The sequence below is a fragment of the Pseudomonas sp. LBUM1640 genome, from assembly GCF_059716225.1.
The window spans coordinates 2,866,445-2,924,115 of the sequence record NZ_CP166816.1 but is presented as its reverse complement, the minus strand read 5'-3'; the positions used below and the strand labels follow the sequence as shown (position 1 = coordinate 2,924,115).

The following is a 57,671-nucleotide window of genomic DNA, read 5'->3' as shown; positions in this document are numbered from 1 at the left end:
AGATGACCAACTATCCGCACAATGCGGGCACTCCAGAAAGCCTTACACGCGGGTGAATACCTCTATGCAAGCCCTGACCTTTACGCTAATCGCTGCCCTGTTCATTCCCTTTGCACAAGCAGGTGACAAGGCAGCGACCGACACTCATGTCATCACCGATGCGAACCCTGTGTGGTTGCTTGAACGGCCCTACCCAGAAGGCCCGATGTTGGCCGCACGTACCTTTGGTGGCAGCGCTTACGGTGATCACCATATGAAGGCTAACCTTGTGATCAGCTGTCACCCGCAGAACCCAAAAGCCGGCCTGTCGCTGGAGATCATCCCGCAATCACTGGGCTGGGACGCCGACCCATTTGAAGGCAAGGATGCCAGCGCAGATGGGCCACTGAGTATCACGACAGGCACACGCGCCGCCGTCGAACACGTGGTCAATGGCGTCTGGAATTACGGCGGGATTTTCCAGATGGGTTTGGTCTTTGAACTCAGCACCTCTGTCCCGCGAGAGGAATTAGCCTACTGGGCCACCGATGCCTCGCGCGGGCAAACCCTGACACTTTCTTTGGCCCCCGCCACTGAGGGCGGCAAGCCGCTGACGGCATCGTTCTTATTGCCGGCAGACAACAACGGGTTGAAGAAAGCCATCCAGCCTTGCCTGGATAATGCCAGCGCGGCTACACGCTAACCTGAGGAGATCAAACTGTGGGAGCGGGCTTGCTCGCTCCCACACTTGCCCAGTGCTGTTTGGTAAATCGCGGCTCAACAAAAAGCCCCCGCATCTCACGATACGGGGGCTTTTGTTTTACTGCAGGATCAAGCCGATTGCAGCACCGACTGACCACTCAACGCCAGGTCCAGCAGTTCACGGTTGGCGACCGCGTACATGGCGTAGTCCGTGCCGACAGCAGCACGAATTTCCACCATCATTGCGCGCCAGCGATCGGCCATGTCCTGGTGCTGCTCAAGCCACAGGGCCACGCGGGCTTCCATGTCTTGTGGCGCGTCGGCCATTTGCAGTACCGAGATGGTGATCGCCCGTTGCTGCCAGTCCACATCGTCGCGGAACGCTTCGCGAGCCTGGGCCTGCCAGTTGTTGGCCACCGGCAGATCGCTGATCTGCTGCAAGTACCATGGCAGGTCCAGGGCGCTGCCGACGGCGAAGTAGGCCTTGGCCACGTCGGCGGCGTCATGCCCGGTGACGTCGGCGGCTTCGATGATCGGCAGCAAGGTGTACAGGTGAGTGGTGCCTGCAACCATGCGCGCCAACAATTCCGGTACGCCGGCTTCGGTGTAGGCCTGGTAGCGGTTCTGCCAACCTTCGCGGGTCGGGCCCTCCAGCAGTTCGTCGAGCTTGAGGCCCAACGCCGCCAAGTGCGGACCGAAGTGCGCGGTGTCACGGCCAGCATCCTGCTCGTTGCGACGGCTGCGCAGGAACCAGCGCGTAGCGCGGCGGCCCAGGCGCATCAACTCGTCCATCAGCTCCAGTTGCACGTCGGCGGAAACCTGGTGGTCCAGGGCTTCGATCTGACGGAACCAGTGCGGGAGATGGAAGATGTCACGCACGATCACATAGGCGCCCGCCACGTTCGCCGGGCTCATGCCAGTCGACTCTTTGAGCCGTTGCACGAAGGTGATGCCCATGTGGTTGACCAGGTCGTTGGCGATCTGGGTGCTGACGATTTCGCGCTTGAGGCGATGGCGACGCATGGCTTCGCCGAACTTGGCGACCAGGCTCGGTGGGAACGCGGTCTCCATGTCGCGGGTCAGGTAATCGTCATCCGGCACCAGCGACTTGAGCAGCGCTTCCTTGAGGTCGATCTTGCTGTAGGAGATCAACACCGACAGCTCCGGACGGGTCAGGCCCTTGCCGGTCGCGGCGCGCTCGGTGAGCTGCTCCTCGGTCGGCAGGTACTCGATGGCGCGGTCCAGCTTGCCACGGCCTTCCAGGTCGCTCATCAGGCGTTTGTACTCGGCAGCACGCTCGTAGGCACGGCGCGCAGCCAGGGACAGCGCCTGGGTCTGCTTGTAGTTGTTGCCCAACACCAGGTTGCCGACTTCGTCGGTCATGCTCGCCAGCAACTGGTTGCGTTGCTTGTCGGTCATGTCACCGGCCTGCACCACTTCGTTGAGCAGGATCTTGATGTTCACTTCGTGGTCGGAGCAGTCCACACCACCGGCGTTGTCGATGAAGTCGGTGTTGGAACCGCCGCCATTGAGGCCGAATTCCACACGACCCAATTGGGTCATGCCGAGGTTACCGCCCTCGCCCACCACTTTGCAGCGCAGCTCGTTGCCGTTGACGCGCAGCGCGTCGTTGGCCTTGTCGCCCACATCGGCATGGCTTTCGGTGCTGGCCTTGACGTAAGTACCGATGCCGCCGTTCCACAACAGGTCCACCGGCGCCTTGAGCAAGGCGTTCAGCAGTTCGGTCGGGGTCAGCTTGTCGGCCTGGATGTCGAAGCGCTCTTTCATCTGTGGCGAGATGGCAATGCTCTTCGCGCTGCGCGAGAAGATACCGCCGCCTTCAGACATGATGCTGGTGTCGTAGTCGGACCAGGCCGAACGCGGCAACTCGAACATGCGCTGGCGCTCGACAAAGCTGGTCGCCGGGTTCGGGTTCGGGTCGATGAAGATGTGCAGGTGGTTAAAGGCCGCGACCAGTTGCAGCTTGTCCGACATCAACAAGCCGTTACCGAACACGTCACCGGCCATATCGCCGACGCCGACCACGGTGATGCTGTCTTCCTGCACGTTGATGCCGCGCTCACGGAAGTGACGCTGCACACCGACCCACGCGCCCTTGGCGGTGATGCCCATTTTCTTGTGGTCGTAACCGGCCGAACCACCGGAGGCGAACGCATCGCCCAGCCAGAAGCCGTAGTCGATGGCGATGCCGTTGGCGATGTCGGAGAAGGTCGCAGTGCCCTTGTCCGCCGCCACAACCAGGTACGGGTCATCGTCGTCATGGCGCACGACATTGGCCGGTGGCACCAGGGCGCCGTCTTTGAGGTTGTCGGTGATGTCCAACAAGCCGGAAATGAAGATGCGGTAGCAGGCGATGCCCTCGGCCGCGATCTCGTCGCGGGTGCCGCCCAGTGGCAGGCGACGCGGCAGGAAGCCGCCCTTCGCACCCACGGGCACGATCACCGAGTTCTTCACTTGCTGGGCTTTTACCAGGCCCAACACTTCAGTACGGAAGTCTTCTTCACGGTCGGACCAGCGCAGGCCACCGCGCGCCACGTTGCCAAAGCGCAGGTGCACGCCTTCAACACGCGGCGAGTAAACGAAGATTTCAAACTTCGGCACCGGCTTAGGCAGCTCGGGAATCGCACGCGGGTCGAACTTGAAGCTGAAGTACGACTTGTTCTGGCCGTTGGCGTCGGTCTGGTAGAAGTTGGTGCGCAGGGTGGCCTTGATCAGGTCCAGGTAGCGACGCAGGATGCGGTCTTCGTTGAGCACCTGAACATCGTCCAGGGCGGTGAGGATCGCTTGTTCCAGGCGTTGTTGCTTGTCTTCCAGGTCATCGGCGGTGAGCTTGCGCGCCAAGTAGAAGCGCGTCTTGAACAACCGGGTCAACTCGCGGGCGATGTCGGTGTGGTTATTCAAGGTGCTGGCGATGTAACCGAGGTCGAAGCCCAGGCGGATTTGCTTCAAGTAACGCGCGTAGGCACGCAGCAGCGCCACGTCGCGCCATGGCAGGCCGGCGGTGAGCACCAAACGGTTGAACGCATCGTTTTCGGCATCGCCGTGGACGATGTGCACAAACGCGTCCTGCAGGGTGTCGTTGAGCTGCTGGATGTCCAGGTTCACGCCTTCGGCGGCGATGAACGCGAAATCATGAATCCAGAACTCGCGGCCATTGGCATGGCGCAGGCGGTACGGGAATTCACCCAGCACACGCAGGCCGAGGTTTTCCAGGATCGGCAGCACGTCGGACAGTGCCAGCGGCGTGTCCGCGTGATAGAGCTTGCAATGCAGCTCGCGCTGGCCGGAGACCTGGCCCAGCGGCTGATAGAAGCTCATCACCAGCGGGTTGGCTTCGGTCAAGCTGTTGAGGTGCTGCATGTCGACCACGGCCGAATGCGCAGCAAAACGCTCGCGGTAGCCGGCCGGGAAGCCTTTCGGGAAATCCGCCAGCACGTTGGTGCCGTGGGCTTCGCCGAAGCTTTCGACCACAAGGCTTGAGTAGTCGTCCTGCCAGCTGCGGCAGGCCTGCACCACTTCTTTTTCCAGTTGCAGCGGGTCGATGTCCAGGCGGTTCTTGGGGTCAACCCGCAGAATCAGCTGTACACGGGCCAGCACGGATTCGGAGAAGAACGTCCAGAATTCGCAGTCCGAGGCTTTCAGGCGATCCATCAGCACTTGCTGGATCTTCTGGCGCACTTCGGTGGAATAAATGTCGCGCGGCACATAGGCCAGGCAATAGCAGAAACGACCGTACGGGTCTTTGCGCAGGAACACGCGAATCTTGTTGCGTTCCTGGATCTGCACAATCGACATCACAGTGCTGAACAGCTCGTCGACTGGCGTCTGGAACAGGTCATCACGCGGCAGCACTTCTACCACTTGGGCAAGCTCTTTGCCCAAATGCGCCTTGGGCTGGAAGCCCGAGCGGCGTTCGATTTCGGCGACCTTACGGCGGATATACGGGATCACGCGTACGCTTTCGCCATACACCGACGAGGTGTAGAGGCCCATGAAGCGGTGTTCCTTGATGACCTTGCCGTCGGCGCTGATCTCACGGATCGACACATAGTCCGGATACGCCGGGCGGTGCACGCGGCTTGGGTGCGCGGCCTTGGCGAACGACAGCACGGTCGGCTCACGCAGGTAGGCCACGGCGTAGTCTTCAATGCGCAGGTCATCAAAGGTGAGGCCGGCACGCAGCAGCTTGGTCAGGCCGAGGAAGGAATTGGCGTCATATTCGATATGACCGCCGTCCTTGTCGTCACGGACCACGAATTCTTCATAGCCGAGGAAGGTGAAGTGGTTGCCCACCAGCCATTCCAGGAAGTTCTTGATCTCGGCTTTTTCTTCGCCGTCGATGCTGAACTGGCTGGCGTCGATACCGGCCAGCAGGTCCTGGACCTTGGCTTTCATCGGTTCGAAATCGGCCACGGCCACGCGCACTTCGCCCAGTACCTGCTCAAGCTCTTTGCTCAGCACGTTGAGTTCGGCGGCATTGGCGCAGCGGTCGATTTCCAGGTACATCAGCGATTCTTGCTGGATGCCCTCGCCCTGGGTGCCTTTAGGCAGGATTTCCAGGAGTTCGCCCTTCTTGCCACGGCGCACGCTGAGCACGGTGGTTTGCAGGGTGTGAATGCTGTAGCCACGACGGTTCAGCTCGGTGCGTACCGAGTCCACCAGGAAGGGCAAGTCATGGTGCAGCACTTCGACCGCGGTGTGGGTCGATTGCCAGCCATGACGTTCGTAATCGGGGTTGTAGACCCGCACTTGCGGTTGGGTGTGATCAAAGCGCTCAAGCAGGCGCCAGGCAGACAAGGTGCAACCGGCCAGGTCGGAAAGGCGACGCTGGGTCAGTTCATCCAGGGAAATAATGCCGAAAAATTGTTCAGCGAACAGCGCCACTTGTGGCAGTGCCTGTTCACTGATGTGCTGCGCCAGTGCCGCTTGCAGTTGATGCTGGAAGTCGGCCTTGCTGGCTGCGGTGAAGAACGCCATCTGTGGTACTCCGCTTGGGCTTGTTATTGATGGAAGCGTCGCGTGTTATCCCCTTGCGGGGAGACCGTCAGCGCTGTTCGTCGGTGCTGATAACAAGCACCATAAACGAATCAGGGTGACAGGTGGGTGAAGCTGGACAAGACAATCAGGTCACATACAACTTCCATAAGATGTGCGCCCTGCAGGGCGACGGTACGACGGGCAGGTCAGACTCCCGGCACAGGGCACATCCGTTGCGCAGCTTAACGAGTGTAGGAAGACAGCTGCTTGCGATGCTGCGACATATTCGGTCATCGGTACGCAGGCTTGGGGTTGCGACTTGCGCAACCCGGATTTTTCCGCAGAAAAACCGGCTGATTTCACGCTGGCGAGTACCGAAAATGACTGGTATTGCCCGTCAGGTCATGCTCTGGGTCTGACATACGATGCAGCACAAAATTCGCCGCAATGGCACAATTGCCTGGCTGCGCCCTCCCCCCAGACAGGATTTCCCATGCTGCAACTGAACACCGACGCACTGATGGCCACCCCGTGCGACGACGAAGAAGACAACATGGCCATGCTCTGCTGCCACGGTAAAAACGGCGAGATGTTCATGCTCACCCGTTACCCGGACGAAGATGAAGTCGAACTGACTTGGGATTACGAGCCCTCGACCCTGGATGGGCTGAAGGTCACGCTAAGCAACACGACGTTGCGGGTGGAGTTGGCGGCGGGCGATGCCGATGCGCTGGGTGGCAAGGATCATCTGGAAATTCTCCACAGCACCGCCGCGTCGGATTTGGCTGAAGTTGAGGAAACCTTGCAGAACATTCTTAAGGGCACTGGTACGTTCACCCGAATCTAAGCTGCATCAACGATCAAATGTGGGAGGGGGCTCGCCCCCGATAGCAGTCGATCAGTCACAGATGTATAAACTGATCCACCGCTATCGGGGGCAAGCCCCCTCCCACATTGACCCTGTTCCCATACAAATTTCCTACAAGATTTGCCAAAAATACCCGTCACGCCGTTAGTCGCCACCCCCCTCGATGCATTAAAGTAAGCGCCCCAGGCCCGGCGTTTTTTTTTCGACGCCCAGGCTCACCTCTCCAGGAACCGTCATCGATGGAACATCGTGAAGCGCTGCTCGCGCTGCGAACCTTTCTTTCTACGCAGATTCTCGGCCAGGAAAAACTCATCGATCGCTTGCTGATCGCGCTGCTGGCTGACGGGCATATGCTGGTGGAAGGCGCACCGGGCCTGGCCAAGACCAAGGCCATCAAAGAGTTGGCCGAAGGCATCGAAGCGCAGTTCCATCGTATCCAGTTCACCCCCGACCTGTTGCCCGCCGACATCACCGGCACCGAGATCTATCGCCCGGAAACCGGCAGCTTCGTGTTCCAGCAAGGGCCGATCTTCCACAACCTGGTGCTGGCGGATGAAATCAACCGCGCCCCCGCCAAGGTGCAATCGGCGTTGCTTGAAGCCATGGCCGAACGCCAGGTCAGCGTGGGGCGCAGTACTTACGAGCTGTCGCCGCTGTTTCTGGTGATGGCCACGCAAAACCCCATCGAGCAGGAAGGCACCTACCCGCTGCCCGAAGCCCAGCTCGACCGCTTCCTGATGCACGTCAAAATTGGTTTCCCGGACGCCGCCGTCGAACGGCGCATCCTGCAGCAGGCCCGTGGTGAGGCGCTCAATGGCGAAACCAAGCCCGAGCGCCGCGTCAGCCAGCAGGCAATCTTTGCTGCACGCAAGGAAATCCTCGGCCTGTACATGGCCGACGCGGTAGAGGAATACCTGGTGCAATTGGTGATGGCCACGCGCACCCCGGCCAAGTTCGACCCGGAAATGGCCGAGTGGATCGCCTACGGCGCCAGCCCGCGCGGCTCCATCGCCCTCGACCGCTGCGCCCGCGCCCATGCCTGGCTGGCCGGTCGCGACTTTGTGAGCCCGGAAGATATCCAGGCGGTGCTGTTCGACGTGCTGCGCCACCGCATCATTCTGTCGTTCGAAGCGGAAGCGGCCGGCATCGACCAGGACCGCGTGGTGCAGCGCATTCTCGACGTCGTTGCCGTCGCTTGAAACCCATGAACGCAAGCGATGGGATTCGCGTCACGCTCAGCGAACTGATTGAGATGCGCCACCGCGTGCGCGAAGTGCAACTGTTTTCCACGCCGAGCCAGCGCAGCCCGCTGATCGGCCTGCACCATTCCAAGCTGCGCGGGCGTGGTGTCGACTTTGACCAGGTGCGCGTGTACCAGGCCGGCGACGATGTGCGCACCATCGACTGGCGCGTGACGGCGCGCACCCAGGAGCCGCACACCAAACTGTTCCATGAAGAACGCGAACGGCCGATTTTTATCATGGTTGAGCAAAGCTGCCGGCTGTTTTTCGGCTCCGGCCAGATGTTCAAGTCGGTGCTCGCCGCGCAAGCCGCCAGCCTGATCGGTTGGGCGGCGCTGGGGCATAACGACCGCGTCGGCGGGCTGGTGTTTGGCGACAGCGAGCACTACGAAATCAAGCCCCGGCGCAGCAAACAAAGCCTGCTGCAACTGCTCAACCGCTTGGTGCGCGTCAACCAGAGCTTGAATACTGAAAGCCGCCCCGAAGCCGACGCCTTGGGCATGGCCCTGCGCCGTGGCCGTGAAGTGTTGCGCCCCGGCAGCCTGGTCATCGTGATTTGCGATGAGCGCGCACTGACCGAAGGCGCCGAGCAACAGCTGAGTTTGTTGTCACGCCATTGCGACCTGCTGCTGTTGCCGATCTCCGACCCACTGGACCACGCTCTGCCCGCAGCCGGGCTACTACGTTTCGCGGAACGCGGCGCACAGCTGGAACTGGACACGCTGAACTTCGATTTGCGCCAGGCCTATAAGGCCCAGGCCGAAGCCCGCGTCGCACGCTGGGAACTGCTCGCGCAAAAGCTGCGCATCCTGCTGATGCCGTTGAGCACCCAGAGCGAAATGGTCGAGCAACTGCGCGAGTACTTGAACCCGCAACGCCCGGTTAAAAAGCAATGAGCAGCCTTGATCAACTGCAACCGCTGATCGCCCCGCCGGCCATTGGCTTTTGGCCACCTGCGCCGGGTTGGTGGCTGTTGCTGCTGGTGATTCCGCTGCTGGGTTGGGGGTTGTGGTCGCTGCGTCGCTTGCTGCCCACGCGCCGCCCGGTGGCGCGCGCCGAACAGCCGCTTGACCCACTGCGCATCGCCGCCCTGGCCGAGCTGGCCTTGATGCCCAAGCCTTACGACGGCGCACCTGCCGGCGCGTGGCTGCAACAACTCAACGGCCTGCTCAAACGCCTGTGCCGCAACGACTACCCCTACAGCCAAAGCCACACCCTCAACGGCCGCAAATGGCTGGCGTTCCTCGACAACCGCTGCCCGGCCGCCGGCCTCACGCGCTGGATGGTGCTGGTGGAAGGCGCCTACAAACCCGAATGCAAACTCGACGACAAGGCCATCGCCGGCCTGACCCAGGCGGTCGACACCTGGATTCGCAAACATGTTTGAGTTCGCCTGGCCGTGGATCTTCGCCCTGTTGCCATTACCGTGGTTGATGCGGCTCATCTTGCCGGTGGCTGACAGTGGCGAGCCTGCGCTGAAAGTCAGCTACCTCGCCGACCTCGAAGGCCTGGCCCGCCGCCGCGCGCGGGCCAACCTGCCCGGCTGGCGCCAGCAGGCACCGTTCGTGGTGCTGTGGCTGCTCTTGCTCACCGCCGCCGCCCGCCCGGAATGGCTCGGCGAACCGCTGCCGATTGCCGCCAGCGGTCGCGACCTGCTGGTGGCGGTGGACGTGTCCGGCTCCATGGACTTCCCCGACATGCATTGGCAGGACGACGACGTCAGCCGCCTCAGCCTGGTGCAACATTTGCTCGGCGACTTCCTCGAAAGCCGCGAAGGCGACCGCGTCGGCCTGATCCTGTTTGGCAGCCAGGCCTACCTGCAAGCCCCGCTGACCTTCGACCGGCGCACCGTGCGCACCTGGCTGGACGAAGCGCGCATCGGCATTGCCGGCAAGAACACCGCCATCGGCGATGCGATTGGCCTGGCCTTGAAACGCCTGCGCCAGCGCCCGGCACAAAGCCGTGTACTGATCCTGGTTACCGACGGCGCCAACAACGCCGGGCAGATCGACCCGCTGACCGCCGCGCGCCTGGCCGCTGAAGAAGGCGTGAAAATCTACCCGATCGGCATTGGCGCCGATCCGGAGCAAACCGGTTCTTTGGGCATCCTCGGCGTCAACCCGAGCCTGGACCTGGACGAGCCCGCGTTGAAAGCCATCGCCGAGGCCACCGGTGGCCGCTATTTCCGCGCCCGCGACGGTGACGAACTGCAAAAGATCAAGGAAACCCTCGACCAGCTTGAGCCGGTCGCCCAACAACCGACCCAGGCCCGCCCGGCCCAGGCGCTGTACAGCGCGCCATTGGCCCTGGCGCTGGTGCTCAGCATGTTGCTGGTGATCCAGGAGCGCTGGCCCAACAACGCGCTGCAGCGCCTGTTCAATAAACTCTCGAGCAAGGGCAATTTCCTGCAACAGCACCCTGAATGGCGCCAGCGCCTTAAACGCCTGCGCTTGCGGAGGCGTCGATGATCGACCTCTGGCCGCACTGGTTCCGCCCTTGGTGGCTGTTGCTGTTGCCGCTGCTTGGCTGGTTGCTGTGGCAACTGTGGCATCGGCAAAAGCGCGCCGGGCGTTGGCAGATGATCCTGCCACCGGCGTTTCATGCGGTGTTGCTCAGTGGTGGCAACGGTCGCGAGAGCAAATCACCGTGGGTGGTGCTGGGCATCGCCTGGCTGTTGGCCGTGCTGGCATTGCTCGGCCCCAGCTGGCAACGGGTTGAACAGCCCAGTCAGAAACCCGCCGACCCGGTGGTGGTGCTGCTGGAATTGACGCCCGAAATGCTCGCCACCGACAGCCCGCCCAATCGCCTGGAGCAAGCCCGGCGCAAGCTGTATGACTTGCTGCAAGCACGCGCCGATGCGCCAACCGCCATCATCGTGTACGCCGGGAGTGCCCACACGCTGGTGCCGCTGTCGGATGACCTGGCCACCAGCCGCAACCTGCTCGAAGCCTTGCGCCCCTCGATCATGCCCGAGCCCGGCCATCGCGCCGACCTTGCCGTGGAGAAAGCCCTGGGTTTGCTCAAGCAAGCCGGCCTTGGCCAGGGCCGCCTGTTGCTGGTCGGTTCCTCGCTGTCGAAACAGGAACGCCAAGGTATTCGGTTGCAGTTACAAGGTGCCCAGGCGCCGAGCTTGTCGATCCTCGGCATCGGCAGCCGCGAAGGCACACCGGTAACCCAGGAAAGCGGCGAGTTCCTCAAGGACGAACAGGGCGCGATTCTGGTGCCGCGTCTCGACAGCCCGACCCTCAAGGCCTTCGCCAGCGAAATGGGCGGCCGCTACCGCGCCGCGCGTCTGGACGACAAGGACCTGCGCCAACTCAACCTGCTCGACAGCTCGCAAAACCTGCGCAATGACGGCCAATTGCTGCACCTCGACACCTGGGCCGACCAGGGTTACTGGCTGCTCCTGCCGCTGTTGCTGCTGGCTGCCTGCGCCGGGCGCCGCGGCTGGTTGTTCTGTTTGCCTTTGCTGTTAATGGGCGCGCCGCAACCGAGCTATGCCTTCGAACTCCAGGACCTGTGGCTGCGCCCCGACCAGCAAGGCCAATACCTGCTGAAGAAAAAGCGCCCCGCCGAAGCCGCTGAACACTTCGAGAACCCACAATGGCAAGGCGTGGCCCTGTATGAGGCGGGCAATTACGCCGAGGCGATCAAGCGTTTTGCGCTGAGCAATGACGCCTACTCCCACTACAATCGCGGCAATGCCCTGGCCAAGTCCGGCGAACTGGAAGCGGCCATCGACGCCTACGAACAGGCGCTGGAAGCCCAGCCCGACCTGCAACCGGCACTGAAAAACAAAGCCCTGGTGGAAAGCGTGATGCAGCAACAAGCACAGCCAGAGCCCACCAAGCCTGCAAAAAACGAGGATGACGAAACCACCCAACCCGGCCAAACTGCGCAACCAGGCACCAGCGGGCAAAGCGCCACGGGCGGCGAGCAATCGCCCCAGGGCCAGGGCGAGGCCGGCACCGGCGATACCCAGAACGGCGCCACACCCAAGGCGGGCGGCAACGACGTACCGGGCAGCGAGCTGGGCGATGAACACACCACTACTCCGCCGTTGCGCCCCGCCGATGCCACGATTGACGGCGAGCACCGTCAGGCGCTGGAGCAATGGCTGCGAGAAATCCCGGACAACCCCGGTGAACTGCTGCGCCGCAAATTCTGGTACGAACAGCAACAACATCAGGACAAGACTCGATGAGCCGCCGCACCACCCTTCTGCTCCTGCTTGCGTTATCGGCAGGCTCCGCCCAGGCGGCGAACCTGGTCGCCAGCGTTGACCGCAGCCGCCTCAATTCCGGGGAAACGGTGGAGCTGACGGTCGAGTCCAGCGATGTCACCCAGTTCGGCAAACCCGACCTGTCACCGCTGGATGCGCAGTTCGAAGTCAGCGGCACGCGCCAGATCAACCAACTCACCACGCTGGGCGGCGACAACCACGCCACCACACGCTGGATCATCACCCTGCTGCCCAAGGAAAACGGCACCGTGGTGATCCCGCCGCTGCAAGTGGGCGAGCTCAAGACCCAGCCGATCAGCCTGCAAGTGGTAGAAACCGTAAGCCAGAACACCAGCGCCGAACTGGCGCCGGTGTTCATCGAAGCCAACCTTGATCAAACCAGCGTGTACGTCCAGGCCCAGGCGTTGCTGACCGTGCGCGTGTACCACTCGGTGTCGCTGTACGACGACAGCAGCCTCACGCCGTTGCAAATCCCCGATGCCCGCATCGAGCAATTGGGCGAGTCGCGCACCTACGAAAAAGTCATCAACAGCATTCGCCATGGCGTGATCGAAACCCGCTACGCGATCTATCCGCAGCACAGCGGCGCCCTGGTGATACCGGCGCAGACCTTCAGCGCTACGCTGGTGGAATCGCGCCCGCCGCAGGAGAACACACTGCAGGGCACCAAGCCGGGCAAGCTGATCCACGTCAGCTCAGCCGAGCTGGCGCTGAGTGTCAAACCCAAACCCGCACTGTACCCGGCCGACGCGCCTTGGATACCTGCACGCAGCCTGACCCTGACGCAAGCCTGGAACCCGGAGCCGGACCACGTGCAAGTCGGCGACTCGCTGACCCGCAGCCTTACCGTCAAGGCTGAAGGCCTGTCCAGCGCGCAACTGCCGGCCCTGCCCAGCATCGACATCAACGGCCTGCGTCGCTACCCCGACCAACCGGTGCTCGGCAACCAGAACAACGACCACGGCCTCATCGGCAGCCGCGAAGACCGCGAAGCCCTGGTGCCGACCCGCGCCGGCGCCGTCGAGTTGCCTGCCGTGGAAGTGGTGTGGTGGAACACCCACGAGGATCACCTCGAACGCACCCACCTGCCGGCCCGCACCCTGCAAGTGGCGACTAACCCGAGCCTGGTGGTCGACACACCTGCCACGCCGACGGTGATCACCGCACCGGACGATAACCGCCTGTGGTTATGGCAACTGAGCACGTTGCTATTGGTCTGCACCACCCTGCTGGGCTTCGGCCTGTGGTGGCGTGCGCGCCGCCAACCCGCCGTGCAACGTGCCGCGCAGACCGGCCCGAGCCCGCGTACGCTGCTCGATGACCTCAAGCGCGCCACCCAGGCCAACGACCCACACGCCACGCGCCAGGCGCTGGATGCCTGGGCGCGGCAACAGCCGGAAACCCTGGCAGATATGGCGGCGCGGTTTGTGCCGTTGTCGGATGCGTTGGACGGGCTCAACGGCGCGCTCTACAGCGAGGGCGGGCATTTCTGGCTGGGCGAAGACCTGTGGCGCGCAGTCAAGGCCATTCCGGTTGCCGAGCGTGAGCAAGACCCGGCCACCGACACCACCAGCCTGCCGCCGCTGTATCCCAAATAAACATCACGCTAACTGACACCCAGAAGCCCCCTGTGGGAGCGGGCTTGCTCGCGAATGCGGTCTATCGGCATCGCTTTAATCTGCTGGATGTCGCCTAGGCGATCCTTGATCTTGCACTTGCTCACGCCACTTAACCCTGTCGGAAAAAATGTAGAGGTGACACATCGGACGCGCGGCTATACAGGTAGGCAATGTTTTCCTGATCGAACCGGTTGTCTTCCTTACCGGGGCCATAGTCGCCAATGCCGATATCCAATTCCCGCAGCAGTTCAGGCCGGGCTAGCAGTTCCAGGGCGACTTCTTGTGCCTGTGCAGAAAAGGTTCTGCTGCTGGGCACCAAGCCGGCAGCTTCTTTGAGCTCATTAACATTTACAAAGCGGTCATTCGCGCCAGTGGCGAATTCGCGAAAATGCTCGGCTACCTGGCCGATTAGACGCCGGTCGGTCCAGTGTGGGTGAGGCCCTTGTGTAAGCGGCCCGTCCTCGCGGTGAGCAAGCCGATGATTGTAAGAGAGTGCGCCATAGCCGTCCTCGGCAAACGCTTGCCACATACGGGCCGGTGTTCCATCAAGCGCATAGCCGCTGCGGGTGAAACCTTCCAGCACACCGTTGTTCGCCTCCTTACCGCGACTTTGCCCCGTCGCAGTAAGAGACGAATCAATCCAATTAAGCACTCTGGCCGCATTGTAGGCGGCATCCGCTCTCGCAACAGGGTCTGGATTACTGGAGGTCCAATTTCCCAATTTGTCATAGGCCAATTCAACGTAAATGTTCTTTTCATGCTGCGGCTTTTTCACGAACGTTTCGCCGTTGACTGTATAGACCAAGTAACGACGAATACCTTTTTGGCTGTCCAGCATTTTGAGCACAGGGTTGTCGTTAATGATTTGCTCGGCAGTTCGAATATCACCAGGGGGCCGTTTTACATTTTCCCTGGGGGCAAAATGCTGATTTTTTTCACTGTAGGGCTGGCCTGTTTCTGCGGTAGGAGACTTAACCGTTGCTGGAAAGAACGCCTGTGCAGAGTAGTCGCGACAATCAGGTGTAACGGGCGAGAGAATGTTAGACATTAGTTAGTTTCTCTAGAATACAAACGAAAAGTCTCTGCCAATGCAGGTGTCGAAATTGATGGGCGGATATCATCAATCTGATTCCCGCGCAGAGACCTGTTCAGCGGGCCTGTAACCCAGGCCAATCGTTAACGATAAGTGTCGCGGTAGTTGCCTTCAGGGGTCACATTCGCGTCATTTGTCCATTCCAGCCGATGATCGCGATTCAGAATGTGGTAGCCCTGCTCGATAAAACCCTCCCACGCCCCGGCCGGCGTGCCGAATGCGGCATTGCCGTTGCGGGTGTAGCCCTCCAGGACGCCGTTGTTCGAATATTCACCACGGTCTTTGCCCACTGCGCTCAACGACGTATCAATCCAGTTGAGCACCCGCGCAGCATTGTAGGCAGCGTCCGCCCTCGACGCCGGGTCAGGGTTGCTGGCGGTCCAATCACCCAGGCGTTCCTTAATGAGTGCCAGGTGGCGCTCTTTTTGAGGCCCCAGATTTTTTAGAATCGGGTTGTCGAGAATAATCTGCTCAGCACTACGACGATCATTCTCCGGTCGCGTGACGTTTTGCCTGGGAACACTGCGCAAGTCCTTCTCGCCGGTGTTCGACGCGGAAGAAACAGCGGGCGAGACAACTGCCCTCGAGGTGCCTAGTAGTTGGGTAACTACAGGCACAACTACCGGGAATGCAGAAAGTAAAATATTCATATGAATAACACTCTTATAAAGACTCGAAGGGATCCGCCACTGGGCAGCTTACAAACAAGTGGTTGGCACCCGACCACCAACCAGTTCCCTGTTAACTGGCGTGTTTGTCACGCGGAATTAAAGGCCAGCAATCCACATCGTTATAAGTTGCAGGACGCTTCCCTAAAGGCTTTTTTACTGTGGGAGCGGGCTTGCTCGCGAAGGCGGAATATCCGTCACATATAGGCTGGCTGAACCAGCTTTTTCGCGAGCAAGCCCGCTCCCACATTGGTTTTTTGTTGCCGGATGGACATGCATTGTTAAAGGCCAGCAATCCATATCCCTTTAATTTGCGGGAAGTTTCCTAGACAATCCTTTGGCCTTGCGCCTGCTCAGTCCACTGGCTAGCCTTCGCTCTGTCGCTGCATATCAGCGATCAGGGGTGAGATCCTGTCGATAGGGGTGCCAAGTGTCACAACCGCGAGCAACATGCTCTATGGCGGCTGTGTGCGGGCAGACTTCGGTCTGGCCGGGGGGCTCCTACCGGTTATCTCACCCCGCACATAGCTGCCACCTTTTGTCGAGTGAGATCTGCAAAAGAATGGCTCCCAATCTTTTAGGAGTTTCATTCATGCATAAAATCGTCCCAGACCCACCCCGCTTCACCCTCGACCGCGAAATCTTTGAGCGCGCCCTGAGCCACTATCTACAACCCGACACACCGCCGTCTTTCACCGTGCATCACGACCTTAGCTTCGAAGACGCCCTCGCCCACATCTGCGACCTGTTGCGCTGCGCTGCTGCCACCGCAGCCGTTTCCACCCAAGAGCTGACCGGTGATCAACGCGCCATTGCCGGCGCCACCGAGCACTTGATCAACCAGGCTAAAACCCTCGCCAACCGCGCGCTGGACTGCTTGCACGCCGGGTAACCCCTGTGGGAGCTGGCTTGCCTGCGATGGCCATAGGTATCTACACATCTTTTTTTCGGGTTGAGTGCTGTGGTTGTCGTGGGGGGCGCTGGGTGCATATCCGTTGCTGCGGTATTGGCTGATATTGGTTCCGCCCTTACGGCGGGTCACTTTTGGAAAAGAGCCCCAAAAGTAACCAAAAGGGCTCTTGCCCCACCACTCGGCACCTCGCTTAGGCTCGGTGTGCCCTCACGCAGGCTTTGGAGCGGGGGCCGCCGCGATGGGCCATCCTTGGCCCAGCGCGGCTAAACCGGCGTCCTGCCGGTTTACCCCCGCTCCAAAGCCTGCGTTCGGCCAGCGTGGTTTAACGGGGCGCCTAAGATCAAAATCAAGATCAAGATCAAGATCTACAGCACGGCGGCCTAGTAGCCGACCTGAGTGGTTAGATCAAAAGCGAAAGCGAGGCAGTGTGTCAGTTGATGCATTTGGTGGCTGACCCACCGCATTCGCGAGCAAGCCCGCTCCCACATTTGGAGCTCAGTACATCAGGTAGATGTGTGTACTCGGTCAAATGTGGGAGCTGGCTTGCCTGCGATGCAGACACCTCTGTACATCAGGCATACCCTGTTGATGCAATCGCAGGCAAGCCAGCTCCCACAGAAAAGCAGCTCTGCTTCTGATCTGTTTTTGCTGTGCTGTTGCCCTGCTTCTGCTTCAACCACTCAGGTCGGCTACTAGGCCGCCGTGCTGTAGATTTTGATCTTGATCTGACAGGCCCCGTTAACCACGATGGCCGAACGCAGGCTTGAATCCGTGGGTAACCCGGCAGGACGCCGGGTTAGCCGCGCTGGGCCAAGGATGGCCCATCGCGGCGGCCCACGGATTCAAGCCGGAGTGAGGGCATGCCGAGCCTAAGCGAGGCACCGAGTGGTGGGGCAAAGACCTTTTGGTTACTTTTGGGGCGTTCCCTCCGTGTCAGGCTACCTGTCGCTCTTATCGATGGAATCATTCATTCAAGAGGGCGAAGGTGCATAGCAATGTCCAAGATGTCCAAGCGTTATGATGACGACTTCAAAGATTGGGCGGTCCAGCAGATGATGCCGCCGCTCAATCGCTCGGTGGCAGAACTCGCTATCGCGCTCAACGTCACGCCACAGTCGCTGCGTAACTGGAGACAAATGGCTAGAGATAAAGGGTTAATCGTTCCGGGAAATGGCAAGACCAGTGATCAATGGTCCAGTGCCGATAAATTCAACGCCGTCATGGAAACCGCGCCTTTAAGCGAGGTGGAAGTTTCTCAGTACTGCCGAATCAAAGGTATTTACCCAGAGCAAATCCAGCAGTGGCGCGAGGCCTGCCAAAACGCGAACCCGCTTGCAGACCTGAAGCTCAGCGTAGAAAAAACCGCTGAGCAGCAACGGATTAAAGAACTGGAGCGCCAGTTGAACCGCGCGAATGCCGGTCGTGCCGAAGCGGAGGCTTTGTTGGAACTCAGAAAAAAAGCCAATGCGATCTGGGGCAAGGACAAGGAAGACTGATCAGCGCCTCTGATCGTATGCAAGCCATGAAGTTAATAGCGGAGGCGGTGCTCAGCGGGGCTCGTCGTTATCGGGCGTGTAATGAGCTGGGATTGAGCTTGCGCACCGTTCAGCGCTGGAAGCATACCGATTGCGACCAGCGCCAGGTAACTCAGAGGGCAGCACCGTTCAACAAGCTCAGCGAGGCAGAACGTCAAAGCGTGCTTGATGCTGCGAATCAGGCTGGCTACGCCAGCCTGACACCGCACCAAATTGTGCCCAAACTGGCAGATGAAGGGATCTATCTGGCGTCTGAGTCGACGTTTTATCGTGTGCTAAAAGCGGCCAACCAGAATGTACGCCGGGGCCGTGCCAAGGCGCCAAAACCTCGAGTACTGACGACGCACCGTGCCGATGCCCCAAACCAGGTGTGGTGCTGGGATATCACTTGGCTGCCGAGCACGGTCAAGGGTCGTTTTTTCTACTGGTATATGGTTAAGGACATCTACAGCCGAAAGCTGGTGGCCAATGAAGTACATGAAGTAGAGAGCGCCGAACATGCCTGTAAATTGCTCGAAAAAGGCTGTTTGCGAGAGAAAACAGCAGGCCGCCCACTGGTGTTGCACTCGGATAATGGCAACGTCATGAGAGGCTCCCTGCTGCGTGAAAGCATGGTTGCGCTAGGGATCGAGTCGTCATTTAGCCGGCCCCGGGTGAGCAATGACAATGCTTACGCCGAAGCACTTTTTCGCACTGCGAAATATTGCCCGCTCTGGCCCGACCAGCCATTTGACTCGGTGACTGAAGCAAGGCTCTGGGTGCAAAAATTTGTCGAGTGGTACAGCGAAGATCATCGCCACAGCGCCTTGAAATACGTAACGCCAAACGAGCGACACGAAGGAACGGCAACTGCTCTGTTACAGGCCAGATCAGCGCTTTATGAGGAGGCCAGAAAAGCCAATCCAAGCCGCTGGAGCACCAAAATACGCAACTGGAAGTTGACACATGCGGTGTATCTGAACCCCGAGCGCCCTGAACCACGGAGCGCTGCGGGTTAGCACAAGCAGTACCAAGGCGACAGGTACCTTGACACGTACCGCGTTTGCCAAAAGTGACTCGCTGTAAGAGCGAAACCCTAAGCCGCCGTTACCGCAGCAACGGATATGTACTCAATCTACTTAAACCCATCACAGGCAAGCCACACACAGCTGATCTGGGTCACCCACGGGCACTGTGTGGGCTTTTACAGGTAAACTCCCCTCCTTTTCATCTTCTCCACGGAGTTCGCCTTGCGTCTGTTCCACACCTCCGACTGGCACCTCGGCCAAAACCTGCATGGCCAGGAACGCGACTTCGAACACGCCTGTTTCCTCGAGTGGCTGCTGGGCCAATTAAAGGCCGAGCAGCCGAATGTGCTGCTGATCGCCGGCGACATCTTCGACACGGTCAACCCGCCGCTCAAAGCCCAGGAGCGCCTGTATGACTTCATCATCAGCGCCCACGAACAAAACCCGACACTCACGATTGTGATGATCGCCGGCAACCACGACTCCGGTTCACGCATCGAACTGCCCGCGCCGTTGATGCGCCGCCTGCGCACGCATGCCTTGGGCCGCGTGCTGTGGCTGGATGACGGCCAACTGGATGCCGAGCGCTTGCTGATCCCGCTGCCCGACGCCAAAGGCAAGATCGCCGCGTGGTGCCTGGCGCTGCCGTTTTTGCGCCCGGCGGAAGTCACCGGCGCGCAGTTGGGTGATGATTACTTGCGCGGCATCGGCCAGGTACATGAACGGTTGATTGCCGCCGCCAATACCAAACGCAAAAAAGGCCAGGCGCTGATTGCCATCAGCCACGCGCACATGGCTGGCGGCTCGGTGTCGGAAGACTCCGAGCGCAGCCTGATCATTGGCAATGCCGAAGCGCTGCCCGCCAAACTGTTCGATGCCAGCGTGGCGTATGTGGCCCTCGGCCATTTGCACAAGCCGCAGCGGGTGAATGGCGAGGACAGGATTCGCTACAGTGGCTCGCCGATTCCTTTGTCGTTTTCCGAAATCGGCTACAAGCATCAGATTCTCGATGTGACCTTCCAGGGCCAACGCCTGGTGAGTGTCGAGCCGCTACTGATTCCACGTTCGGTCAACCTGCAACGCCTGGAAGCTGCGCCGCTGGCAGATATCCTCCAGCAGTTGGCCGACCTGCCCGACATCGACTTGCTGGCCGAAACCCAGCGCCACCCGTGGCTCGAAGTGCGCGTGCGCCTTGACGAGCCGCAACCGGACCTGCGCCAGCAAATCGAAACCGCCCTGCAAGGCAAGGCCGTGCGGCTGGTGCGCATCGCCGCTGAATACGCCGGCAAACGCGGCAGCGACGACACGGACGACGAGCGCCTGATCGAACTCGACCAGCTCACGCCTCAAGAACTGTTCAGTCGCGCCTGGCAGGACAGCTACGGCAGTGAAGTGGATGAACAGACCTTGAAGGATTTCGCCGTGCTGCTCCAGGAAGTGCAACAGGAGGGCGAACAGCCATGAAGATTCTCGCCATTCGCCTGAAAAACCTCGCCTCCCTGGCGGGCCCGTTTGAAATCGACTTTACCGCCGAGCCCCTGGCCAGCGCCGGTTTGTTCGCGATTACCGGGCCGACCGGCGCGGGTAAAAGTACCCTGCTCGATGCGCTGTGCCTGGCGCTGTTTGGTGCGGTGCCGCGCCTGGGCGATACCGGCCAGGCCAAGATGCCGGATGCCGACAGCGATATTTCCATCGGCGACCCGCGCACCCTGCTGCGCCGCGGCACCGGCGGCGGGTATGCCGAGGTGGATTTTGTCGGCGTCAACGGCCGTCGCTACCGGGCGCGCTGGGAAGCCAACCGCGCCCGCGACAAGGCCAGCGGCAAGTTGCAGAACAGCCGGCAAAGCCTGATCGACCTGGACAGTGACCAACTGCTCGCCAGCCAGAAGACCGAATACAAGACCCAGCTGGAACTGGCCCTGGGCCTGAACTTCGAGCAATTCACCCGTGCGGTGTTGCTGGCGCAAAGCGAGTTCAGCGCCTTCCTCAAGGCCAACGACAACGAGCGCAGCGAACTGCTGGAAAAGCTCACCGACACCGCGCTCTACACCCAGCTTGGCCGCCGCGCCTTCGACAAGGCCAAGGACGCCAAGGATGCGCATAAACAGCTGCAAGACCAGGCCACCGGCGTGGTGCCCCTGGCCCCTGAAGCCCGTGCCGAGCTTGATCAACAGCTCGCCGAGGCCCAGCAACAGCTCAAGACCCAGCAGGCCCAGCTCAAACAGCTGGAGCTGCAACACACCTGGCTCAAGGAACTGCGCGAATGGCAGGAGCGCCAGCAAAATGCGACTGAGCAACTGCAACGGGCGCAGGCGGAGTGGGACGGCCAAGGCGCGCAACGCCAGGATTTGAGCCGCCTGGAGCACTTGGCGCCGCAACGCCATCAGTTCGCTAGGCAGGCTGAAATCGGCACCTTGCTGACGCCCCTCGCTGCGCAGATTCAGCAGCACATCGAGCAGCAAGCCGAACTGCATGCGCGTCAGGAACAGGCGCAACAGCAGCAAACCGCCGCCCAGGCAGCACTGGCTGACGCGCTGAAAAACCAGGCCGACGCCGTGCCATTGCTGCGCCAAGCCTTTGAAGAACAAAGCACCCTCGCCCACCTGACCAAGGACCTGGCCAAACGCACCGAGGACAAACAGCAACATGAAAAGGCGTGCGCCGAAGGCCAAACCTTGTTCAAGGGTTTGCAGGACACGCACAGCCAGGTCGCCGAGCGCTTGCAGCGCCTGGCCGCCGAGCTTGAGCGCAGCGCCGCCCTTGCGCCGCTGAGCGATGCCTGGGGCGCCTACCGCGACCGCCTGCAACAACTGATGCTGATCGGCAATCGCTTGAACAAAGGCCAAGGCGAGCTGCCGCAGCTTGAACAGCGTGCCACCAGCGCCGCCGAGCAATTCGCCCAGCAGCGCGATGCATTGGACCTGCTGTATCAGGAAGCTGGCGCCGAACCACACGCCGTCGCCGAACAGATCCAGCTGCTCGCCAGCCTGTTGCAGGACAATCGCAAGCAACAACGCGCCTTTGAAGACCTGACACGCCTGTGGGACAACCAGCAACAGCTTGATCAACAGAGCGCCAACCTCACACAAAGACTCGCGGACGCGCAGCAGCAGCGTGAACAACTGAACCAGACCGGCCTGCAAACCAAGGCCGAGCTGAGCGTGGCCGAGCAAACCTTGACGGTGACCAAGCAACTGCTGGAACGCCAACGCCTGGCGCGCAGTGCCAGCGTCGAGGAATTGCGTGAGCAGTTGCAGGATGATCAGCCGTGCCCGGTGTGCGGCAGCCATGAACACCCGTATCACCAGCCTGAAGCCTTGCTGCAAAGCCTCGGCCGGCATGACGAAAACGAAGAAGCCACGGCGCAGAAGGCCGTCGACCTGCTCAAGGAAAAACTCACCGAGCTGCGGGGTGAAGTGGGCGGTTTGATTGCCCAGCAAAAGGAATTCCTGCAACAGCAGGAGCACTTGGCGACGCAGCAGCAAGCACTGAAGCCCAGCCTGGATGCGCACCCGCTGTGCGCCTCGCTGTTCAATCAGGACGCGGCCAAGCGCAGCGACTGGCTGGCCCAGCAGTTGGCGAAACTTGCGCAAAGCATCACCCAGCACGAACAACGCCAAGGCGCCCTGCTCAACCTGCAGCAAAATGCCGGGCGTTTGCAGCAGCAACTGCAAGCCGCCCAGGACGCGAGCCAGCAGGCGCGGCAGTTGCTGGTGGACCAGCAGCGCGAGCTGTCCAACGACCGCGAACGCCTCGACGAAGAACTCAACGCCTTCGCCAGCCTGTTGCCCGCTGAAACCCTCGAAGGCCTGCGCCGCGAACCGGCCGCGACCTTTATGCAGCTGGACCAGCAGGTCAGCCAGCGCCTGGAACAGCTGGGCCACCAGCGCGATGAACTGGCGGAGCAGCAGGAACGCCAGCAGGCCATCGAGAAAGAACAGACCCATCAACAGCATCGCCAACAGCAACTGGACGCCTTGCACCAACACGTCAGCGAATTGGCCACGCAACAACAGGCGGCCGAGGAAAAACTGCGCGCCCTGCTGGGCGATCACGCCAGCGCCGAACAGTGGCAACACCAGCTTGACCAAACGGTGGTGCAGTCGCGCCAGCGCGAGACCGATGCCAATCAACAGCTGCAAGATATCCGCAATGCCCTGATCCAATTGGCCGCCGACCTCAAGGCCCAGCAGGAACGCCTACAGGCCCTCACCGCCGAGCAGCAACACCTCGGCGAGCGCCTGGGCGAATGGCGCACCCTGCACCCCGAACTGGATGACGACGGGCTCACGCGTTTGCTGGCCTTTGATGACAGCCAGATCGGTGAATTGCGCCAGCAGTTGCAACACAGCGAAAAAGCCGTCGAACAAGCCAAGGTGCTGCTGCAAGAGCGCGAGCAACGCTTGGCCGAACACCAAGCGCTGCACAACGGCAACCTGGAGGCCGAACAGCTCGATAGCCGCTTGGCCGCGCTCAACCTGCAATTTGCCGAGGGCGAGAAACACTGCGCCGAGCTGCGTGCACGCCAGGCCGAAGACCAACGCCGCCAGGACGCCAACCACGCCCTGGCCGAACAGATCACCCAGGCCTACGAAGAATGGCAGCGCTGGGCACGCCTGAATGCGTTGATCGGCTCAGCCACCGGCGACACCTTCCGCAAGATCGCCCAGGCCTACAACCTCGACTTGCTGGTACACCACGCCAACGTGCAACTGCGCCAACTGGTGCGCCGCTACCGCCTCAAACGCGGCGGCAGCATGCTCGGGCTGTTGGTGATGGACACGGAAATGGGCGATGAACTGCGCTCGGTGCACTCGTTGTCCGGTGGCGAAACGTTCCTGGTGTCGCTGGCGCTGGCCTTGGGCCTGGCGTCGATGGCGTCGAGCACGTTGAAGATTGAGTCGCTGTTTATCGACGAAGGCTTTGGCAGCCTCGACCCCGAGTCGCTGCAGTTGGCGATGGACGCGCTGGACGGTTTGCAGGCCCAAGGCCGCAAGGTGGCGGTGATTTCCCACGTGCAGGAAATGCACGAGCGCATCCCGGTGCAGATCCAGGTCAAGCGCCAGGGCAATGGCTTGAGCACCCTGGAGGTCAAGTGAGCGCGGCGCTGCTGTATTCGTTTCGACGCTGCCCGTATGCGATGCGGGCGCGCTTGGCCTTGCGCTATTCGGGGGTGCCTGTGCAGATCGTCGAGGTGAGCTTAAAGGCCAAGCCAGCCGAAATGCTGGCGCTGTCGCCCAAAGGCACGGTGCCGGTATTGAGCGTGGATGACCACGTCATTGAGGAAAGCCTGGAGATCATGCAGTGGGCGTTGGCGCAGCACGATCCAGAGGATTGGTTGCTGCACGGTGACCCAAAGGTGCTGGCGTTGATCGCCGAGAATGACCAGGTGTTCAAACATCACTTGAATCGATACAAGTATGCCGAGCGCTACCCGGAGCAGCCGATGGAACACTATCGGGCCGAGGGTGAGGTGTTTTTGCACAAGCTGGAAGGGTTGCTTTTGCAGAACGACTACTTGCTGGCCGACCATTTGAGCTTGGCCGATACAGCACTGGCGCCATTTGTGCGCCAGTTTGCCCATGTGGATCGCGAATGGTTTGCGGGGGCCCCGTATCCGAAGTTGCAACAATGGCTAAAACAATTTTTGGCCAGCGCGTTATTTATCGAAATAATGAAAAAGACCATTTGAAACAAAAACTCGACACCTTAATCATTGAACAACACGCCTGCAATTATCCAGTGACTTATTAATCCACGCGCAACAATTAACAACGATTACGCACTCGCCCAGTAATAAAAAATGGCTACTATCCGCCGATGGAACTGCCCCAGAAGTTTGGGGACATTCAACGTGTCAATCCGAGGAGTGTAGTGTGAGTTCAATATCAGCGCGTCCAGTTATCAATAGTTACACGGCCCCGATGACTATCCCCCTGCCAAAGGCTGTACCACCGCCGGCTCATATAACCCATGATCAAATCGAGACCGCACCGAAGTTAAAGCATCACAGCAGGGGAAGAGCGCTTTCCTCTACGCCGTCCATTCAAACGTCACCGGCAGATCGATCCGAAAGCACACTGCCTCCTCTCTCAACTGACCCCCTTGGCGATGCCGTGCGCCATCAGTTTTCCGGGCGTCCGACCCTACGATCAGTCGTATCAGAGTTGTTGCGTGAGACCCTGCGCAACGGTACGGCAAACGAGGAAATCGACATCACCCACCTCGTCGTCAGCGAACCTGACCCCGATAACCCCACACAGTACAAACAGACCCCGCTTGTGGAGCTCGCCCTTGACTACCTGGTGAACGGCACGGCATTGGATTTCACCGGTGACCGCACACTGGTCGACACGCGCTCGCGCCTGACACAAGGTGCTACGGTTTCAACCGATAACACCCTGACAATAGACATGCGTGCACTCGAACATGCCGTACGCAATTTACCGACCCAGCTCCAACCCGCCTTCATCAGTAGCGTGGTGAGCTATTGGAACAGCCCGGCGTATGCCGCGCCCGCCAAGGGGCAAGAGGCCACCGCCCCAGCCATCAGTCGCAGGCAATGGTTCAGCGACATCCTGCGAGACAACCTGCGCATCACCGGGCTGAAACATCCAGGCCTGGACGATGTGCAACGCGAGACCCTGGACCAAGTGGTCAGATACCCCGATCAATCAGTGCGGCCGGAACCAAGCGGGACTACCAAAGCGTCGGTTTTCACCCTCAACACGGGCTTGAAACACGACCCGGATTCGTGGGACGCCTATACGGACGAACTCCTGATTGTGCGGACGGTGGGAGACCGGGAGGTGGTTCTGCTGTACACACCCAATGGCGAAATCACACCCTACAACTCCCTCCAGGATTTCCGGCGCGCCTGGGAGCAACGCCTCGACGAACAGTTCCCTCTCGATCAATTGAGGTTTGGCCTTGAAGAACCGGAGGGGTCAATCTTCGACACGCAGGCTGATAACATCCTGCATCACAGCCTGCGCAACCTCAGCGCGCTACCCACGCCTGATCCCGGGCAAGGCACAAAAGACCTGAACGACCAATTTGCCCAGGCGAGCGACCCCGTCTCCGGTTTTGTCACCGCGTTCAAGACAGACCCACAGGTTCTTGAGCAAACCCGAAAAAGCCTGCCCGAATGGCTACGCCATGCCAATGACCGTGATCGTTATGCCTACCGAACTCTGGGTTTGCAGTTAGCCAGCACCCTGCACCGTAATCAAGGACGCTCATACAACCACGGCATCCCGGACATCACGCTGTTTGCGCAGCAGCAGCTCGATGCAAAATTGCCGAAGGGATACGCCGCCAAGGACCTGAGCGTCGTCTTCAAGGTGGCAGTCGGGACACTGGTCGGCGGGTATATCGAACGCGTTCCCATGAGCCTGACGGCGATGGCGTTAGAGAATCTTGCGGGCCTGCCCAAAGGCGAAATGGAGGTGTACCACAACGGTCAGCGCGTACCTGAATTGGAGAGCGGTAACGCGCTCAAAAAGCTCGTCCAGGAAGTCGATATCGGGAAGAACTATCCAGACCTGATTAAACGTACGCTATTGGGTGATAGTCCGGATACGCAAGAACGCCGCTCGCTGTTCGCCGAGCAGCTGGCTGTCGAGTTACCCCTGCAGGCCCTGGAACTCGCCCTGCAGAAAGACGCCGGCTTCAGCGCCCGCAGTTACCGTTTTGTCGAAGCGATCGTCAGCCCGGGCGCCGGAAAAAAAATCGCGGATGGCCAGGAAATCGTCATCCGGCCCCTGGCGTTTCTGCGCACACCCGACGCGCAGCCAGACGTTGTCGACAATATGTTTTTGATCGAACCCAAGGACACCGCGTCCGGCCCACACATCCTATATCGCCCGCTGATATCTGACGCGCCCTTGCTGGAGTTCTCCACACATGCAGCGTTGATGGAGGCGATTGCCAAACCGGGCAAGGTGCAAACCAGCATGCTCGCCTGGCTGCCCGACAAGAAGACACGTGACGTTTACGCGCATAACGGGTTTCGAGAGCCTCATGTCCATCACTTCTATCAAGGCGATGACTCCCAACCCTACGAAGCGGCAAAGCCCGCAACGCTGGCAACGGAGGGCTATGACAATGCTGCGACACTCCTTGAGGGCCTGCATGACGGCAAGCTGATGGACCGCTTTTACGACGCCAACGCCCACAGCCTGACGAGCCTCGCCGAGCAGCAATCGGTGTCGAACAGCGAGAGTCGCTGGGCCTCTCTCAAGGAAGGCGGGTTCCTGGTACTCAATGCCGTGCTGCCTGCCCTGCGTACACCGGGCATGGTGTTGGGCGCCATGATGCAGCTGGACTCGATACACAATGACCTTGAAACGCTGGACGACGATGGGAAAAAGGACAAATCAGCGGCGGTGGTGGATCTATTACTGAACATGATGTTTGCCATCGCGCCTCTCAGCACGCACGAGGCGCCTCATAGCCTGGGCGACGGCAGTTATGTAGCCGACAGGTTAGCGCATACGGTCGACGACTCATCCGTAACCTCAGGCAAAGACCCTGTCAGGCGAGTACCGGACGATATCAACCATGCCCTCCGATTCCCTCACTTGCACCCACGCACTCGGCTGGTGGACCTGATCAATTCATTCGAAGTACCGGAACCGCCCCACCCCGGCCTCCCTATCGCGAAAGGACGGCTTGCGGGCCTGTACAGAATCGACGGTAAGCTGCATGCCAAAGCCAACGAAAAATGGTATCGGGTAGGTGCCGACCTGGACCAAGTGTTCCTGCTCGACGGTAACGACACGTGCCGCTCAGGCCCGTTCCTGAAACCCACGGTCGACGGCAACTGGGAATTCAAGAACGTCGAGCGTCTCAAGGGTGGGCAGAAGACCTCGGCCGATGACAACGAAATCGACACTCAGTATGAAACACTGAAACCACAAATAACGGCCTTGGATAAAAAACTCGAGTTTTCGAAAAGCCTTCTGTCCAAAACGCTGGAAGCTTATAAAAAAGACCGCGCTGAGCTGCTCGTGCGGTGGCAGTCTGTTGATCCTAGCGTGCCCGACAGTGAAGCCCATACGCGCCATCAGGAACAACTGGCATTGACCACACGCTCCCGAACGCAACTACGCAGGATGCTCGAAACCCACCGTACGAATTTGACACTAAGCGGCGACTTGAAGCGCTCCGCAGTGGACCTACTGACCCCCAAGAAAAGCACGCAAAAATCGTCCGTCTATCAGGCCGAGCGCTCCGAGCTATTTCTGAAATTATTTGAAGAGCAGCAGGCCCTTCAAAAGGTCTATCAAACCTTTGTTGGAGAAAGCCGGTATGGTTCGGATGGCGAACCTCTGGCCAAGATTACACAAAACGCCAAAGATATAAGTTCGAGTGGTTATCAAAAATATATTTCAACCCTGGAAAACACGGTTGATCAGAATGAACAGTTGCTGCGTTATTTGGGCGAGCGTTCGGCACTGCTCGACGAGTGGGCAAATGACTCGCCTATCGGAAGAGAGCACGCCAAGTATATGGGCGAGCGGCTGAATGCCGAGAAGGCATTACTGATACCCGATGCAAACCTCAGGGATAAGTTAGGTGCCGCCAAAGACACTCTCGACAGCGCGCGAAAAGCACTGCAATCCGACCCTTCGAACGATCAATTGCGTGTCGATAACGAAGACGCTGAGCTGCGTTTACTTAAACTGGCTACCGAGCTAAAAATCAATCACCTCAACGCTGAATTGGCCATTAATAAAGCGAACGTCAAACTCAAGAAAGGCAACAAAAAAGTCCTGATCGAACTAAGCGACAGAAAAACAGCATTGGCGGTCATGATGGTAAAAGCCAAGCTGACACTTGAACAGTGTGCCACCCGATTGCAACTCAGCGACTCAAGGCTCGCACTGAGCAACGACCCTTCCAATACCCAGCTCGAAAACGACATCCGGCTGGCGGAGAAAAAACTCGAAGAGATCAAACAACAGCTTGCCATGCCCGACGTCATCGATGAACTGGCCGGTGAGCGAAAATACACCCGAGTGGATCAAGAAAAAATCCCGGCATCCGATCCCAACGAAGACCTCAAGCTGAAACTGAATACCTTAGCGTTAATCAGAGAGCTGAGCCTGAACAAAGCGAATCAAGAGACTTACCCGCCGGCAGATCTCAAAATCGGAACGCGTATCAGCGAGCTGCTGTTGGCGCCTACAGTGAAGCTCCACTGGGAGCTGCTCGCCGGGACTGATTTTTCTGTGGCAGAGCGCCGGTCGAAACTGACACAGCTGACTGACACGTATGAAAGCCTGCTGGAAGACTGCCGCCAACTCCAGGCCAGCCATTCGGTCATCATTCGCCCAAAATACAATGACCTGCTGATCAAACGTCTTGATGAGCTGCTCGAAAATATCAAGGCGCAGCAAGACACACTGAACCAGGCAGAAAGGGACAGCGCCTTGAAGTTGCCCTCCACTTCCGGGGAGGCACAAAACCGACAACCGTCTATTGATCGCAAACAATCAGACTCCCCAGCACGTGTACGTACTGAGATACAGGAAGAAGAGGCCGCCGAGCCCGCAGTGAACAGCCCAACCCTGGTGCCACCTACGGTGCCAAAGCTCTCGCTCAACGCCTTGAAGGCTCAGGGGCAAACGTTGATAAAACTATGGGAGCAACAGGAACGGTTAGTGTTGCACGAGAAAAAGAAGCTCAAACAGCCTGACGAACTTCAAAAGATCAAACCGCTTGATTGGGATCACATGCTGCAAGAGCCGGCGTCGAACCTGCTTGAGCTTGCCAGCAAGACCGAAGCCACGCACGGCGATGATCCTGCTTGTGCGCAGCTTGTCGAGCAATGGCGCACACGTGCTGAGGCCATGCAAAAAAGCACCTACGAACATGTGCGAGACGCCTACGTGCTTCAGGTGCCCTCTGCCGCCAATGTTGCTTACCTGTTCAATCAGCGTCTGGTCACCATAGAACCTGTAAAACAGGTGTTTTTTACCCGAGCGGGTGATGCGTTCACCGAGTACGTCGTGCGCGACAGCCAAGAACCCAATAACGTCCTATGGTATGCACATTTCCACTACACAACCAAAGAAGACGCGCTGACAAGTCCCGCCAGCCATACATTTGCGCATCTGAAAATACCCAGCCAACAAAAACTGACCCAAAAGGACTTGAACAGGATGGCGGGGAAAAACAAGCCGTCCGACAAAATTGAAGATGGGAGAATTCGCTCGCCGCTGGATGAGATATTCCTGAACGCCTAGCCTTAGCGCCCTCCCCTCAGCGATGTTCAGCACGCGCTGACGGGCTATTTCCCGATCGAGGCGCAACAAAGGAAACGGCTGAATTCGCTCGATGCACAAACGCCAAACCACTCGAACGGCAGAATCTGCGTTCCAGTGGTTTGGCGTCTGCCGGGTGCAGGGTCAATCAACGCTCACTGCTGGTTTTTGTGATCCAGTGCGGCGTAGAAGTTGGCGCTTTGTTGCAGGTATTTCTGGGTGTAGGCGCTGGTGCTGGATTTTTTACCGGCAACGTCCACGCTGGCGGCGGCTGGCAATGCCACGGTGGCGGAAACGGCGGAAGCGGCGATGATGGAGAAGAGGTTCAAGTTCATGTCGGTAACCCTTGTGTTCGTTCGTTTAGGTGGCCGGGGAAGGCCTTGGAACCAAACTTACGCCCGAGGGGCTGAACCTTAGAAATGCTTTGAAACAGTAGCCGCTATTAATAGAATTAATACAGAGGGTCAGGCCCCGCACTGCGGGGCCTGTGGCTTATTGACGCACCAGGAACTTGAGGTCGCTGGGGGCATCAATCGGCAATTTCTGCACGGTTTTACCCAGCAGGCCGGTCTTGGGGTCGCGCTCGACGACTACGATTTCATTGCTTTTCTGGTTGGCGATCAGCAAGAACTTGCCGCTCGGGTCGAGGCTGAACTCGCGCGGGTGGTCACCTTCGACGGAACGGCGCTGCAGTTCCTTGAGGTGCGCGGTGGCCGGGTCGATGCTGAATACCAGCATCTGGTTGGCGGTGCCGCGGTTGCTGACGTAGAGGAACTTGCCATCGCTTGAAGCGTGCAGCGCGGCGCCCGCCTTGTCGGATACCGGTTGCCCGGCGGCAAAGTCCACCAACTGGGTTTGGCTGAGTTTGCCGTCGTTGTAATCGAATACCGCGACCTGGGCGCTCATCTCGGTGGTCAGCCAGGCATGCTTGCCATCGGCGCTGAACAACAAGTGGCGCGGGCCGCTGCCCGGTGGTAATTGCACAAAGGCTGGATCGGCCGGGGTCAATGGCTGTTCATGATTGGCCTTGGGGTCGTAGTGGTAGGCAAACACCTTGTCTGCCCCCAAGTCCTGAACAAACACATACTTGCCGTCCGGCGACGACACCACCGAATGCACGTGGTTGGAGGCCTGGCGCTCAGGGTTCACCCGGCTGGCCGAGTGCCCGCTGAGCTGCACTGGCGCCGACAACTTGCCATTGGCGTCGACCGGCAGCACCGCGAGGCTGCCGCCCGGATCTTCCAGCACCGAATAATTGGCCACGAACAGGTAGCGCCCATCAGCGGCAACGCTGGAGTGGGTCGGCTCATTGCCCAGGCTCTGCACCTGGTTGATCAGGCTGAGCTGATGATTCTGCGGGTCGATGCTGTAGCTGCTGACGCGGCCGACCGGGTCTTTCTGGCCCGGGCCGTTCTCGTTGACCACAAACAGGTGCTTCTGGTCTTTGGAAATCGTCAGCCACGAAGGGTTGGCCGCCTTCGCCGCCAGCACCGGTTTGCCGCTGAACTGGCCGGTACGGCTGTCAAATTGCAAGCGGTAGATGCCTTCGCTGGTGCCTGCGGTGTAGCTGCCCACCAGCAGTTCATAGGTGTCGGCCGGCGCGGCTTGCACCGACATCGCACCGACACTGCCCGCCATCAGCAGGGGCCAGAATTTACGCATCATCATCCGCTTCGTCCTCATCGTTATTGTTGCCGGTGACGCCGCTCATGCAGACCAGGCGATGCTCGCCCGAGTCACCGGTAAGGGTCCAGCTTTGCAACGTTTGATCAAAGATCGCCGCGTTGACCTGCTCCAGGCTGAAACTCCAGCGCTTTTCGGCGCGACCGTCCATGCAGGTGATCAGTAACTTCTGTTCATCCAGGCTGAAGTCGAAGGTGTGCAGCCCATCGATTTCAACCATCTGGCAGTCTTTAAAAGCGTCGAGCAAGGTAGCGGTGTCGGCAGTCATAACCATCAATCATCAAGAGGAAAGACCTCATGATAGGTCAAATCGTTGCATCGGCCTAAGGCCGTGCAATGCAAAACGCCGTGGCACAGGCCACGGCGTTTTGGTCACAGCGACAGATCAGTGGGCAAACAACGAATTGCCCTTCTGCCCCGCCAGCTTCTCCGGTTTGATCAGGAACCGCGCCAATGCCGGCAACAGCCACAGCGCGCCGAACATGTTCCACAGCAACATGAAAGTCAGCATCAGGCCCATGTCGGCCTGGAACTTGATGGCCGAGAAGATCCAGGTGCACACGCCGATCGCCAGACACAGGCCGGTGAACAGCACGGCCTTGCCGGTGGATTTGAGTGTTTGGTAGTACGCCTCTTGCAACGGCAAACCGGCGCGCAGGAAGCTCTCCAGGCGGCTGTAGATGTAGATGCCGTAGTCCACGCCAATCCCCACGCCCAGGGCCACCACCGGCAAGGTCGCGACCTTGACGCCGATGCCCATGAACGCCATCAGCGCGTTGCCCAGCACCGAGGTCAGCACCAGCGGCAGCACGATGCACAGTGTCGCCGCCCAGGAGCGGAAGGTGATCATGCACATGGTCGCCACGCACAGGTACACCAGGATAAGAATGGTCAGTTCCGACTCTTTGATCACCTCGTTGGTCGCCGCTTCGATCCCGGCGTTACCGGCTGCGAGGATGAACTCCAGGCCGTCCTTGTTGTTTTCCTTGGCGAAGTCCTGCACTGCATGCACCGCACGGTCGAGGGTTTCGGCCTTGTGGTCGTTGAGGAACACCAGCACCGGCGCCAGCGAGCAATTGTTGTTGTACAGGCCGTCGGCCCGGGCGATGGAGTTGTTCAGCACGTCGGGGTTACGCGACAGGGTTTCCCATTTCAGGTTGCCCTCGTTCATGCCCTTGATCATCTGCTTGGACACGGTCACCAGCGAGATCGCCGATTGCACGCCTTCGGTGTTCTGCATCTTCCACATCAACTGGTCGATGGGCGCCATGGCTTCATAGCGCGAGCAGCCTTCGGCACGGGTTTTGACCATCACCACCAGCACGTCGGAACTGGTGGAGTAGTTGCTGATGATGAAGTTGTTGTCTTTGTTGTAGCGCGAATCCGGGCGCAGTTCCGGCGCGCCTTGGTCGAGGTCGCCGATTTTCAGGTTCTGGCTGTACCAGAGGCCGCCGCCGAAGGCGATCAGCGCCAGCAAGATCGAGACCGGCGCGACTTTCGGGCTGGCGAATTTGGACAGCAGGCGCCAGAACGGGTGTTCGCGGTGCGCATCCTTCTTGCTCTTGGCGATGGCGCGCTTGCTGATGCCGACGTAGGAAATCGCCACCGGCAGCAGGATCAGGTTGGTGAACACGATCACCGCCACGCCAATGGAGGCGCCGATGGCCAGTTCGCGGATCACACCGATGTCGATGATCAGCAGCGTGATGAAACCCACCGCGTCGGCGAGGATCGCGATCATCCCCGGCAGGAACAGTTGCCGGAATGTGCGTCGGGCCGCCGTCAGTGCGTTGTCCGCTTCACTCGATTGCAGCGCAATACCGTTGATCTTCTGCACGCCATGGGAAATACCGATGGCGAAAATCAGGAACGGCACCAGCATCGAATACGGATCGAGGCCGAAACCAAAAAAGTGCATCAGCCCCAGTTGCCAGACCACCGCCACCAGCGTGGTGCTCAACACCGCGACGGTGCTGCGCAGGCAGTTGGTGAACCACAGCAGCAGAATCAGGGTGATGACGAACGCGATGCCGAAGAACATCACCACCATCACCAGGCCGTCGATCAGGTCGCCGACCTTCTTGGCAAACCCGACGATGTGGATCTTGACGTTGGGGTTCTGCGCTTCGAATTTGTCGCGGATCTTGTCTTCGAGTTCATGGGAGAACTTGCGGTAGTCCAGGGCGAGTAATTTGCCCTGGTCTTGCGGGTCCGGGTAGGACTCCAGCAGCGGAATGTCGACGATGCTCGACTTGAAATCGTTAGCCACCAGGCGCCCGACCTGGCCGGACTTGAGCACGTTATTGCGCAGCTGATCGAGGCTTTGTGGCGAGCCGTTATAGCTTTGCGGGATCACTTCACCGCCGGCAAAGCCTTCCTCGGTGACTTCGGTCCAGCGCACGCTGGGGCTCCACAGCGACTTGAGGCCCGAGCGGTCGACGCCGGAGATGTAGAACACCTCGTCGTTGATCTGGCGCAGGGTCTCCATGTACTCCTTTGTGAAGATGTCACCGTCCTTGGCTTCCACCGAGATGCGCACCGTGTTGCCCAGGTTGGCCAGGTCGTTGCGGTGCTCCATCATCTTTTCGATGAAGGGGTGCTTGAGCGGGATCATCTTTTCAAAGCTGGTGGACGGGCGAATCAACGTCGCCTGCCAGAACAGGAAGATACTCACCAGCAGGCAGATGACGATGACTGCCGGGCGGTTGTTGAAGATCAGGCGCTCAAGAAAGGTCGCTTTATCGTTGTGATGACTGCTCATTCTTTGCCCGCCTTCTTATTGTTTTGTCGGTTCGGCGCCGGTAGGTGTGGCAACACGAACACCACCCTGCCCGACCAGAATCAAGTTGCCATTGCCTGCCGCCGTGACCGCCGAGAGTGAAATGCGGTCCGGGCGATTGAACACGCTGAAGGTCTGCCCGTCGTCGTGGCTGACCACCACGCTGCCGCCGTTACCGACCACTACCAGCGAGCCGTCATCGAGCAATGTGGCGCCCGACAAGCCGAACTCCAGGGCACCGCGCGCGGCGTTCAGGTCGACCTGCTGCCAGGTGCTGCCGAAATCCGTGGAGCGGTAAAGGTTGCCGCGCAGGCCATAGGCCAACAGGGTGTGTGGTTGAGCGGTGCTGATTACGCCAAACAGCGAGCCTTCATACGGGCCTTCAAGTTTTTCCCAGGTCTGGCCGTCGTCGCTGGAGCGGAACATGCTGCCCTGCTCGCCGACGATAAACAGGCCGGCATCCTTGATGTGCGCGATGGCATTGAGGTGAAACTGGTCTTCGTTGTCGAGGCGCTCGCTCACGTCATCCCAGGTTTTGCCGCCGTCAGTGGTTTCGATCAACGCACCGTAGGCGCCCACGGCCAGGCCGTGCGCGGCGTCCTTGAACCAGATGTCGAGCAACGGCGCTTCGCGCTTGAGGTCTTGATATTGCTGGGTCCAGGTGGCACCGCCGTCGACGCTTGCGAGAATTTGCGCATCATGGCCGACGGCCCAGCCGTGTTTATCGTCGACGAAAAACACCGCCGTGAGCAGTTGCCGGGTGGGCACTTTGGCTTGGGCCCAAGTGCTGCCTTGATCATCGGAATAGAGGATGTGCCCGCGATCACCGACCGCGACCAAGCGTTTGCCTGCGTGGACCACATCGATCATCAAGCCTTTGGCGGCCTTGGCGGTTTCAATCGCAAACACCGGTTGTGCGCTGGTATCGTCGGCTGCCAGCACGGGCGTCGACAACACCCCAAGCAGCGAGAGCGCTGTGGCCAGCATCGCAACCCTGCGGGCGGCCCGCGGGCGGCAAACAACCCAACCCATGACAGGCTCACTCATAGACCTTTCTCCCGATTTATTATTGTTAGGTCGTCTCGCCTTCCCGGGCTCTGAAACCTGCAATCTAGAGCGCCTGGAGGAAGCAGGGGCCATCCTATCGGGCTTTCGAATCGTCTGACAATCGGCGCTACGTTATCTTTTGTTAACTGACGGCTTTTGGCCATGGGCTGAATATGCCTGCATTACTGCGCTTGATGATCGTCCTCTGATCGTTCCCACGCGGAGCGTGGGCATGCATCCCGTGGCGCTCTGCGTCGCTGGCACGTGCTTTAACGGTGGGACGCGGAGCGTCCTATGCGGCATTACCACGCGGAGCGTGGGAACGATCAGTGAAAATGAATTTTTATTCCATCTATTGAATTTTGGGAATATTTATTCCATTAATGACGTTCTTGAAAACAATAATTCAAAGGACCACGGCTATGCGTGAACTCGGAATCGGCCTGATCGGCACGGGCTTCATGGGGCGCGCTCACGCCCTGGCGTTCAACAATGCCCGCGCGGTCTTCGAACTGCCGGTACACCTCACGTTGGCCGCCCTGGCCGATGCCGACACCGAACGCGCGCAACGCTGCGCCACCGCCTGGGGGTTTGCCCAGGCCCATGGCGACTGGCAGGCGTTGATCAACGACCCTAAGGTCGATGTGGTAGCCATCACCACGCCCAATCATTTGCACTTTCCCATGGCCATGGCGGCGATTGCGGCGGGCAAGGCGGTGTATTGCGAAAAACCACTGGCCGTCAGCCTGGAGCAAGCCGACACCATGCGCCGCGCCGCGAGTGCGGCCGGGGTGGTGACGCGGGTCGGCTACAACTATCAGCACAACCCGATGATCGGTCTGGCACGGCAGATGATTGCCAAGGGTGAGCTGGGCGAGATCATCAGCTTCCAGGGCGAGTTCAGCGAGGACTTCATGGCCGACCCGAGTTCGCCCTGGTCGTGGCGCTGCGAGGTGGAACATGCCGGGGGTGCCCTGGCGGATTTGGGCAGCCACCTGTTGTCGATGGCGCACTACTTGGTTGGCGAGGTGCACAGCGTGTGCGCCGACACCCAGACCGTCCACACCCAACGCCCTGCCACCCAAGGCAGCAACGATCGCAAACCCATCGCGGTGGATGACCAGGTGCATGCCCTGCTGCGATTCGCCAATGGCGCGCGGGGCACGGTGAGCAGCAGTTGGCTCAAGCACGGCTACAAGAACCACCTGAGTTTTGAAATCAGCGGCACTCAAGGCACGTTGGCGTTCGATCAAGAGCGTTTGAATGAACTGCGTGTCTGCCGCGCCGGCGAGGACGGGTCCCAGCGTGTACTGGCCGGCCCCGCCCTGCCCGGCTATGCCGCCTTCAGCCCAGCGGCCGGGCATCAACTGGGCTATAACGAGTTGAAGACCCTGGAAGTGCACGAGTTGATCATGGCACTGGCGGGGCAAGGCGCGGACGGCACTGACTTTGACGCCGCCTGGGCGGTAGAACGACTGGCAACCGCCATACGCCTGGCCGCCCTACAAGAGCGCTGGGTCAACGTCAGCGAGCTTTAACTACACGGGCTCCTCGCCTTGGTTGGCGCTCACCTCAAGCGTGCGCCGCCAAGCGTGGGCGCAGCGCCTTGGTGTGGGGCATACCTAACGTCATGCACAAGAATGGTTAATACACTCCGTGGCCAATTACTTTAACCCAGTAACTTTTCTGTTAGCCCCTACAATGACAATCCGACGCACTTACTTTACTTATCACACTCCCCTCGCCAAACTTAAACAAGGCACTTACTTGCTCTTCCTACAACAATCATTCTAAGTCACACATAGACATATACCCCGCATTGGCATTTGTTACTGAACAGCTTACTTTGGTGTTTCACGCCTATTAGCGTTTTTATTACTTCCACCTCCACCTTTTGCCAGGGATTGCCATGTCTGTCATTCGAACAAACACGCCTACATTTTTTTATGCCCTAAAGCACAACTTGGATAATCCATCACCCCCCGTTAAACAGGACCTGCCAACGTCTTCCGCTTCTGGGAATATCGCCTCACAGCTCACCCGTGAAAATTATAGAATCTGGGACAGGAACGGCGACGGTAAAATAACCATCGGCTATACATTTTTCAGTGCATCCGACCCTCAAGAGTCCTGGCGTAATAACAGTGGAATGCAGGAATTCAGCGACGCCAGAAAAAAAGCCTTCAGAAGTTCAATCAAGGCGTGGGAGGACGTGATTAAGGTCAAGTTTACCGAGAATGCAAAAAATGCCGACGCCCTGTTGGTCGTTCATGGCAATAACGGTGTGGGCGGGTCCGCCACATTGCCTCATTCCGGTAAAAACATGAACATCGCGATCGGCTTGGGCGACAAGCGTTCAGGCTTAAACTCCTCAATGGTTCACGAGATCGGCCATAGCCTGGGGCTGGTGCACCCAACCGGGCAGCACCCCGAGAATAACAAGACCCATACGGCCATGTCCTACAACACGCATTTTTGGCGGCCCCGTGATGAGAATGGCGTCAGCGTATCGGACAGCACATCAACCCCGATGATGCGTGACATTACCGCCGGGCAGCATCTCTACGGCGCCAACACTAATACCCGTACGGGCGATACCACTTACGGTTTCAACTCCAATGCTGAGCGCGATTACTACAGTTTGACCTCCGCCGATGACCTGGCCGCCTTCTGCATATGGGATAGCGGCGGAAATGACACCCTGGATGTTTCGGGCTACAAGCAAAACCAGAAGATCAACCTGAACGCGGAACAGCTTTCGGACGTAGGCAACAGGGTAGGCAACGTGTCCATCGCCAAGGGCGTTGTCGTGGAAAACGCCATCGGTGGTTCGGGGCGTGATCAATTGATTGGCAACGCTGCAAACAATCGCCTAACCGGAGGGGCCGGCGGCGACACACTCTACGGCGGCGGCGGTGCTGATACTTTTGTATACCGGCGCGCCAGCGACTCCCCGTTGAGAAGTCCGGACATCCTCAAGGACTTTGTCAGTGGTGTCGATAAAATCGAACTTTCCGAGGTCCTGAAAGAAGCGGGTATTTCAAAGCTGACATTCATCAACGCGCCGCCCGGCAAAGCCGGGACAATGACAGGTCAGAAAGGCGAACTGATGCTGGACTATGATCAAAAAACCAAGCTGCATAGAGTGGTACTCGATGTGGGTGGCGACGCCAACTCCGCGTTAGTGATCCTCAGCAAGAACCCGATTAAACCCGGCGATATATTGACCGACACCCAACCACAATCGGTAGTTACTCCACCCGCACCAAAACCCAAACCTACTCACCCTAAAACATTCAATTATGACGCCGTCTCCGACTCACCCTACTACAACTCACGTATCCTGACGAACTTCGCGACCGGCAAGGACAAAATCGACTTAAGCAACATGAGTAAAAACACAGACGTAATGTTCAACCACGTCAACGCGTACACGGGGCGAGTTGGCGACACTGTTATTACGTTTTACCCGCCAACCCAGAAGTACTACATCGGCATTGATATGACCGGAGATCGCAGGACCGACTTTTTGATAAGAAGTACCAAGCCGATCAAGCGCGACGATGTTATAGGCGTGAAGTTCCAGTAAAGCGGATGGTTCAAAGCACTCAGGCTGGGAGCGGCACATCACCGCTCCCGCACCGGTTGCAGATCAAATAACGAAACGCGCGACCATCCCATTCAAATCCACCGCCAGGCGCGACAGCTCATGGCTGGCGGCACTGGTCTGGTTGGCTCCGGCCGCTGACTGGGTCGCCAGGTCGCGGATGTTGACCAGGTTGCGGTCCACTTCGCGGGAAACCTGGGCCTGTTCTTCCGACGCGCTGGCAATCACCAGGTTGCGCTCGTTGATCAAGCTGATGGACTGGGTGATCTGCTCCAGTGCCACCCCAGCGGCGCGGGCCATTTCCAAGGTGGTTTGGGTGCGTTGGTTGCTTTGCTGCATCGACTGCACCGCTTCACCCGTGCCGGTCTGGATACCGGCAACCATTTTTTCGATCTCCTGGGTCGACTGCGCGGTGCGATGCGCCAATGCCCGTACTTCATCGGCCACCACTGCAAAGCCACGCCCGGCCTCACCGGCGCGGGCGGCTTCAATCGCCGCGTTGAGTGCCAGCAGGTTGGTCTGTTCGGCAATCGCGCGGATCACGTCGAGTACCTTGCCAATATCACGCCCTTGGGTCGCCAGGCCCTCAATCATCACCGAGGTATTTTGCACATCCTGGGTCATGGTCTGAATCGCGCCGACAGTTTCCACCACACGATCACGGCCCTCACGCGCCGCCTGGTTGGATTGGCTGGAGGCTTCGGAGGTGGAGACCGCGTTGCGCGCCACTTCTTCCACGGCGGCGGTCATCTCGTTGACGGCGGTGGCGGCCTGGTCGATTTCGTTGTTCTGTTGTTGCAGGCCTTTGGAGGCCTCCTCGGTGACTGCGCTCAACTCTTCGGCGGCAGACGCCAGTTGCGTGGCTGAACCGGCAATGTGCTGGATGGTCTGGCGCAGGTTGGTTTGCATCGCCGACAAGGCGCCAAGCAGGCGCGCAGGTTCGTCATTGCCTTGGTCTTCGATGAGTTTGGTCAGGTTGCCACCGGCAATGGTTTCGGCCACTTCCACCGCTTTACGCAGCGGCGCAACGATGCTGCGAGTCAACAGCCAGGCCAGCAACACGGTCATCAGCGCCGCCACTACCGAAACGGCAATCACGCCGGTTATCGCGCCCTGATAGCTCTGCCCGGCTTCATCGTCGGCTTGCTTGGCATCCGCCGCGTTGATCGCGATCAGCTTGTTGAGCTGCTCGCCCATCTGGTCGGTGCCGTCCTTGATGCGCGTGTTGATCAACGTACGCATCTCATCAACTTTGCCTTGTTTGGACAACGCCAGCATTTCGGCCTGTGCCTGGAAGTAGTTGTTCAGGGTGCTGACAAAGGTCTTGTACAAGGCCGCCTCTTCGGTGCCGGTGGGGAGCCCGGCGTAACCTGCCTGGGCAGTTTTCACCTTGCCGACGAGTACGCCAATTCGGGTTTCGGCTTCCTGCAGGCTGGCAGGTTCCCGGTTGACCAACACGCGGAACGAGAGAATGCGCAGGCGCAGTACGTTTTCGGTGATGTTGCCCAGGTAAGTGACGCTGGGCAGTTGCGTGGCGTTCATGTCCACCGAGGACTGACGGATCTGCGTCATGCGGCTAACGGCGAACACCCCCAATAGCACCACTAACAACGCAATGAAGGCGAAACCCAGAAACGCGCGCGGAGCAATATTCAGATTACGAAGGGACATAGGGGTGCTCTCGAGAAGTAGTGTTGGCGAGCGTCCCTGCCGCGACACGATCAGTCGGCGTCAACGCGCTGCTCTGACCTTTGCGCACCCTTGTTGTAATAGTTGGGTGGGCTTACCAAAGGTATCGGCAGGTGTGTGAATTTTATGCAGGAAGTTTCGAAAAAATTCTTACACACTTCTGACAGCCGGTACTTTCTGGCATCCTGCGCGCCCCTTTCCCTACTGGGCCTGTATTTTGTCTGACACTCAAACCCCTCGCCCCCGCTATAAATCCGACCTGATCTACGGCTTGGAAGACCGTCCGCACTTTACCGCCGCGATTTTCGCTGCACTGCAACATGTGCTCGCCAGCTTCGTCGGCATCATCACCCCCACCTTGATCGTCGGCGGCGTGCTTGGCCTTGAAAGCGAAGTGCCGTACCTGGTGAGCATGGCGCTGTTTGTGTCAGGGCTCGGCACGTTTGTGCAGGCGCGAAAATTCGGCCCGGTCGGTTCGGGCCTGTTATGCCTGCAGGGCACCAGCTTTTCGTTTATCAGCGTGATCCTCAGCGCCGGCTTTATGGTCAAGGCCCGGGGCGGCGGCACCGATGAAATTCTCTCGACCATCTTTGGTATCTGCTTTTTCGCGGCGTTTATCGAAGTGGTGCTCAGCCAGTTCATCGGCAAACTGCGCAAACTGATCACCCCGGTGGTGACCGGCACCATCATTACCTTGATGGGCTTGTCGCTGATTAAGGTGGCGGTCACCGACATGGCCGGGGGTTTTGGCGCCAGCGACTTGGGCGCAGCGAGCAACATGGGCCTGGCGGCGCTGGTGCTGCTGACCATTGTGGTCCTGAACCGCTTCAGCAACCCGTTCCTGCGCTTGGGTTCGATCGTGATCGGCCTGACGCTGGGTTTTGTCGTGGCCTGGTGGATCGGCCGCGTCGACCTGGCGGCGTTGCCTCACGTGCCGCTGATCAGCGTGCCCGTGCCGTTCAAATACGGTTTCTCGTTCGACTGGGTGGCGTTTATCCCGGTCGCAGTGATCTTCCTGATTTCGCCGCTGGAGGCCGCGGGTGACTTGACCGCCAACTCGATGATTTCCCAGCAACCGGTCAAAGGCCCGCTGTATATCAAGCGCATCAAGTCAGGCCTGCTGGCTGATGGCCTGAACTCGGCGATGGCGGCGACCTTCAACAGCCTGCCGATGGTGACGTTCGCCCAGAACAATGGGGTAATCCAGCTGACCGGCGTGGCCAGCCGCTATGTGGCGTATTTTATCGCCGGCCTGCTGGTGCTGCTGGGGCTGTTCCCGATGATCGGCGCGGTCCTGCAATTGATGCCCAAGCCGGTACTCGGCGGCGCCACCCTGATCATGTTCGGCACCGTGGCCGTGGCCGGCATCAAGATCCTCGCCGAAGCCGGGCTGCACCGACGCAATGTGCTGATCGTGGCAATCTCGCTGGGCATGGGCCTGGGCGTGGCCGCCGTGCCGGAAGTGCTGCGCGACCTGCCCAAGGCGTTGCACAACATCTTCGAATCGCCGATCACCGTGGGCGCGTTCTGTGCAATCCTGCTGAACATTTTCCTGCCGGAAGAGTTCATAGAGCTGGAAGAAGATGAATTTGATCCGGAGTCCTCTACCCTCAAGGTCATGCAGGATCCGGACGTCACGAAATAGGAGCACCTTTTATATGCGCAAGCTCATGGTTCTATCGTTATTGCTGCTGACCTTGAGCGCCTGCGCGCTGTTCCCCAATCGTGACCCGGTGAATATCACCGTGGTGGGCATCGAGCCCCTGCAAAGCCAGGACCTGGAAGTGCGCTTTGCCGTGAAACTGCGGGTGCAAAACCCCAATGAAACGGCGATCGACTACAACGGCGTGGCCCTGGACCTGGACGTCAATGGCCGGCCATTGGCGTCGGGGGTGAGTGATCAATCAGGCTCCATCCCACGCTTTTCCGAGACCGTGCTGACCGTGCCGGTCAGCGTTTCGGCGTTTTCCGTGTTGCGCCAGACCTTGGGCCTGAGCCAGACGCAAAGCTTGAACAACCTGCCCTACGTGCTGCGCGGCAAACTGGCGGGTGGGCTGTTCGGCACCATGCGCTTTGTCGATCGCGGCACCTTGAACGTGCCGAACACGGCCACTTGGTAAATGCCATGCAACCAACGTTGTTCACCGAAAGGCTGATCCTGCGCCCGCTGACCCTGGACGATGCCGAGGCCATCCAGCAGCAATTCGCGCATTGGGAAGTGGTGCGCTACCTCAGCGACGAGGTGCCTTGGCCCTTCCCGGCCGACGGTGCGCGCCGCTATCTGGAACAGGTCGCCTTGCCGGGCATGGCCCGTGGCGACCAATGGCATTGGTCGATCTGCCTCAAAAATGCGCCGGAACAGTTGATCGGCAATATCAACCTGACGGACGAGCAAGACGACAACCGAGGCTTCTGGCTGGGCCCGCAGTGGCAAGGCCAGGGTTTTATGACCGAAGCCAGTGCGGCGGTGACCGAGTACTGGTTCGATGTGCTCAAGCGCCCGCTGATGCGTGTGCCCAAAGCCGCACCCAACCACGGATCGCGGCGCATATCAGAACGCACCGGCATGCGCTTGATCAGGACGCAGGCAGGCCAATTTGTCGCAGGCACCTTCCCGCGGGACATTTGGGAGATGACCCGCGAGGAGTGGTTCGCGTCACACTCCTCCAAACGCTGAAAAGCCAATGTGGGAGCTGGCTTGCCTGCGATAGCGGCGTGTCAGTTAACATAGCTGTGCCTGACACGGCGCTATCGCAGGCAAGCCAGCTCCCACAGGTTTTCTACCGCGTTTTAGTCAGTGAGCGTGCGCACGCCTGGTTTGGCGCGCTCATCCACCACCAGCTCGAAAATATCCGGCCGCGCGTAATGCCCCACCACGTCATAGTCATAACGCGCCCGCACCAAATCATCGGTGTTGATCTGCGCCGTCAACAGCCCCGCCTCCCCGAGCAACGGCCCGGCCAGAATGTCGCCCATCGGCCCGACAATCACACTACCGCCGGCGATCAACGGGCGCTCTGACGGCCAGTTGGCCACCTGTACGCCCAGCGCCTGCGGCGATGCCTGCACCTGGCACGCGCTCACTACAAAACAGCGACCCTCATGGGCAATATGGCGCATGCTCACCTGCCACATTTCACGCTCATCCACCGTTGGCGCGCACCAGACTTCCACGCCCTTGGCGTACATCGCCGTGCGCAGCAACGGCATCATGTTTTCCCAGCACACCGCGCCACCCACGCGGCCTACCGCGGTGTCGATCACCGGCAAGGTCGAGCCATCGCCTTTGCCCCAGATCAACCGTTCGGTGCCGGTGGGCATCAACTTGCGGTGCTTGGCCACCAGGCCGCCCGAGGGTTCGAAGTACAGCACCGTGCAGTACAAGGTACTGGCACTGCGCTCAATCACACCGATCACCAGGCTGGCACCGGTGCGCGCAGACAACCCAGCCAGCGCCTCGGTCTCGACGCCCGGCACGTCGATGGCATTGGCAAAATACCGCGCGAAGGCTTCGCGGCCTTCCGGCAAGCGATAACCCAACTGGGTGCCGAAGCTTTCGCCCTTGGGATAGCCACCCAGCACGGCCTCGGGCAGCACCACCAATTGCACCGCGCTACGGCGTATTTCGTCCTCATAGGACAGGATTTGCGTCAGGGTCTCAGCCTTGCCACCGGGCAGCGAACCGATTTGCAAAGCAGCCACTGTTGAAACAGGCATCACGATCACTCCGAATAAGGGGGGTTGCCCATTCTCCAGCCAGCCTCGATCATGAATAAAGCCCACCTCAGTGCTAAATGATATGAGCCAAATCAATATCGCCCAGGTTGATTTGAACCTGCTGAAAACCTTCGAAGCCCTGCATGATGAGTCCAGTGCCAGCCGCGCGGCGTTGCGCCTGGGCGTCACCCAATCGGCGATCAGCGCAGGCTTGCGCCGTTTACGCGAGGTGTATGGCGATCAACTGTTCGTGCGCACCGGTCGTGGCTTGGCGCCGACGTTGCGCGCCAATCAATTGAAACCGGTGATCAGCGAAGCGTTGGACCGCTGCCGCCAGAGCCTGGCGATGATTAACCCAGACCACCCGCACTATCACGGGCGCTCGGTGGTGCTGGGCTTATCCGATGATTTCGAGATCGCCCATGGCCGTCGACTGATCGAGGAAATTGCACGGCGAGCGCCGAAACTGCGGGTGATCTTCCGCCAGACCCACAGCCAAATCGTTGCCGCGGCCCTGCTCGACCGCAGCCTTGACCTGGCAATCACAGCCGGTGGGTTTGCCGAGCGCAGGCTGAGCCGCCAAGTGCTGGGCGAAGGTGACTACCGCTGCCTGGTCGACCCACACAGCCTGGCGACAGACCAGCACCGCATCAGCCTGGCGGAATTCGTCACACGCGAGCATGTGCTGGTGTCATCAGGCGGGTTTATCGGGATTACCGATGAAGGGCTGGCGGCGCACGGGTTGGGCCGCCAGGTGTGTGCGTCGACCAGCCACTTTGCCGCGTTGCCGTTTTTACTCAAGGGCAGCACGGCGGTGGCGACAATTCCCGGGCATGCCGCCGAGGCGATTGCGCAGATGACCGGCTTGCGCGTGCTGCCCTGCCCGCTGGCGCTGCCGCGCTACCCGGTGGAGCTGGGTTGGCGCACCCAGGCCCAGCTTGATCCGCTGTTGCTTAAAGTACGTGAGGCGATTGTGGCGTGCTTTATTTAGCCGCCGCCATCAGCTTGTTGACTTCGCTGCGCACCATGTTGGAAAACTCCGGCGGCGACATGCCGTCAAGCTCGGCGCGCACCCACTCGGCCCACTTGCCTTTGCGCTTGGCGCGCTCGCCGAACAACCGCGCCGCTTCGCCTTTGGCCTTGCCCAGGTTGGTTTGCCACAGGTCGTAGAGGCGGGACTTTTCATCTTCCAGCTCGGCGCGCTCGGCGAGGGTTTTGTTGGCCAGATTGAAGCTCATGTTGAATTACCTGCTGCACAAATAGGTGACATCTTACACTGTGGGCCGAAATATCCTGATTCGGATTTTGCCCTCAAATAGCGCGAGGCAAAAAAACTGCAACTTTTGCCGCCGCCCGATACTCCATTGTTCACTGTCACTTTCACTCGCAAGGAGTCACACAATGGCCCGTAAAACCGCCGCCCAAGCTGTCGAAGACCAAATCAAGGATCAAGCCTTCAGTGAACTGACGGCGTTGATCGAAGAATCGGACAAACTGCTCAAGAGCAGCGCTTCCCTGGTAGGCGAGGAAGGTGAAACCTTGCGCGAACAGGTTGCCATCAAGCTCAAACAGGCGCTGGACTCGGTGTCCAACGTGCGTGAACGCAGCAAGCCGGTGGTCGATGCCACCGAAACCTACATCGGTGGCCACCCGTGGCAGACCGTGGCGATTTCCGCAGGCTTTGGCCTGGTGGTGGGCCTGTTGCTGGGCCGTCGCAACTAATCCAGCGCAGCTAAGTCATCCCAACTAAGCCATCGCAACTACACCCTTGAGGCTGCGCCGCTGGCGCAGCCCCTTTTAGCCTTCGGCGAGTGCCTGCAACTGCTCAAGGTCCTTCGCGTCAATCGCGATACCTGTTTCCTGCGACTTCGCCCGTGTGCGATGGCGCCGATCCCCCGGCAACCGCCGCAACCCCGCCGCATGCATCTGCCGCACCAGTTCCTGGCTGCGCTCGGCAAAGTTTTGCCCAGCCGTTTTGCCCGGGTCGATCAGGATCAACAACTGCCCGGTCCAGGGCGTGCGTGCGCCGGGATGATCCGACCAATTGAATTCAAACGAGAAGTTTCCACCCGTCAGGGCTGCCGCCAGTAATTCGACCATCATCGACAACGCCGAGCCCTTGTGCCCGCCAAACGGCAGCAACGCCCCGCCCTCAAGAATGGCCCTGGGGTCCTGGGTCGGCTGGCCCAGGCTGTCGACGCCCATGCCCGGCGGCAAGCGCTCGCCCTTGCGTGCGGCAATTTGTACGTCGCCATGGGCGATGGCGCTGGTGGCCAGGTCGAACACAATGGGCGCGCCGTCTGCACGTGGGGCGGCGAATGCGATGGGGTTGGTGCCGAACAGTGGGCGGTCGGCGCCATGGGGCACGACACAGGTCATGCTGTTGACCACGCTCAGCGCCACCAGCCCTTCTTCGGCGAAAGGTTCGACATCGGGCCACAACGCGGCGAAATGATGGGAGTTGTGAATAGCCAGCAGCGCAATCCCGGCACTGCGGGCTTTTTCCACCAGCAATGAGCGTGCGGCTGCCAGCGCGGGTTGAGCGAAGCCATTACAGGCGTCTACCCGCACAAAGCCGGAAGCCACGTCCGTGACCACGGGTGTGGCCTTGCCGTCGACCCAGCCGCTGGCCAGGGTGCTCAGGTAACCGGGGATGCGGAAGATGCCATGGCTATGGGCGCCATCGCGCTCGGCGCTGGCGCAATTGTGCGCCAGGAGGGCCGCCACCTCTGACGAGGCCCCATGCCTGACGAATACCTGGTGTAGCAAAGCCACCAGTTCAGTGAAACCGATGAAGGTTGAAGCCGTGGCAACTGTCGGAGACTGCGCAGACATTTGAAGCTCCGTTTTTATGATTGGATGGGGGCAACGAATGGACATTCAGGCGGTTGATTAAACACCACGCACTGCGCCTGCTGTCAACTTGCGCACGGCCTCATTATTTACCCCCGCTCGCCGCGGACGCGTCCTTACCCTGTGGTTTCCTCTGCACAATGGAAACAGACTATGGTCCGCCTGACCCCACCGTATTTCTTCGACGAATTCCTGCTCCCTATCAGCAGATGCACACTCAGTGAGCGCGAGCTTGAGCTGGGGCTGACGGTCAAGGACCTCAATTGGCTGCATAACCTGTATTACGCCACTGACGCCGCCCGCCAGGATGCCCTGCGCGACCATCCCATGTGTGTCGAAAAGCTGTTGATCAGCGTGGAAGGCCAAGCAGCGATTCCACTGGCCGGCGCGTTTTTGATAAGCCCCACACCGGACGAGGGCAAGGCCCTGCTTTACACGCCCTATGGCGGCATTCAAGTGTCTGGCAGCCACGCCGCGCTGCTGCTCGAGGTCGGCGAGCAGTTGGCGGACCCGGTGCAGCGCGTTGACTTGATGAGGTTTTTGTCGATTGCCCAACGCAACGCATTACCCGTTGGCACGGCCATGACGTTGAGCACCGCCACGATCGAAGGAATTGTCATGGCCGACCAGGAGCAGACCCTGCAAGCCTGCCAGCAGGCCAACGTACACGCCATGCTTTTGCAACTGCAAAAAATCCCCGCCTTGCCAGACATGCTCAATACGCTGCTCGGCATCATGGCGCGCCCTTACTTCCCAGGCCTGGATCAGCGCGACACGCGGGTGAACTGTTTTGTACAAAACCCGGACGAAAGCAATCGGCGCTGGGTGGATTCCCTACCATTAAGCGAAGCACTCCTACGGTTTTACCTGAAACATGCCTGGCCTTCGGCGCAAACCCGCGAGTTCTTTAACCCCAAACATGTCACCAGCGCCTTCACCCACGCCCAACTGGACCAAGATCAACAGTACTGGGAAACGCTGATCGAACAGACCTCCAGCACCCTGTCAAAGCTGCTGGACAGCCTGCTGCAAACTTACTGGAACGAAGACATCGGCAGCGGCACCTCACGCCTGGATCTTTTCGCCCAGGTTATCGCTGACAAGTTTCGCGTCGATGTACTGTTCAAGCGCCAGGAACAGATTATCAGCGCCGACGAAAGTCACACTCTCCAGGCCGCGTTCATCAGCGACCAGTCCGCTCGCAGCGCCTATGCGACAAAACTGAGCGTGGAAAAAGTCCGCATCCACGCGCCGTACCAGCACTACGTGGAGCTGGCCAGCACGCTGATGATCCACGAAACCTGTGCTTACCTTTACACGCAGTCTCGTGGCTTGCAGATACTCAAAGACCGCAATGATTTGAAAGATACTTTATTGAGCATGCTCAAGACTGCAGGGCATAAAGATGAATTGCTCAACTTCCTGTCCCTGGACGAGCGCAACACGTTTACCGGCCTGGACCAGATAAACGTTGCCTTCCGGCCTATCACCGGCAGCGTTTTTACCGGCATGGTCCAAGATATTGCACTCAAACAAACCAACAATATGCACTACGCGCTAGAGCTTCACCGCAACAGCGATGGCCAAGTAGATCTGGCCGCCCTGCTCGATTGCGCACTGGATGTGCGCATCATGCTGGATGATCGCCTGGCACCACTGGAGACCAATGGCCGCTGGACCGTCCACCCTGTCACACGCGGTAATGACGTAAAGGCAGAGCTCGCCAAACGGCACTTGCGGCGCCTGGAGGCCGCCGAGGCCGAGCTGGCTATCGAACGCCAAAAGCATCCGACATTACGAGGCATGGCCGCTCTGGCCCTGGACGCGGAGTTGCAGTTACAGCGTTTGGATCTCAAGGCTGATGAGGTCTACATCAACACCTACGACACGCCCGCCCAAGAACGGGAAGAGCGCCCGCCAGTGTCTTCCCTGGGCATGGTTGAACACTTCATCGAGCGTCTGAGTCTTGAGGCGCGCCCGATTCCCAAGTCCGACAAGGTCTGGTTTTACAAAAAAATCGAGCCACATGTAGCACTGAAGTTACCCGCTCTAACCCTGAGCACCTTCAACAGGGTGATTGAGCGCACCATGAAAGTGTTTGCCAACACCGAGATGCGCGAACTCCCTCGCCTGTTCCTCGGCAACGCCAGCGATAAACATGCCCGCTCGATGCTCCTTGGTTTGAGCAGCGAGGCCGAATTGAGGCGACTGGATAAAACCATCAACGCCCGCAGCTATGCGGTACTTGACACCGTCCTGCAGCCCGACAGCCTTTTGCGCCTGACCCGGCATGGCCTCAACGGCTTTCTGCCGGACGCCTACTCATTGACACTGGGCATTGGCACCCTTGCTGAACCCAAGCCCCTTGCCAACACGTTTGTACTGACTGAACGCGGCGGTATCGATCCCGAGCGCTCCGGCCAAGTCGTGCTCTGGACACCCCGGAATGGGCATGAGGTATTTACCTCGATTCAAACCTTGCGCGAAGAATTAACACAGCGCCTGGAGCACCCGATCAAGCGCTTGAGCCTGCTGGAAAACCTGCCAATCTCCCTGCATATACCCCATCAGGTTTATCGACTGGGCCCACTGCAACGCATTGACGACAACGTATTGAATAATCGCCTGGAAACCTATAACGCCTACGTCATGGACAAGGTTGATCACTTGCTTTCCATGAAGCTGCCCGCGCGGGCCTTGCAAGACCGCCTGGATACGGTCTTGGAACAGCCGGCGCCGACCAACCTTGCAAGGACCATCGCGGTGGCCCGCATGATGAGCAACCAGCAGGCCCTGCCCGTCTGGTTGGCCATGGCGTCGCCGGAGGATCAGGCTCACCAAGCAGAGCTACTGGAGCAATACCACAACAGCGCCCCCGACGAACAAGACTTCCTGCATGACATCACGCCCATCCGCAAACATGCGTTCACGGCGCTTCAGGCACTACTCAAGAAACGTTTTCCCGACCAAACGCTCAACCCCGATGACATCGTGATCCCCATGCATCAGGCCCTCGATATCCATGATTACAGCCTGACCGACTTTGCCTTGCGGCACTGGCCGGAGCTGAATGCCGAAATCATCAGCCCACGCTCATGTACCGCCACGCCCCTGCCGGCCACGCTCGACGGGACTGCAGTGATCCAGATGGTCAGACAATTGGATCTGAAAACCGTCTACCAGAACCTGTTGCGAAGCCACCTGGACACCCAAACTGATGCCGCGCGCAAACGCCGGCGTCTATTCTGCCGACAACTGCCCTGGCAACTGTTGCAATACGCCCACGAGCAAAGGCTGCAAGAACGTCTTTCAGCGGCGGCCCAGAGTCTCGTCCAGCAGGTGTTCAACATGCCCGACGCCGTGGCACGTGAGGCGCTCGACGGTACAACCGCCATGATGCGTCCACTGGAGCTGATCGCGACCGAAGGTGCCAGCACCGTCAAGGTAGTGGGCATGTACCTGATCAGCGCTAAAACCACCGGCATCGGCCCCGTGGTGCTGTACGCGCCCTACAGCGAAAACCATGTGCTCAAGGAATACGCGACCGAGCAGGCGTTGCTGGACGAGCTGAACCGGCCGGGCGTGCTTCAGGACTGCGTCATACAGCACCTGGAGGCCGCGCATCAGGCGACTTACAGCAGACTGCTGCAAAACAACCAACAGAGCCCCTCCGACATCCGTCTCGGCTCGTCGGCCATCGGCGGGAACCTCCTTCACTACCTGTTCGATGAGACCAAACAGGTCCTGCACAAGATGCTGGCCTGCCAATTCGAGAAAGGTGCCAAGGTGTTATGGGACAAAGTGACCCAGTTTTTCAGCGAGAAAATCCCTACAGCCGTGCAGTTCATGGCTGGAAAGCTCTCGTATCCTCTGACGGTTTGGCGTGCCTACACACTGTTCAAGCGCTCCGCCGAAGAGCTGCAACTGCACCAGTGGAAGGCGGCGCTTAAGGACTTTATCTTGGGCGTGGCGGAAATGGCCGCTTTGCGCGGTGCGCTTGAAGGCACCGAGAAACCGCTCCCCCTGGAAACAGCGATGCCGCAGGCCGAGTTGCCAGACGAATCACTGCCCACCGCCACCTCCTTGGCAACCCTGGATATCACCGCCTCCGCGCGCACGCAGTTGCAGCCTTTCGAGGATCACGAAATCGCCCTCAAGGATCTGGAAAAGAGCAACCTCACCCATACCTATAAAGATAATAAAACCTTGAAAAACTACGTGCCAGTGGAAGGCAAGGTTTATTCAGTCAAAAAAACCGCAGAACACTGGCGCCTGGCCAACGACGAACATAATGGACCACATGTTGGTCGCAATGCACAAGGCCACTGGGTATTGGACCTCAACCACCAAGACACACGCTTCGGCGCAATCCAGTCGCTTATGCGGGAGCGATACGAGCATCGGTTGGGGATCAACATTGAAGCGACGGGAATCCGGGCAATTGGCGCACTTGCACAGTGGAAAGCCCAAGTCATCAAAGAAGCCTTGAATATGGCGACCCACTACGCCCTCACCTGCAAGCGCAACATCGCGCTCTTTTCAGTACTACGCAATCCCACTAGCCGGGTAGGCCTTTTTTTAGGGGAAATGTTCAGTGTCGTCAGCCTGCCCCCTGCTCAAGTGCAGAAAATCAAGAACATCGTCGATGAGATCCTTGGTGAGTTAAGCGACCATAGCTTGACCGGACCAGACTCCATGCGCTTTGTCATCGGATCCAGCCGACTGAATCCGGAAAGTAGTTTCGCCTTTACTAGGCGAGGTGATATTAAAAACAGGCTGTATTTGGTCACTCGATTCTTTCACCCGGACCTGGGTATTTACTACAACCACCTCAACGCCCCCTTCGATGCGCCATCCCATGCCAGAGCAAGCACCCTGATTCACGAACTGACGCACTCAAAACTCGATACTGAAGACATCGCCTACCTTAATAGCATGCTGCCGTTCTCTGAACTCATCAGCCCAGCGCAGCCTCGCGGCAAGGCACTGAGGGACGAGTTGGAGGCTCAACGCAGTACTGCGTTGTCCACGCAGACGCCTTCGGCGAGACTGTTCAAGATTCAAGTCAGCAAAGGGGTCTGGAAAGACTTCGGAAATGACACTAAAACCAGTGATATTAAACGAAAAGTTTTCAGTACCACTGGCGCCAAAAACCTTGATGACGCCCGACAAGTCTTCATGACCGACCCCGACAAACGGATTGACACCATTTTGGCCAATGCCGATTCAGTAACCTACCTGATTACTCACTTGGGCCGCCTGTTGGACCCGGGGGCCTGAGCAGCCCCCGGGAAGGCCTCAGTCTTTCTGGTCACGCAGGATATTGCCGGAGGCGCCGTCAATGCGCGCTTCATAAACGATGCCGTCGGACTTGCGACCTTTGACTTCCCAATAGCCGTTGTCATCGGCTTCGGCACTGTAGACCTCGATGTAGCCGGCCTTGGTCTTGGCGGTCTCAATGGCCTTCTCGATAGGAATCCACCCCGCGCCGGGCTTATCGGCGAAGGCGGCGCCGGCACTGAGCAGCGCGGTGGTTGCACACAGGGCGATTAAGGTTTTCTTCAGCATGTTCGTTCTCCATTGTGGGAATGACGGACTCGTGTCCTGTGATTTCTGATGTTTTCAAACGAGAATAAGTTCCAATTGATGTGCAATCGCCATGATGGCTGTTCTCGCCATCCGCCTCGAGGGGTTAGAATGTGTGAAATCAGGATGAGTTAATGAGCGAAAAGTCCCTTTCAGAAGCCGAATATGACGCCATCACCGACGCCGCCGCGCATTGGTGCATGCGCCTGCATGCCGGTGATTGCACGGCAGTCGAACGTCAGTCTTTTGCGCAATGGCACGATGCCGATCCGCTGCACGCGTTCGAATATGCCGCCATGCTGGAAATCTGGGACGTGGCTGACCACCTGCCGCGCAGCGAGCCGTCGCCGGTGGTAGTGCCGTTCAAGCCGCGCAGCCGATTGCGCACTTACGCCGTGGCTGCAGCGATCTGCCTCGCTGCCTTGCCGCTGGCAGCCTTCACCGGCTGGGAAGCAGGTTGGTTGCCCAGTTCCTTTGAGCATTTCGACGCTGCCAATGGCCTGCGCAAGGTCACCCTCGGCGACGGCAGCCAGGTAGAGTTGAACCTGGGCACCGAGTTGGTCTACAGCAATTACAAGGACCAGCGCCAAGTCACCTTGAAAAAGGGCGAAGCGTTTTTCAACGTCACCCATGACAGCCGTCACCCGTTTATTGTGAAAGCGGGTGAAGGACAGGTGCGCGTCACCGGCACCCAATTCAACGTCTGGAAATATGAAGACCAGGTCCGGGTGATGTTGCTGGAAGGCTCGGTGCAGATTTCCAGCGACACACTGCACGCGAGCGTGCCGCTCAGCCCTGGAATGCAAGCCAGCTACGACCAGGGCGACGCCAGCCCGCAAGTCGCTGCGATCAACCCCAATGACGCAGGCCTGGCATGGCGCCAGGGCAAGTTGGTGCTCGACAACCTGGCCCTGGCCGACGCGTTGCCATTGATCAACCGCTACCTGAACAAACCGGTGATGCTGGCAGATGCCAGTACCGGGGCGATTCGCATCGGCGGCATTTACAACATCAACGAGGTCAACAACCTCATCCCTTCCTTGCCCAAGGTTTTGCCGGTCTACCTGACCCAGAATCAGGACGGCAACCCCGTGCTCAACTCCATCCCGCGTAAAGCGCCAAAGGGCTGAACCTGCCTGCACCCACGGGCTGGCGTGTGCCTGTAGTGTCCATTTTTGAAACACCTCCCCCGTCTGAATCGCCCGCCTGGTGCGGATTCAGGGTTTTGCCAGGCGTACTGTTACATCGCTGAGACAGCCGGCAGGTGGGGCTGCGCATATCCCGATGCGTGGCGAGTGTCTCTTTGATGAAACACCTCGGCCACCACTTCCCCTCGATTTAATCGCAACCTACTGAATATCAATAAAAAATCAAAAGCGGCACGCGTTCTGCTCTTTCCCTAACAGCGCTGTTTAGGGTCAGCGCGAAGAATAAGGAACATTGCCGTGGACACACACAATCAAGGCTTATTGAGCCTCCTGCTGATCAGCGGTGCATTGAGTGCCAGCGTGAGCCTTCCAGTGCTCGCGGCAGGTGACGGTGTGATCGTGATTGAACGCCAGGTGCAACCGTATTCGATAGGCCGTGCACGCAGCGTCGACCCCTACCCCACCACCGTCAATGCCAACCCGTCTGCGCAAATCTTCCATGCCTCCAACAATGAGCTCAGCGACAACGACATCGCGGGCATCAGCAGTGGCTCAAGCATTACGCGCAGCATCATGCCCAACGGCGATATCACCGGCCTGAACAATATCGGCAGTGGCAACAACCTGGGCGCAGGCAGCGCAGCGGGCCACAGCGGCAGCGGCGGCGGCATCGCCGGCACGGTAAACGGCGCGATATCCAGCGGCCTCGCCCCACTGAGCAACATCAGCGGCATGGTCGGGGGGGCAATGAAATGACCCGCTCATGGATGCTTCTTGCCGCGCTCAGCTGCACAGCCGCCCTGGCCGACAGCACCCACAACGCGACCATCGATAACTCGGGCAAGCAATACAACGGCGTTGTCACGGTCAACCAGGCCGCCGGCGATCAGCAACAGCTGAGCAACAACGTTGCCATTGCCGTGGGCCGCAACGCCCAGACGAACATCGCCGTCACGCAAAAAATCAGCGGTGCGGCCGCCGACCGCGCCCTCAACGCCAAAGCCGCGATCCAGGGCAACTCTTTCAGTAGTGGCAACGGTGCACTGAGCGTCAATCAGTCTGCCGGGGCCCAGAACCAGATGATCAATGCCGTGCGAATCAGCGTCAGCGCTGGCCCGCAAAGCATCGACGACAGCGTCATGTCGCAACAGAACGTTGCGCTTGCAACCGACTCAGGGTTGACCCCTATCACTGGCAGCCGCCAGGTCGTTACCAGCGACCAGGCCTTCACCGGCAGCCGTGGAGTGGTTCAGGTCAACCAGAGCGCCGGGGTGGGGAACCGAGTGGCTAACACCCTGAATGTACGACTCAACTGATGGAGCTGAGTCGATAGTTAGACCGTACCAACACTTAACCAACTAATTAGAAGCAAGGAGATACACCATGAAACCTACAATGGCTCTTAAACCACTGGCTTTCGCTCTCGCTGCGCTCATGGCTGTTGCTGCTCAAGCGAGTCCACCGCCTGCGCCAACCACGGCTGCCGCAACCACGCTTGACGGTCAAAGCAACCACTCCAACGTGGTGATCAATGACAAAACCAAAAACAACGCTTCGGCCAATGACTCCTACAACCACATCAGTGGCGTAGCGAACGGCAACGTGCTGAGCGGTGACAACAACCAAGGCAAAAACGACGTGGCCATCGTTTCCGGTGATGCCGACTTCGTGTTCGCCAGCGCCGGTACCGCACAATCGAACACCGGCAACTTCGTGCTCAACAGCGGCACCAAAAACAACGCTTCGCTCAACGACAGCGGCAACAACGCGTCGGGCATCATTCAGTTGAACGCTGCGTCGGGCACCTCCAACCAAGCCAGCAACAGCACTGCCATTGCCTCGGGCAATGGCGATGGTGGCGCAGCAGCGGTCACCGGTGTGCAGGACGTGTCGGGCAACCTGACTCTCAACCTGAGCAGCGGCCACGGCTGGAGCACCAAACCTGTCGTCAACAACGCCAGCGTGAACAACTCGATGAACTACAGCTCTGGGGTGTCGAACTCCAACGTTCTGTCGGGCAGCAACAACCAGGGTCAGAACAACGTAGCAATCACTCGCTTCTGATCCAGATAGGGCCTTGGCAACAAGGCCCTTTTTATTTCCAGTGTCCAACAGGTCATACGATCATGCGCCTCGTTGCCGCCCTCCTTCTGCTCGCACTCACCGGCCAGGCCTTGGCAGGGCAAGTGGCAATCGTCATGCCCGGCGGTGGGTTGATGTACAAGAAGGTCGAGAGCATCCGCGAACGCAAATTCGCCAACCTGGTGGAACAGAAAACCGATTTCAGCTGCGGCGCCGCCGCGCTGGCGACCATCTTGCGCCAAGCCTATTGGATGGACGTGGATGAAGACCACGTCATCAAGGGCATGCTGGTCAACGCCGACCAGGACCTGGTGCGCACCCAGGGCTTCTCGATGCTCGACATGAAGCGCTACCTGGAAAGCATCCACATGCGCGCCAAGGGCTACCGGATTACGCCTGAGGTGCTGATTACCGTGAAAGTGCCCGTCGTCGTGCTGCTGGATATTCGCGGCTACAAGCACTTTGTGGTGCTGCAGCGTGCCGACAAGGACTGGGTATATATCGGCGACCCCGTGCTGGGTAACAAGCGCTATGCCAAAGACGATTTTGTCAAAGGCTGGAACGGCATTGTGTTCGCGGTGATCGGCGAGGGCTATGACAAGACCAATGCCCTGCTCACGCCGCCCACCCCGCTGACCGCCAAGAACCCGCTGAACGCGTTCAGCCCGGTACGCGACAGTGAATTGATGGAATTCGGTTTTATCCAGAGCGACTTCTTCTAGAAGCGCAATAAGGAGCAGGACGCTCCAGGAGCAAACGATGAACACTCTCCGTTGGCTGACGGTCATGTGCCTGGCAGCCTCAGCACCTGTTTATGCTTCGTCGGTGTTCAAGCCGATTGAACTCAAGGACTCGGAAATGGCTGACCTGCGTGGGCGTTATGTGATGCCCGGGCGGATTGTCAGCTTTGGCATTGTGATGAGCAGCACCTGGACCAACGCCGCCGGTGCGACCGTCACCGGCACCGCCAACATGCAGGTCAACTCATCCACCATCACCCCGCAGTTCTACGTGCAGATTACCGGTAACGACGGCAGCGGCGTGATCAAGCAGCCGCAAGGCACCGGCACCGTCGTGGGTGGCGCCGGCCTGGGCAGCGGCCAAGGCGTCGTGCAAAGCGTGCGCGCAGCCGGTGATGGCAATACAGCCACCAACGGCGTCGACATCAACGTCAACAAAAACGGCTTGGCACCCGCCAACTACGTGCAGTCTGGGCAAGCATTGATGGCAGGCCAGCCGATTACCGGTGGCACTGCGGCAGGCCAAGTCACGGTCACGGCCAAGAACGGCGGGCTGCAAATGGCGCTCCTGGCCAATAACAACCAGGGCAACGTGGTGCAGCAA

At 59.3% G+C, this 57,671-nt stretch carries 41 protein-coding genes (1 of these 41 cut by a window edge); 28 read left to right on the top strand and 13 right to left on the bottom strand.

Features of this window, described 5'->3' with window-relative positions; translation table 11 throughout:
• The first annotated feature begins 64 nt into the window (after positions 1 to 64).
• Complete coding sequence (locus ACA065_RS13105; protein ID WP_497694878.1) at positions 65 to 682, top strand: hypothetical protein; 618 nt, start codon at positions 65 to 67, stop codon at positions 680 to 682.
• 128 nt (positions 683 to 810) lie between these two features.
• Here ACA065_RS13105 and ACA065_RS13100 read toward each other — a convergent pair whose 3' ends face one another.
• Positions 811 to 5,679 (bottom strand): NAD-glutamate dehydrogenase, encoded by a 4,869-nt coding sequence (locus tag ACA065_RS13100; protein WP_497694877.1) that lies wholly within the window; start codon positions 5,677 to 5,679, stop codon positions 811 to 813.
• Between the two features lie 493 nt (positions 5,680 to 6,172).
• Here ACA065_RS13100 and ACA065_RS13095 point away from each other — a divergent pair, with 493 nt between their 5' ends.
• From ACA065_RS13095 to ACA065_RS13065, 7 genes are all read left to right on the top strand, one after another.
• Positions 6,173 to 6,526 carry a hypothetical protein gene (locus ACA065_RS13095; protein ID WP_497694876.1) on the top strand — a complete coding sequence of 118 codons (354 nt, stop codon included), beginning with the start codon at positions 6,173 to 6,175 and terminating at the stop codon, positions 6,524 to 6,526.
• 260 nt (positions 6,527 to 6,786) lie between these two features.
• Positions 6,787 to 7,746 carry an AAA family ATPase gene (locus ACA065_RS13090; RefSeq protein WP_017739127.1) on the top strand — a complete coding sequence of 320 codons (960 nt, stop codon included), beginning with the start codon at positions 6,787 to 6,789 and terminating at the stop codon, positions 7,744 to 7,746.
• 5 nt (positions 7,747 to 7,751) lie between these two features.
• Positions 7,752 to 8,684 (top strand): DUF58 domain-containing protein, encoded by a 933-nt coding sequence (locus ACA065_RS13085; protein ID WP_497694875.1) that lies wholly within the window; start codon positions 7,752 to 7,754, stop codon positions 8,682 to 8,684.
• Positions 8,681 to 9,175, top strand: a complete 495-nt coding sequence (locus ACA065_RS13080) for a DUF4381 domain-containing protein (protein WP_046068399.1) — start codon at positions 8,681 to 8,683, stop codon at positions 9,173 to 9,175. Before ACA065_RS13085 ends, ACA065_RS13080 begins: the two co-directional genes overlap by 4 nt.
• Positions 9,168 to 10,256, top strand: coding sequence for a vWA domain-containing protein (locus ACA065_RS13075; protein WP_497694874.1), 1,089 nt, complete (start codon positions 9,168 to 9,170; stop codon positions 10,254 to 10,256). Before ACA065_RS13080 ends, ACA065_RS13075 begins: the two co-directional genes overlap by 8 nt.
• On the top strand, positions 10,253 to 11,992 hold the full coding sequence (locus tag ACA065_RS13070; protein ID WP_497694873.1) for a vWA domain-containing protein: 1,740 nt from the start codon (positions 10,253 to 10,255) through the stop codon (positions 11,990 to 11,992). The genes ACA065_RS13075 and ACA065_RS13070 overlap by 4 nt, the downstream gene beginning before the upstream one ends.
• A complete protein-coding gene (locus ACA065_RS13065) occupies positions 11,989 to 13,629 on the top strand; it encodes a BatD family protein (protein ID WP_497694872.1) in 1,641 nt (546 codons plus the stop codon). Before ACA065_RS13070 ends, ACA065_RS13065 begins: the two co-directional genes overlap by 4 nt.
• A 130-nt stretch (positions 13,630 to 13,759) precedes the next feature.
• Here the strand turns inward: ACA065_RS13065 and ACA065_RS13060 are convergent, their stop codons facing one another.
• Entirely contained in the window at positions 13,760 to 14,698 is a 939-nt protein-coding gene (locus tag ACA065_RS13060) for a hypothetical protein (RefSeq protein WP_497694871.1), read from the bottom strand.
• A gap of 128 nt (positions 14,699 to 14,826) precedes the next feature.
• Positions 14,827 to 15,393 carry a hypothetical protein gene (locus ACA065_RS13055; RefSeq protein WP_497694870.1) on the bottom strand — a complete coding sequence of 189 codons (567 nt, stop codon included), beginning with the start codon at positions 15,391 to 15,393 and terminating at the stop codon, positions 14,827 to 14,829.
• A 610-nt stretch (positions 15,394 to 16,003) separates the two neighbouring features.
• Here ACA065_RS13055 and ACA065_RS13050 point away from each other — a divergent pair.
• The 6 genes from ACA065_RS13050 (at position 16,004) to ACA065_RS13025 (ending at position 30,118) form a co-directional block, all read left to right on the top strand.
• Positions 16,004 to 16,303 (top strand): DUF6124 family protein, encoded by a 300-nt coding sequence (locus ACA065_RS13050; RefSeq protein ID WP_497694869.1) that lies wholly within the window; start codon positions 16,004 to 16,006, stop codon positions 16,301 to 16,303.
• 1,025 nt (positions 16,304 to 17,328) lie between these two features.
• Positions 17,329 to 18,857 (top strand): IS3 family transposase gene (locus tag ACA065_RS13045; RefSeq protein ID WP_497695342.1). Its coding sequence is split into 2 segments (ribosomal slippage): positions 17,329 to 17,770 and positions 17,770 to 18,857, totalling 1,530 coding nucleotides; the frame shifts between segments, so codons are not numbered across the junction.
• 231 nt (positions 18,858 to 19,088) lie between these two features.
• Entirely contained in the window at positions 19,089 to 20,330 is a 1,242-nt protein-coding gene (locus ACA065_RS13040) for an exonuclease SbcCD subunit D C-terminal domain-containing protein (RefSeq protein WP_497694868.1), read from the top strand.
• The gene (locus ACA065_RS13035) at positions 20,327 to 23,965 is read left to right on the top strand and encodes an AAA family ATPase (protein WP_497694867.1); all 3,639 of its coding nucleotides are present in this window, start codon (positions 20,327 to 20,329) and stop codon (positions 23,963 to 23,965) included. The genes ACA065_RS13040 and ACA065_RS13035 overlap by 4 nt, the downstream gene beginning before the upstream one ends.
• A complete protein-coding gene (locus tag ACA065_RS13030) occupies positions 23,962 to 24,558 on the top strand; it encodes a glutathione S-transferase (RefSeq protein ID WP_497694866.1) in 597 nt (198 codons plus the stop codon). Before ACA065_RS13035 ends, ACA065_RS13030 begins: the two co-directional genes overlap by 4 nt.
• Positions 24,559 to 25,036: 478 nt before the next feature.
• Entirely contained in the window at positions 25,037 to 30,118 is a 5,082-nt protein-coding gene (locus tag ACA065_RS13025; protein WP_497694865.1) for a hypothetical protein, read from the top strand.
• A 173-nt stretch (positions 30,119 to 30,291) separates the two neighbouring features.
• On the opposite strand, the gene ACA065_RS13020 is transcribed toward ACA065_RS13025, so the two are convergent.
• The 5 genes from ACA065_RS13020 to ACA065_RS13000 form a co-directional block, all read right to left on the bottom strand.
• The gene (locus tag ACA065_RS13020) at positions 30,292 to 30,471 is read right to left on the bottom strand and encodes a hypothetical protein (protein ID WP_497694864.1); all 180 of its coding nucleotides are present in this window, start codon (positions 30,469 to 30,471) and stop codon (positions 30,292 to 30,294) included.
• Positions 30,472 to 30,628: 157 nt separating this feature from the next.
• A complete protein-coding gene (locus tag ACA065_RS13015; RefSeq protein ID WP_497694863.1) occupies positions 30,629 to 31,804 on the bottom strand; it encodes a lactonase family protein in 1,176 nt (391 codons plus the stop codon).
• Positions 31,791 to 32,087 (bottom strand): DUF5629 family protein, encoded by a 297-nt coding sequence (locus tag ACA065_RS13010; RefSeq protein ID WP_497694862.1) that lies wholly within the window; start codon positions 32,085 to 32,087, stop codon positions 31,791 to 31,793. Before ACA065_RS13010 ends, ACA065_RS13015 begins: the two co-directional genes overlap by 14 nt.
• A gap of 117 nt (positions 32,088 to 32,204) precedes the next feature.
• Positions 32,205 to 34,580 (bottom strand): efflux RND transporter permease subunit, encoded by a 2,376-nt coding sequence (locus ACA065_RS13005; protein ID WP_497694861.1) that lies wholly within the window; start codon positions 34,578 to 34,580, stop codon positions 32,205 to 32,207.
• A 15-nt stretch (positions 34,581 to 34,595) separates the two neighbouring features.
• Positions 34,596 to 35,630, bottom strand: coding sequence for a WD40/YVTN/BNR-like repeat-containing protein (locus ACA065_RS13000; protein ID WP_497695341.1), 1,035 nt, complete (start codon positions 35,628 to 35,630; stop codon positions 34,596 to 34,598).
• 437 nt (positions 35,631 to 36,067) lie between these two features.
• On the opposite strand from ACA065_RS13000, the gene ACA065_RS12995 reads away from it, so the two are divergent.
• Entirely contained in the window at positions 36,068 to 37,183 is a 1,116-nt protein-coding gene (locus ACA065_RS12995) for a Gfo/Idh/MocA family protein (RefSeq protein ID WP_497694860.1), read from the top strand.
• 371 nt (positions 37,184 to 37,554) lie between these two features.
• Positions 37,555 to 39,234 (top strand): M10 family metallopeptidase C-terminal domain-containing protein, encoded by a 1,680-nt coding sequence (locus ACA065_RS12990; RefSeq protein WP_497694859.1) that lies wholly within the window; start codon positions 37,555 to 37,557, stop codon positions 39,232 to 39,234.
• A 63-nt stretch (positions 39,235 to 39,297) separates the two neighbouring features.
• Here the strand turns inward: ACA065_RS12990 and ACA065_RS12985 are convergent, their stop codons facing one another.
• On the bottom strand, positions 39,298 to 40,923 hold the full coding sequence (locus ACA065_RS12985) for a methyl-accepting chemotaxis protein (protein WP_497694858.1): 1,626 nt from the start codon (positions 40,921 to 40,923) through the stop codon (positions 39,298 to 39,300).
• A 235-nt stretch (positions 40,924 to 41,158) separates the two neighbouring features.
• Between ACA065_RS12985 and ACA065_RS12980 the strand changes: the two genes are divergently transcribed.
• From ACA065_RS12980 to ACA065_RS12970, 3 genes are read left to right on the top strand one after another with little or no spacing between them, the layout of a single operon-like run.
• Entirely contained in the window at positions 41,159 to 42,586 is a 1,428-nt protein-coding gene (locus tag ACA065_RS12980) for a nucleobase:cation symporter-2 family protein (protein ID WP_497694857.1), read from the top strand.
• A gap of 13 nt (positions 42,587 to 42,599) precedes the next feature.
• Complete coding sequence (locus ACA065_RS12975) at positions 42,600 to 43,061, top strand: LEA/WHy family protein (protein WP_497694856.1); 462 nt, start codon at positions 42,600 to 42,602, stop codon at positions 43,059 to 43,061.
• Positions 43,062 to 43,066: 5 nt separating this feature from the next.
• The gene (locus ACA065_RS12970) at positions 43,067 to 43,618 is read left to right on the top strand and encodes a GNAT family N-acetyltransferase (RefSeq protein ID WP_497694855.1); all 552 of its coding nucleotides are present in this window, start codon (positions 43,067 to 43,069) and stop codon (positions 43,616 to 43,618) included.
• A 113-nt stretch (positions 43,619 to 43,731) separates the two neighbouring features.
• Here ACA065_RS12970 and ACA065_RS12965 read toward each other — a convergent pair whose 3' ends face one another.
• Positions 43,732 to 44,658, bottom strand: coding sequence for a carbon-nitrogen hydrolase family protein (locus tag ACA065_RS12965; protein WP_497694854.1), 927 nt, complete (start codon positions 44,656 to 44,658; stop codon positions 43,732 to 43,734).
• 82 nt (positions 44,659 to 44,740) lie between these two features.
• Here ACA065_RS12965 and ACA065_RS12960 point away from each other — a divergent pair, with 82 nt between their 5' ends.
• Positions 44,741 to 45,649 carry a LysR family transcriptional regulator gene (locus tag ACA065_RS12960; protein WP_497694853.1) on the top strand — a complete coding sequence of 303 codons (909 nt, stop codon included), beginning with the start codon at positions 44,741 to 44,743 and terminating at the stop codon, positions 45,647 to 45,649.
• On the opposite strand, the gene ACA065_RS12955 is transcribed toward ACA065_RS12960, so the two are convergent.
• Complete coding sequence (locus ACA065_RS12955) at positions 45,642 to 45,896, bottom strand: hypothetical protein (protein ID WP_003190904.1); 255 nt, start codon at positions 45,894 to 45,896, stop codon at positions 45,642 to 45,644. The genes ACA065_RS12960 and ACA065_RS12955 overlap by 8 nt on opposite strands.
• A gap of 163 nt (positions 45,897 to 46,059) precedes the next feature.
• On the opposite strand from ACA065_RS12955, the gene ACA065_RS12950 reads away from it, so the two are divergent.
• Positions 46,060 to 46,380, top strand: coding sequence for an ElaB/YgaM/YqjD family protein (locus ACA065_RS12950; RefSeq protein WP_016979401.1), 321 nt, complete (start codon positions 46,060 to 46,062; stop codon positions 46,378 to 46,380).
• Between the two features lie 75 nt (positions 46,381 to 46,455).
• On the opposite strand, the gene ACA065_RS12945 is transcribed toward ACA065_RS12950, so the two are convergent.
• Positions 46,456 to 47,493 carry an Ldh family oxidoreductase gene (locus ACA065_RS12945; RefSeq protein ID WP_497694852.1) on the bottom strand — a complete coding sequence of 346 codons (1,038 nt, stop codon included), beginning with the start codon at positions 47,491 to 47,493 and terminating at the stop codon, positions 46,456 to 46,458.
• Between the two features lie 372 nt (positions 47,494 to 47,865).
• Here ACA065_RS12945 and ACA065_RS12940 point away from each other — a divergent pair, with 372 nt between their 5' ends.
• Positions 47,866 to 52,791: a dermonecrotic toxin domain-containing protein gene (locus ACA065_RS12940; protein ID WP_497695340.1), complete on the top strand. Its 4,926-nt coding sequence runs from the start codon at positions 47,866 to 47,868 to the stop codon at positions 52,789 to 52,791.
• Positions 52,792 to 52,809: 18 nt separating this feature from the next.
• On the opposite strand, the gene ACA065_RS12935 is transcribed toward ACA065_RS12940, so the two are convergent.
• On the bottom strand, positions 52,810 to 53,079 hold the full coding sequence (locus tag ACA065_RS12935; protein WP_497694851.1) for a PepSY domain-containing protein: 270 nt from the start codon (positions 53,077 to 53,079) through the stop codon (positions 52,810 to 52,812).
• 152 nt (positions 53,080 to 53,231) lie between these two features.
• On the opposite strand from ACA065_RS12935, the gene ACA065_RS12930 reads away from it, so the two are divergent.
• The 6 genes from ACA065_RS12930 to fapE form a co-directional block, all read left to right on the top strand.
• Complete coding sequence (locus ACA065_RS12930; protein WP_497694850.1) at positions 53,232 to 54,227, top strand: FecR family protein; 996 nt, start codon at positions 53,232 to 53,234, stop codon at positions 54,225 to 54,227.
• 315 nt (positions 54,228 to 54,542) lie between these two features.
• Complete coding sequence (fapA, locus tag ACA065_RS12925; RefSeq protein WP_497694849.1) at positions 54,543 to 55,001, top strand: fibril amyloid chaperone protein FapA; 459 nt, start codon at positions 54,543 to 54,545, stop codon at positions 54,999 to 55,001.
• Positions 54,998 to 55,561, top strand: a complete 564-nt coding sequence (fapB, locus tag ACA065_RS12920) for a fibril amyloid subunit FapB (RefSeq protein WP_497694848.1) — start codon at positions 54,998 to 55,000, stop codon at positions 55,559 to 55,561. The genes fapA and fapB overlap by 4 nt, the downstream gene beginning before the upstream one ends.
• 67 nt (positions 55,562 to 55,628) lie before the next feature.
• Entirely contained in the window at positions 55,629 to 56,309 is a 681-nt protein-coding gene (gene fapC / locus ACA065_RS12915) for an amyloid-like fimbrin subunit FapC (protein ID WP_497694847.1), read from the top strand.
• A 62-nt stretch (positions 56,310 to 56,371) separates the two neighbouring features.
• The gene (fapD, locus tag ACA065_RS12910) at positions 56,372 to 57,049 is read left to right on the top strand and encodes a fibril amyloid maturation endopeptidase FapD (protein ID WP_497694846.1); all 678 of its coding nucleotides are present in this window, start codon (positions 56,372 to 56,374) and stop codon (positions 57,047 to 57,049) included.
• 37 nt (positions 57,050 to 57,086) lie between these two features.
• Positions 57,087 to 57,671 carry the 5' portion of a fibril amyloid subunit FapE gene (gene fapE / locus ACA065_RS12905; protein WP_497694845.1) on the top strand. It continues 165 nt past the right edge of the window, so the window shows 585 of its 750 coding nt (coding positions 1-585); it begins with the start codon at positions 57,087 to 57,089; the stop codon falls past the right edge of the window.

What these genes read in the sequence shown, in the direction of transcription:
- ACA065_RS13105 (WP_497694878.1), top strand. Translation starts at nt 65, where the DNA reads ATGCAAGCCCTGACCTTTACGCTAATCGCTGCCCTGTTCATTCCCTTT.
- ACA065_RS13100 (WP_497694877.1), bottom strand. Translation starts at nt 5,679, where the DNA reads ATGGCGTTCTTCACCGCAGCCAGCAAGGCCGACTTCCAGCATCAACTG.
- ACA065_RS13095 (WP_497694876.1), top strand. Translation starts at nt 6,173, where the DNA reads ATGCTGCAACTGAACACCGACGCACTGATGGCCACCCCGTGCGACGAC.
- ACA065_RS13090 (WP_017739127.1), top strand. Translation starts at nt 6,787, where the DNA reads ATGGAACATCGTGAAGCGCTGCTCGCGCTGCGAACCTTTCTTTCTACG.
- ACA065_RS13085 (WP_497694875.1), top strand. Translation starts at nt 7,752, where the DNA reads ATGAACGCAAGCGATGGGATTCGCGTCACGCTCAGCGAACTGATTGAG.
- ACA065_RS13080 (WP_046068399.1), top strand. Translation starts at nt 8,681, where the DNA reads ATGAGCAGCCTTGATCAACTGCAACCGCTGATCGCCCCGCCGGCCATT.
- ACA065_RS13075 (WP_497694874.1), top strand. Translation starts at nt 9,168, where the DNA reads ATGTTTGAGTTCGCCTGGCCGTGGATCTTCGCCCTGTTGCCATTACCG.
- ACA065_RS13070 (WP_497694873.1), top strand. Translation starts at nt 10,253, where the DNA reads ATGATCGACCTCTGGCCGCACTGGTTCCGCCCTTGGTGGCTGTTGCTG.
- ACA065_RS13065 (WP_497694872.1), top strand. Translation starts at nt 11,989, where the DNA reads ATGAGCCGCCGCACCACCCTTCTGCTCCTGCTTGCGTTATCGGCAGGC.
- ACA065_RS13060 (WP_497694871.1), bottom strand. Translation starts at nt 14,698, where the DNA reads ATGTCTAACATTCTCTCGCCCGTTACACCTGATTGTCGCGACTACTCT.
- ACA065_RS13055 (WP_497694870.1), bottom strand. Translation starts at nt 15,393, where the DNA reads ATGAATATTTTACTTTCTGCATTCCCGGTAGTTGTGCCTGTAGTTACC.
- ACA065_RS13050 (WP_497694869.1), top strand. Translation starts at nt 16,004, where the DNA reads ATGCATAAAATCGTCCCAGACCCACCCCGCTTCACCCTCGACCGCGAA.
- ACA065_RS13035 (WP_497694867.1), top strand. Translation starts at nt 20,327, where the DNA reads ATGAAGATTCTCGCCATTCGCCTGAAAAACCTCGCCTCCCTGGCGGGC.
- ACA065_RS13020 (WP_497694864.1), bottom strand. Translation starts at nt 30,471, where the DNA reads ATGAACTTGAACCTCTTCTCCATCATCGCCGCTTCCGCCGTTTCCGCC.
- ACA065_RS13015 (WP_497694863.1), bottom strand. Translation starts at nt 31,804, where the DNA reads ATGATGATGCGTAAATTCTGGCCCCTGCTGATGGCGGGCAGTGTCGGT.
- ACA065_RS13010 (WP_497694862.1), bottom strand. Translation starts at nt 32,087, where the DNA reads ATGACTGCCGACACCGCTACCTTGCTCGACGCTTTTAAAGACTGCCAG.
- ACA065_RS13005 (WP_497694861.1), bottom strand. Translation starts at nt 34,580, where the DNA reads ATGAGCAGTCATCACAACGATAAAGCGACCTTTCTTGAGCGCCTGATC.
- ACA065_RS13000 (WP_497695341.1), bottom strand. Translation starts at nt 35,630, where the DNA reads ATGGGTTGGGTTGTTTGCCGCCCGCGGGCCGCCCGCAGGGTTGCGATG.
- ACA065_RS12995 (WP_497694860.1), top strand. Translation starts at nt 36,068, where the DNA reads ATGCGTGAACTCGGAATCGGCCTGATCGGCACGGGCTTCATGGGGCGC.
- ACA065_RS12990 (WP_497694859.1), top strand. Translation starts at nt 37,555, where the DNA reads ATGTCTGTCATTCGAACAAACACGCCTACATTTTTTTATGCCCTAAAG.
- ACA065_RS12985 (WP_497694858.1), bottom strand. Translation starts at nt 40,923, where the DNA reads ATGTCCCTTCGTAATCTGAATATTGCTCCGCGCGCGTTTCTGGGTTTC.
- ACA065_RS12975 (WP_497694856.1), top strand. Translation starts at nt 42,600, where the DNA reads ATGCGCAAGCTCATGGTTCTATCGTTATTGCTGCTGACCTTGAGCGCC.
- ACA065_RS12970 (WP_497694855.1), top strand. Translation starts at nt 43,067, where the DNA reads ATGCAACCAACGTTGTTCACCGAAAGGCTGATCCTGCGCCCGCTGACC.
- ACA065_RS12965 (WP_497694854.1), bottom strand. Translation starts at nt 44,658, where the DNA reads ATGCCTGTTTCAACAGTGGCTGCTTTGCAAATCGGTTCGCTGCCCGGT.
- ACA065_RS12960 (WP_497694853.1), top strand. Translation starts at nt 44,741, where the DNA reads ATGAGCCAAATCAATATCGCCCAGGTTGATTTGAACCTGCTGAAAACC.
- ACA065_RS12955 (WP_003190904.1), bottom strand. Translation starts at nt 45,896, where the DNA reads ATGAGCTTCAATCTGGCCAACAAAACCCTCGCCGAGCGCGCCGAGCTG.
- ACA065_RS12950 (WP_016979401.1), top strand. Translation starts at nt 46,060, where the DNA reads ATGGCCCGTAAAACCGCCGCCCAAGCTGTCGAAGACCAAATCAAGGAT.
- ACA065_RS12945 (WP_497694852.1), bottom strand. Translation starts at nt 47,493, where the DNA reads ATGTCTGCGCAGTCTCCGACAGTTGCCACGGCTTCAACCTTCATCGGT.
- ACA065_RS12935 (WP_497694851.1), bottom strand. Translation starts at nt 53,079, where the DNA reads ATGCTGAAGAAAACCTTAATCGCCCTGTGTGCAACCACCGCGCTGCTC.
- ACA065_RS12930 (WP_497694850.1), top strand. Translation starts at nt 53,232, where the DNA reads ATGAGCGAAAAGTCCCTTTCAGAAGCCGAATATGACGCCATCACCGAC.
- fapB (WP_497694848.1), top strand. Translation starts at nt 54,998, where the DNA reads ATGACCCGCTCATGGATGCTTCTTGCCGCGCTCAGCTGCACAGCCGCC.
- fapC (WP_497694847.1), top strand. Translation starts at nt 55,629, where the DNA reads ATGAAACCTACAATGGCTCTTAAACCACTGGCTTTCGCTCTCGCTGCG.
- fapD (WP_497694846.1), top strand. Translation starts at nt 56,372, where the DNA reads ATGCGCCTCGTTGCCGCCCTCCTTCTGCTCGCACTCACCGGCCAGGCC.